We start from the raw sequence: 54,297 nt of genomic DNA on the forward strand, positions 1-54,297 counted from the left end.
AGAGCGCCGGAGGTGAGCGCGGTGACCGACCCCTTCGCCCGCAGGTTCGGTCCGGGCCCCGCCATGGACGGGTACCAGGGCGGCTCCTCGGCCAGCCTCGCGGACATCCTGGAGCGCGTGCTCGACAAGGGGATCGTGATCGCCGGGGACATCCGCATCAACCTGCTCGACATCGAGCTGCTGACCATCAAGCTGCGCCTCGTGATCGCGTCGGTGGACAAGGCCCGGGAGATGGGCATCGACTGGTGGGAGCACGACGCCTCCCTGTCCTCCCGCGGGGACGACCGGTCGCTGGCCGCCGAGAACGAGCGGCTGCGGGCCGAGCTGGCGCAGCTGCGGCGCGCGTCCGCGCTGCCCGGCGCGCAGCAGGTGCCCGAGCCCCTCGCCCGCCGGGAGGACGACACCCCGGCCCGTGGCCCCGCGCACCGCAGGCCCCCGTCATGAGCGCCGCCCCCTCGACTCCCTCCGCGTCCGCGCCGCCCGGGCCGCCCGAGCTGACGTACGTCTACGCCGTGACGCCCCCCGCGCCCTCGGTTCGGCGGCTGCTGCCCGGCCTGACCGGTGTCGGGGGGCGGCCCGTGACGCTGCTCCACGCCCCGGGCGGCGATCCGGGGCCGGTGGCGCTCGTCATCAGCGACGTCCCGCGCCGCGAGTGGAACGAGGACGCCCTCAGGGCCCGCTTCGAGGACCTGCACTGGCTGGAGGACGCCGCGCGCCGCCACCACGCCGTCATCGAGGCCCTCGCCGCCCACACCACCGTGCTGCCGCTGCGCCTGGCGACCCTCTACGAGGGCCATGCGGGCGCGCTCGATGTCCTGCGGGCGCAGGGCCAGGAGTTCGCCACCCGCCTGGCCCGCCTCAGCGGCCACACCGAGTACGGCGTCAAGGTGTACGTACGCCCCACCGCGCCCGTGGAGGTCACGGCACCCCCGGACGCCGGGGCGCCGGCGGAGGCGGCCGGGGCGGGCCCCGGGCGGGCCTATCTGCGGGCCCGGCGCAGCCAGCGGCAGGCCCACGAGGACTACTACCGCCAGGCCCGGCTGGCCGCCGAGCGGCTCGCGGCCGTCGCCGGCCGGTTCGCCGTCGAGCGGGTGGGCCACCCCCTCCAGAGCGGGCCGCTCACCGCCGCCTCACCCGGGGAGAACGTCCTCAACGACGCCTGCCTGGTGCCGGACGCCGAGGTGGACGCCTTCACCTCGGCCCTGGAGGGCGCCGTCCGCGATCTGCCGGGGGTGCTCCTGGAGGTGACGGGCCCCTGGGCGCCCTACTCCTTCGCCGCCTCGCCGCCGCCTCCCCCGGCCGGGTGAGCGCGATGACGCCGGCCGACCCCCGCGACGCCGCCCTGCCCGGCCGGCAGGTGGCCCTCGTGGACCTCCTGGACCGCCTCCTGGCGGGCGGGGTCGTCATCGCGGGTGACATCGTGCTCTCCATCGCCGACATCGACCTGGTGCGGATCTCCCTGCGGGCCCTCGTCTGCTCCGTCGCCACCGCCGAGGCGCCCCGCCCGTCGCTCGCCGAGGACGCTCCTGACGCCCTCGCTCGCCCCGGACGGCCGGGCGGTGCCCCCGATGACCGCTGACGACCTCCCCCCGCGAGGCCCGGTCCCGCCGGACCTCCGCGGGATGGGTGACGCGATGGCCGAGGCCCTGCGCCTGCTGCCCGCCCCCGCCGCGACGGCAGACACCGCCGGCCCTGCCCGGCGGGTCCGCACCGGCCCCGACAGCGCCGGAGAGGACCTCGTCAAGCTCGTCCTGACCGTGGTGGAGCTGCTGCGCCAGCTCATCGAACGCCAGGCGCTGCGCCGCGTCGAGTCCGGCGGCCTCAGCGAGGAGCAGGAGGAGGAACTCGGCGCCACGCTGATGGCCCTCCACGACCGGATGACGGAGCTGTGCGCCCAGCACGGCTACCGGCTCGCCGACCTCAACCTCGACCTGGGGCCCCTGGGTCCGCTGCTGCCGCCGTCCGGCTGACGTCCGCCGCAGGCGCGGCCTGGCGTTTTCACAGCGACGGCCGCCGTGCGGAGCTACGCTCCGCAGATGGAACGCGCAGAGATACTCAAGCGGGTGATCGGCATCCTCACCGAGGCCCAGGACATCCGCCGCGCCGTGGAGACCGGCACGGACGACGAGGACGGCGGCGGGGCGGACGAGCCCGGGGTGGCGACGCTGCTGCTGAACGAGATGCTGCCGTCGATCCGTGTCCCCGCCGACGCGACGCCCCAGCAGGTGGCGGCCCTGGTGGCCGAGGCCCTCGGCCCGGCCCTGCACACGATGGTGTCCGGGTTCAGCCTGGCGTTCACCAGCCTCGCCATCGCGCACGACAACGGGCGTACGGACCTCACCTCCATCGAGGTCCTCCAGCAGCTCGCCCTGGAGGTGGAGGCGGGCACCTACGACGAGGGCGCGTAACGCGGCCGGGTGCTCCCGAGCACCGCTCAGGCAGGCCCAGGCGCACGGACGGGCCCGCCCGCCCCGCCGGCCCCTCGCCGGGAGCCCCGCGCGACGTGCGGCGGGCCGGGTTTGCCGCCGCCGCAGCGGGTGAAGACGCCGGGCGGGGCTCGGCAGGCCAGGGAGGTGAGCGCGGTGGCGCAGCACGCACGCGAGAGGACCGGCGGCGAGACGGAGTACGACGCCCGGCCCTACGTCCCGGACACCGCGGACCTCGGTGAACTGAGCCGGGCGGCGGCCTCCTGCCGGGGCTGCCCGCTGCACGAGGACGCCACGCAGACGGTGTTCGGCGCGGGGCCGCGCCGGGCGCGCCTGCTGCTGGTGGGCGAGCAGCCCGGGGACCGGGAGGACCTCGAGGGCGAGCCGTTCGTGGGGCCGGCCGGCGCGCTGCTGCGCCGGGCCCTGGCCGAGGCGGGGCTCGACGAGGCGTCCGTGTACTTCACCAACGCGGTGAAGCACTTCAAGTTCACCGCGTCCGGGACCGGCAAGCGGCGGATCCACAAGGCCCCGAGCCTGCGCGAGATGACGGCCTGCCGGCCGTGGCTGGTGGCGGAACTGGCGGCGGTCCGGCCCACGCTGGTGGTGGCCCTGGGGGCGACGGCGGGGCGGGCGCTGTTCGGCGGTCCGTTCCGGGTCGGGGACCACCGGGGGATGCTGGAGCCGCTGCCGGGCGACGGTTCCGGGGACGGGGCGGAGGCGGGCGGCGGGCCGGTGCCGCCGCGGGCCCGGGTACTGGTGACCGTGCACCCGTCGGCGGTGCTGCGCGCACGGGACCGGGAGAGCGCCTACCGGGGTCTGGTGGCCGACCTGCGCATCGCCGCGGAGGCCCTCGCGGAGTGAGCCGCCCCCGGGTCATCCCGTCGTCCTGAAGGTCTGCGACGGGGAGCAGCCGTACGCCTGCCGGTAGGCGGCGGCGAAGCGTCCCGCGTGGGCGAAGCCCCAGCGTGCGGCGATACGGGAGACGCTGAGCCCGTCGCCGGGCGCCGCCGCCCGCAGCTCTTCGTGGACGCGGGCGAGGCGGACCCGGCGCAGGTAGCCGAGCGGGGTGGTGTCGGCGTGGCGGGCGAAGGCGTACTGCAGGGCGCGGGGGGTGACGGGAACGGCGGCGGCGATGTCGGCGAGCCCGATGTCCTCGCCGGCGTGGCCGTCGATGAACGCGGCGGCCCGGCGCAGGGTGTCGGAGGCGGTGTCCCGGCAGTCGGCCGGGGGCGGGAGCTCGGGGGGTGCGGTGAGCGCGGTGTTGGGGAACACGGCGAGGGCCGTCGCGGCCAGCAGCCGGGCCGATTCGGCGAGCACCTGGGCGGAGGCGGGCAGGTCCGGGGCCAGCAGGGCGGCGTGCGCGTACTCGGCGGTCCGCTCCCAGACGGTGGCGTGCGCGGCGTCGCGGGGCAGCAGGCCGGTGAAACGCACTGGCCGGTCGTCTCCCGGGACCGCCCGGCGGGCCGCCGTACGGACCGCCTCCCAGGGGATGGCCACCGTCCGCAGTTCGAGGTCCTCGGTGCGGGTGGTGAGGGGGCGGCCGAAGCGCCCGTCGAGGAAGGTCTGGCCGACGGTCAGCGGGTACTCGTCGCGGCCGTCGCGCACGGTGAGGCTGCCCGACCGCACGGTGGCGACGACCAGCCGCGCCGGCGGACCCGAGACGAACCCGAGCCGGCCGGGCAGCACCAGGTCTCCGCCGGCGAGGTCGCCGGCGTCGGTGTGGGTGAGGCGGTACGGCTCCGCCCCCGGGGCCAGGACGGTGAGTTCGATGCGGGAGCCGTAGGCCGCTTCCAGGAAGGCACGGGCGGTCTCGGCGTCGCGCGACACGCAGCGGCGGCGTCCCGGAGCGGCAACCAGGGGCATCCGGCATCCCTCCCCCGCGAGGGTCCGCGGCGTGGCGGCTCCTCCTCGCTCGGCGCGTCGACGGGTCCACCCCATCAGATCCGGCGCCGCCTGGCCTCGACCGACACCCGCCCCCCGAGCGGGTATCCGGCCGGCGCCGGGCGGGCGCCGGCACCGGTTCACGTGGTCAGGCGGCTGTTCTCGCCCTCGCGGCCGTCGGCCTCGTCCTCGTTGAACCAGTAGTCCCCGGCGGCGAGGTAGCGGAACTGGTGGACCCGTCGGGGCTCCAGCTTCACGGTCACGGCGCGCCGGCCGTCGGGGCGGGGAGTGAGGGTGTGGGCGCCGGGCGTCCAGTCATTGAAGTCGCCGACGACACTGACGTCCCCCGAGGGGTCCCCGGCCGGCAGGACGAAGGTCACTTCGGTGCGGTTCTGGTGAGCGGTGCGTTCCAGCACAAACGTTCCTCCTTGTGGGGGACGGCCGGACGGGGATGTCCGCGGCCTGCCGCGCGCGGCCTGCGTGCCGTACGGGCCCCCCAGGTCTACCGCGCCGCGGGAGCCCGCGCGCGGCCGGGACGACACGCCGGGGGTCCGCGGGGTTTCGCTCCGCGGACGTTCCGCGCCGGCGGGGCCGGGCGCGGCGGGGAACCGTCCGCGGAGCGAAGTCCCTCGCCCGCTCACCCGGATGGCTTCCGGCCGGGTGACGCGGACGGGTCAGGGGAAGACGGCGGCCTCACTGACGGTGAAGGGGGTGCCGGCCCGGTCGGTCAGGGTGATCCGGCGGTCCGTGAGGGAGGTGCTGACCGGGCGGGCGATGCCGCCGCCGGCCTGGACGGCCCGGTCGGCGGCCGCGTCGAGGTCGGGGACGGCGAAGTGGACCTCCCAGCGCGGCCGCGCGTGGGGGTCGGGGGCGGCTTCCACGGCTCCGGCGTCGATGCGGGCCACGGTGCGCGTGCCGCGCCTGACGACGACGTGGTCCTGTTCGTAGGCGACGTCCAGGGAGCCGGGGCGCTCCGCGGCCCAGTCGAGGACCCCGCCGTAGAAGACGGCCGCGGCAAACGCGTCGCGCGCCTTGAGCTCCACCCATACGGGTCCTTCCCCCTCGGGCCACCGCTCGGGGCCGACCTCGCCCTCCCAGAACCCGAAGACCGCGCCGTCGGGGTCGGCCGCGAGCGCCGCCCGCCCGGTCGCGAAGGCCAGCGGGCCCACGGCCGTGGTCGCACCGCGCTCGCGGATGCGCGCCGCCACCAGGTCGGCGTCCGGCACGGCGAAGTACGGGGTCCAGGCCATGGGAACGCCCAGCCGGGGGACGACGGCGGCGATTCCGGCCACCGGGACCCCGTCGGCGCACGCCACCCGGAACTCCTCCCCGAGCCGGCTGCGGCGGAACCGCCAGCCCAGGACGTCCCCGTAGAAGCCCTCGGCCGCTTCGAGGTCGTGGGTGGCCAGGCTCACGCACACCGGGACCCCGGACACCTCACCACTGGACCTGGACATCGCTCCGCCTCCGTTCCCGGGGCCCGGCGTCTACCCCGCACCTCCACGGTCCACCGCCGGAGCGGAATCGGCCCGTTTCCACCGGATGGATACGGGCAGCCGCCCGAGAGGTATGCCCGGTGCAACCAGGTATGCCCGGTGGAAGCCCAGTGGAAGGAGTTCCCTGATGACAGGTGCGAACGCAGCGGACGGGGCAGGCCGGCCCGAGGAGCGGCCCTCGCCGCCGTCGCGGTCCCCCGGTGAGGCGGGCGACCGCGAGGAGCGCGAGCGGGCCGAGGAGGCCGTGCGCGGCCAGGCGGGCGACGAGGGCGACGAGGGCGACGACGCCACCGTCCCCGCCACTCCCCCGCCCACCGAGGCGCCGGACTGACGGGCCCGCCCCCGCTGGAGACGGGCGCCGCCGAGGGGGACAGGCATGGACGGGGCCGCCAGGGGCAGGCGCGGGGTGACCCGAACCCGGACGATCAAGGAACGGAAAGGACGCGAATCCATGGGACACGGCGGTGACGTGGTGGCGGAGCTGACCACGGACCACGACGAGGTCAAGGACTACTTCCAGCGGCTGGGCCGGACCAGCGTGCCGGAGGAACGGCGCAAGCTCGCCGACCTCCTCACGATCGAACTGGTCCGCCACTCGGTCGCGGAGGAGCAGTACCTGTACCCGGCGTTGCGCGAACACCTCCAGGACGGCGACCTCATCGCGGACAAGGAGATCGCCGACCACGGCCGGGCCGAGGAGCTGATGAAGCAGCTCCAGGAGGAGGACGCGGCCGGCACCCGGTTCACCGCCGTGCTGCGCGAGCTGGAGACCGAGGTCCTGGCCCACATCTACGACGAGGAGCAGAACCTCTTCCCCGCGCTGCGTCACGCCTGCACCCAGGACGTCCTCGACGAACTGGGCGACAAGACCCGCCGGGCCAAGAAGCTGGCGCCGACGCGCCCGCACCCGGGTTCGCCGTCCACCCCGCCGGCGAACAAGCTGCTGGGCCCGGGTATCGGGCTGGTGGACCGGGCTCGTGACCTGCTGACGGGGCGCGGCAAGGATGACAAGGTGGCTTAGCCATGAAAGTCGTCGTCACCGGGGCCACCGGCAACGCCGGCACCAGTGTGGTGCGCCGTCTGGCCGCCGATCCGCATGTGACGGAAGTCCTGGGGCTGGCCCGGCGGGTGCCCCGGTGGCGGCAGCCGGGGGTCCGCTGGGCCGCGGCCGACATCGACCCGGACGGTACGCCCCTGGGCCCGCTCTTCGCGGGCGCGGGGGCGGTCGTCCATCTGGCGTGGAAGTTCCAGCCGACGCACGATCCGGTGGAGACCTGGCGGACCAACGTGCTCGGCACGGTCCGGGTGTTCGAGGAGGCCGCGGCGGCCGGGGTGCCGGCCGTGGTGTACGCCTCGTCGGTGGGTGCCTACGCGCCCGGGCCGGCGTACGACCGCCCGGTGGACGAGTCCTGGCCGACGCACGGCTGGCCGGGGGCCGCCTACACCCGGGAGAAGTCCTACCTCGAACGGTATCTCGACGGGTTCGAGGCGGCGCATCCCGAAATGCGGGTGGTGCGGATGCGGCCCGCGTTCCTGTTCAAGGAGACCTCGGCCTCCGAGCAGCGCCGGATCTTCGCCGGGCCGCTCCTTCCGGGCCGGCTGGTGCGGCCCGGGCTGCTGCCCGCCCTGCCCGATCTGCCGGGGCTGCGTTTCCAGGCGCTGCACACCGACGACGCGGCGGACGCCTACGCCGCCGCGGTACGGCTGCCGGTGCGCGGGGCGTTCAACCTGGCGGCGGAGCCCGTGCTGGACGTGGCCGCGCTGGCCCGGATGCTGGAGACCCGGGTGGTGCGCCTCCCGCTGCGTCCGGCCCGGGCGGCGCTGTCGGCGGCCTGGCGGATGCACCTGGTGCCGGCCCCGGCCGGTCTGCTCGACGCCCTGCTGCGGCTGCCGCTGATGAGCTCGGCCCGGGCCCGGCGGAAGCTGGACTGGGAGCCGCGGTACGCGTCCGGAGAGGCCATGACGGCCTTCCTGCGAGGGCTGCGCGAGGGCGCCGGGCTGCCCACGCCCCCGATGGCCGGCGACCGGGCCCCGCACTCCGCGGACGTGGCCGACGTGGCGGAGCCCGAGGACCAGGCGCGGTGGGCTGACGGGCAACCGCGCCGGACGGGCTGAGCCGGACCGGCGGCCCTCATCCCGCGGGGTCCTCCCCCGTCAGCAGGCGCACGACAGCGGCCTCGACCGCGCCGTGCGTGGCGGGGTGGCCGAAGGTGACGTCCTTGCCCAGCCGGTCGAGGGCCGGGGCGATGGTGCGGCCGTCCTCGTAGAGTTCGAAGAGCCGGGGATTGATGTAGGAGGCCCGGCAGACGGCAGGCGTGTTGCCCAGGTAGGAGCTGACCTCGCGCACCGCCCGGGTCATGGCGCGGGCGCGCCGGGCCTTGGAGCCGTCGGCTGCCTCGACGGAGACGGCCAGGGCGACGGCGGCGAGGACGGTGGCGTGCCAGGTGCGGAAGTCCTTGGCGGTGATGGCCGTCCCCGAGCGGCCGCGGAGGTAGTCGTTGACGTCGGCCGCCTGCACGTCGTGCCAGCGGCGGCCGCCCCAGTAGACGAACAGCTGGCTCTGGCCGTCGCGGCAGGCCCGGCGGCGCAGCAGCGCCCGGACCACCTCGTACGCGGCGGGGTCGACCAGGGCGCGCGCCTGGTCCTGGCCGGACTTGCCGGGGTAGCTGAAACAGACCTCGCCGCGGCGGCACAGGGCGTGTTCGGGCAGGAGCGTGGTCAGTCCGTACGCCCCGTTGTCCTTGCGGTAGCCGGCCCCGCCGACGCGGAAGAAACCGAGGTCCAGGAGGCGGGCGGTGCAGGCCAGGACCCGGTCGCGGGCCAGTCCGCGCAGGGCGAGGTCCTGGGCCACGGCCTCGCGCAGCCGGGGCAGGCGGGTGGCGACGTCCAGGACGTGGGCGTGTTTGACGGCCTCCTGCTGTTCGCGGAACCGCTGGTGGTAGAGGTACTGGCGGCGGCCGGCCTCGTCGGTGCCCATGGCCTGGATGTGGCCGCCGGGCCAGGGGCAGATCCATACGTCGCGCCAGGCGGGCGGGATCACCAGGGCGCGGATCCGCGCCCGTTCGGCCTCGTCGGTGAGGGGCCGTCCCGCCGTGTCCAGGTAGCGGAAACCCCGGCCGTGGCGCACCCGGGTGTAGCCGGGGCGGTCGGGCCGGCTGGTACGCAGGCGCATGGGCCTCCTCGGTCCTCGGTGGTGCGGGTCGGTCGTCGCCGGGGTCAGGGGCCGGTGGACCCGGTCATGAGGGGTCCTGACCGGCCCTCGTCACCCCTGGGCCGGCGCCGGCGGGACCATCCTGGTCAGCGGGCTGGAGTCGAGGGCGCGCAGCAGCTCCGGCGGTCCCTGGTAGACGGTCACCGGTCCGGCCGCGGTGAGTTCGGCCTCGGAGATGCCGCCGGTGAGGAGGCCGATGCAGGGGACTCCGGCGCGGGCGGCCGCCTCGACGTCCCAGACGGTGTCGCCGACGAACACGGCTTCCTCCGGCGCGGCGTCGGTGAGGGCGAGCGCCTGGCGGACCAGGTCGGGGGCGGGCTTGGAGCGGTCGACGTCGTCCGCGGAGGTGGCCCCTGCGATGACGTCGTCCACGTCGAGCGCGGCGCGGATGGCCTTCACCTCGTCGGCCGAGGCCGAACTCGCCAGGACGATGGTCAGCCCCCGGGCGGCGATCGCGCGCAGCAGGTCGGCGGCGCCCTCCAGAACGGGCAGGGAGTCGAACCAGGCGGCGTAGAGGGCGTGGTGCGCGTCCCGCAGTTGCTGGTCCTGGCTCTGGTCGCGCCCGTCGCCGAGCAGGTGTTCGAGGATCCGGTCGCCGCCCATGCCGATGGCCCGGTGGATCCGGGCCATGGGTACCTCGTGGCCGTTCTGGTGCAGGGCCTGCCACCAGGTCAGGGCGTGGAGGTAGTTGGTGTCGACGAGGGTGCCGTCGAGGTCGAAGAGGGCGGCGCGGGGCCGGTGGTCGGTGCTGGAGGTCATGGGCAGCCGGTCCTTCCCGTCGTGCGTGTGCGGCCGGACCGCCGTCGGCGGGCGGGCGTCGCCTGCGCCTTCCCCGGACCCCGGCGGTCGAAACGGCGGCGCGGGCGGCGGCGGGCCGGCGTCGTTTCGCGTGGGAGCGCGGGGGCAGGCGCAGCCCGAAGCCAGCGAGCAGGAGGGAAAGAGGACGATGAAGGTAGCCGACTACGTGTTGCAGCGCCTGCGGGAGTGGGAAGTCGAGCACGTCTTCGCCTATCCCGGAGACGGGATCAACGGGCTCCTCGCCGCCTGGGGGCGGGCCAAGGAGGCGCCCCAGTTCATCCAGGCCCGGCACGAGGAGATGGCCGCCTTCGAAGCCGTCGGCTACGCGAAGTTCTCCGGCCGGACCGGGGTCTGCGTGGCGACGTCCGGTCCCGGGGCGATCCACCTGCTCAACGGGCTGTACGACGCCAAGCTCGACCACGTGCCGGTGGTGGCGATCGTCGGGCAGACCAGCCGCAGCGCGATGGGCGGCTCCTACCAGCAGGAGGTGGACCTGCTGTCGCTGTACAAGGACGTGGCCTCCGAGTACTGCCAGATGGTGACGGTCCCCGAGCAGCTGCCCAACGTCCTGGACCGGGCCATGCGCATCGCCGCGACCCGCCGTACGGTGACGGCCCTGATCATCCCCGGCGACGTGCAGGAACTCGACTACGAGCCGCCCGCGCACGCCTTCAAGCAGGTCCCGTCCAGCTTGGGGGTGGGGCACTACGCCCCCGTCCCCGCCGACGAGGAGCTGCACCGGGCGGCGCGGATCCTCAACGCGGGCGAGCGGCCCGCGATCCTCATCGGGCAGGGCGCCCGGCAGGCCCGGGCGGAGGTCGAGCAGGTCGCCGAGGTGCTCGGGGCGGGAGTGGCGAAGGCGCTGCTGGGCAAGGACGCGCTGCCGGACACCCTGCCGTACGTGACGGGGTCGATCGGCCTGCTCGGCACCCGTGCCTCGTACGAGATGATGCGGGACTGCGACACCCTCCTCGTGGTCGGCTCCAGCTTCCCCTACAGCCAGTTCCTGCCGGAGTTCGGCCAGGCCCGGGCGGTGCAGATCGACCTGGAGCCGACCATGGTCGGGCTGCGCTACCCCTTCGAGCTCAACCTCGTCGGCGACGCCGCCGAGACGCTGCGCCGGCTGCTGCCGCTGCTGGAACGGCAGCGGGACGGGGCCTGGCGCGACACCATCGAGGCGAACACCGAGCGCTGGTGGGAGGTCATGGAGCGGCGGGCCGAGGTGGCGGCGGACCCGCTCAACCCCGAGTACGTGGTCCACGAGCTGGACGGGCTGCTGCCGGCCGACGCGATCATCACGGCGGACTCCGGTTCGGCGGCCAACTGGTACGCCCGGCACCTGCGGATGCGCGAGGGCATGCGCGGCTCCCTCTCCGGCACGCTCGCCACGATGGGCCCCGGGGTGCCGTACCTGATCGGCGCCAAGTTCGCCCACCCGGACCGCCCCGGTATCGCGATCGTCGGCGACGGGGCCATGCAGATGAACGGGCTGGCGGAGCTGATCACGGCCGCGAAGTACTACCGCCAGTGGTCGGACCCGCGGATGGTGGTGGCGGTGCTGAACAACCAGGACCTCAACCAGGTGACCTGGGAGATGCGGGCCATGCAGGGCGCCCCGGCGTTCGAGGACTCGCAGGCCCTCCCGGACGTCCGCTACGCCGACGTGGCCGCCCTGTTCGGCCTGGGCGGGGTGCGGGTGGAACGGCCCGAGGACGTGGGGCCGGCCTGGCGCCAGGCGCTGGAGGCGGACCGTCCCTTCGTCATCGACTTCCGTACGGACCCGGCGGTCCCGCCGATCCCGCCGCACGCCACCTGGGAGCAGATCAAGGCATCCGCCTCGGCGGTGCTGCACGGGGACAGCGACCGGGGTTCCGTGATGCGCCAGGGGCTGAAGGCGAAGATCCAGGACTTCCTGCCCGGAGGAGGCGGCTGATGACCTCCGGGGCCGAGCCGGTCGACCTGGCCGGCCTGGAACGCGCACTGGAAGCCGAGGTGGACGGGGAGATCCGGTTCGACGCGGGCAGCCGTGGCGCCTACTCCACCGACGCCTCGAACTACCGGCAGGTGCCCCTCGGGGTGGTCGTCCCCCGGTCCGTGGAGGCCGGGGCGCGGGCGGTGTCGGTCTGCGCGCGCTTCCGCGCCCCCGTCCTGTCGCGGGGCGGCGGGACGAGCCTGGGCGGCCAGTGCACCAACGAGGCCGTGGTGATCGACTGGACCAAGTACTGCAACCGGCTGGTCTCCGTGGACCCGCAGGCGCGCACCTGCGTCGCCGAGCCCGGTATCGCCCTGGACGAGCTCAACCGGCAACTGGAGCCGTACGGCCTGAAGTTCGGCCCCAAACCGGCCACCCACAGCCACTGCACGATCGGCGGGATGGTCGGCAACAACAGCTGCGGGGCGTCGGCGCAGGCGTACGGCAAGACGGTGGACAACGTCCGGCGCCTGGAGGTCCTCACCTACGCCGGGGACCGCTTCTGGGCCGGCCCGGCCGGCCCCGGGGAGTTCGAGGCGATCGTCGCGGCGGGCGGGGCCCGGGCCCGGCTCCACCAGGGGCTCAAGGACATCGCCACACGCCACATGGCCGAGATCCGCCGCGGCTACCCGAAGATCCCCCGGCGGGTGTCGGGGTACAACCTGGACTCGCTGCTCCCCGAGAACGGGTTCCACGTGGCCCGGGCCCTGGTGGGCAGCGAGGGCACGCTGGTGACGGTCCTGCGGGCGGAGCTGGACCTGGTCGAGGTCCCGGCGGCCGAAGCCCTGCTCGTCCTCGGCTACGAGGACGTGTACGCGGCCGCCGACGCGGTGCCCTCCGTCCTGGAGCACTGCCGGCCCGCGCAGCTCGAAGCCGTCGACGGCCGTATGGCGCAGCTGATGCGCGAGGAGAAGGTCCACCTGCGTTCCGTGGAGCTGCTGCCCGAGGGCGACGCCTGGCTCCTCGTGCAGTTCACCGCCCACAGCAAGGAGGAGGCGGACCGGCAGGCGCGGGAGCTGCTGCACGCCCTCGGCCGGGGCCAGGACGACCCCTCGGTGGCGTTCTCCGACGACCCGCCCCGGGAGCAGGAGTTCCTCAAGGCCCGTGAGGCGGGGCTCGGGGTGACGGCCCGGCCGCCGGACGGTTCGGAGACCTGGGAGGGCTGGGAGGACTCCGCCGTCGCCCCCGAGCGGCTGGGCGCCTACCTGCGGGACCTGGAGCGGCTGTACCGGCGCTACGGCTACCAGAAAGCCTCCCTGTACGGGCACTTCGGCCAGGGCTGCGTGCACACCCGGATCCCCTTCGGGCTGCGCGACGCCAAGGGGGTGGAGGCGTTCCGCTCGTTCCTGTGCGACGCGGCCGATCTGGTGTCCTCGTACGGCGGGTCGCTGTCGGGCGAGCACGGCGACGGGCAGGCGCGCGGCGAGCTGCTGCCGCGGATGTTCGGTACGGCGCTCATGGAGGCGATGGGCGAGGTCAAGGCGCTCTTCGACCCGGGCGACCGGATGAACCCCGGCAAAGTGATCGCCCCCCACCCGGTGGACTCCCACCTGCGTCTGGGTCCCGGCTGGCGGCCCCGGGCGCAGCACGCCACCTACTTCGCCTACTCCCAGGACGGCCACGACTTCAACCGGGCCGTGCAGCGGTGCGTGGGCGTCGGCAACTGCCGTACGCACGAGGGCGGGGTGATGTGCCCCTCGTACCGGGCCACCCTGGAGGAGGAGCACTCGACGCGGGGCCGGGCCCGGCTGCTGTTCGAGATGCTCGACGGGCACGGCGACTCCCCCGTCGGCGGCGGCTGGCGCTCCACCGAGGTACGGGACGCGCTCGACCTGTGCCTGTCCTGCAAGGGCTGCGCCTCCGACTGCCCGGTGGGCGTCGACATGGCCACGTACAAGGCGGAGTTCCTCGCACAGCACTACCGCCGGCGGCTGCGCCCGCCCGCGCACTACTCCCTGGGCTGGCTGCCGCTGTGGGCGCGGCTCGCGCGCACCGGTCCGGGCCTGGCCAACGCCGCTCTGCGGGCGCCGGTGCTGGGCCGGCTGGGGAAGCTGGCGGCGGGCGTGGATCCCCGCCGGGAGGCGCCGCCGTTCGCCGCCGCCTCCTTCCAGGAGGTCTGGCGGCGCGCACGGCGTCCCGAGCCCCGGCCGGACGACGCGCGCACCGTGGTGCTGTGGCCGGACACGTTCACCAACCACTTCCATCCGCAGATCGCCCGCGCGGCCGTCCGCGTCCTGGAGGACGCCGGTTTCCGCGTGGCGGTCCCGACCGCCCCGGTGTGCTGCGGGCTGACCTGGATCTCCACCGGGCAGCTCGCCACCGCGCGCCGGGTGCTGGAGCGCACCACGCGGATCCTGCGCCCCTGGCTGGAAGCCGGAGCGCCTGTCGTCGCGCTGGAGCCCTCCTGCGCGGCCGCGCTGCGGTCCGACGCGCCGGAGCTGCTGGCCGGGGACGAGGACACCCGGCGGCTGGCCGCGCAGACGCGCACCTTCGCCGAACAGCTCGTCCACCACGCCCCCGAGGCATGGCGGCCGCCGCGGGCGGTGCGGGCGGCGACGGTGCAGACCCACTGCCACCAGTACGCGGAGCTGGGCACCGAGGCGGACCAGGAGCTGATGCGGCGGGCCGGGCTCGACGCCGATGTGCTCGACGCCGGTTGCTGCGGGCTGGCGGGCAACTTCGGCTTCGAGCGCGGGCACTACGAGCTGTCGCTGGCCATCGCCGAGCAGGGTGTGCTGCCGGCCGTCCGCGCGACCGCCGACGACGCCTTCGTCCTGGCGGACGGCTTCAGCTGCCGGACCCAGATCGAGCAGGCGGGCACGGGGCGCCGGGCGCTGCACCTGGCCGAGGCCCTCGCCCTCGCCCTGGACGGGCCCCCGCCGCGGGAGCACCCGGAACGGGGCGCCCCCAAGGCGGTGCGCGGGGGTGCGCGGGGGCACCGCGCGGCCGGCGACGTCATGGCCCACCGGCGCAACCCACGTGCACCGTTGTGACGCGCACGGCGAGGCCCTGACGTGGGTACGCGGGCCCGGCGGGGAGCCGGCAACTCCCCGCCGGGCCCGCGTACGTCGTGCGGCTACGAGGGGCGGTGCCCCTCGCCGCGATGGCGCAGGGCCGTCACGGCCAGGCCGGCCGCCGCCGTCGCGGCGCCGGTCCACAGCAGGCGCGGGCGGCGGGCCGCCCACGCCTCGGGGGAACGCGGGTGGGAGCGGTCGTCGAAGCCCCCGTGGGCCCCGTAGTCGCGGCCGTCCTCGCCGTCGAGGGGGTGCCACAGGTTGTGCGGGCGGTCCTCGCGGTTCGGCTCGGGGGTCTGCTGGGAGGAGAAGCCGGTGCGGGCGAGGTAGCGGTCCAGCAGGCCCGGCACGATCCGGTTGGCGATCACGGCGGCCAGGGCGCGGCCGCCGACGCAGTACATGCGGCGGCCCGGATGGTCGGCGGCGTACACGATGGCCCGGGCGGCGACTTCCGGCTGGTAGATGGGCGGCACGGGCTGCGGCCGGTGCGGCAGCCGCGACAGGCCCCAGGAGAACTGGGGGGTGTTGACGGCCGGCAGCTGGACCACCGTCACCTTCACCCGGCTGCCGTAGTGCATGAGTTCGGTGCGTACGGCCGAGGTGAAGCCCTGGACGGCGTGCTTGGCTCCGCAGTACGCCGACTGGAGCGGGATCGAGCGTTCGCCGAGCACGGATCCCACCTGGACGATCGTCCCCTTGTTCCGGGGCAGCATCCGGTCCAGCGCGGCCCGCGTGCCGTGGACGTAGCCGAGGTAGCTGACCTCGGTGACGCGCCGGAACTCCTCGGGGCGGATCTCGACGAACGGCGCGAAGACGGTGGTGAAGGCGACGTTGACCCAGACGTCGACGGGCCCGAAGACGGCCTCCACCTGGTCCGCGGCCGCCGACACCTGTGCGGGGTCGCTGACGTCGGCGGGCAGCACCAGGGGGGTGCCGCCCGCCCGCGCCACCTCGTTGGCCGCCGCTTCGAGCCCGGCGCGGCCGCGGGCGATCAGCGCCACCCGGGCGCCGCGCGCGGCGAACGCAAGGGCGGTGGCGCGGCCGACGCCGGCGCTCGCTCCGGTGACGACCACGGTCTGGCGGGGGCGGTGGTGCTCACCGCGGGTCGTGTCCATGGTGTCGGGCTCCCTGTCGTCGCGGTGCGTCCTCACCGTTCGTCGGTGTGCCGCTCGCGCGCCCACAGGGGCAGCACGAACCAGCACAGCAGGTACCAGCCCGCCACCCCGCTGACCAGGCACGGGACGAGGACCCCGTGGATGGCCACGCGCAGGACGAGCAGCAGGGCGGAGATGAAGGTGGCCAGCAGCAGCACGACGCCGGTCAGGGTCAGGCGCGAGGCCCAGAGCACCGCCTGGGGTTTGATCCGGCGGCCCGAGACGATGCGGTGGAAGGACACCGGGCCGATGAGCGCGCCCGCCGCCAGCGAGCCGACCACCACCGTGCTGACGTAGATGGCCCGGTCGGTGCCGGAGAGCTGCTGGAAGTGGGGGGTGAAGGCGACCGTCAGCAGGAAGCCGAACAGGATCTGTACGCCCGTCTGGGCGACCCTGATCTCCTGCATCAGCTCCTGCCACTGCCGGTCGGCCCGCTCCTCCCTGCTCTCGTGCCGCCCCCGCTCGTCCCGTCGCGCGCCGGCCGGGGCCACGGGGGCGTGCCGCTCGTCCATTCCTGCATTTCCTCCCGTCCGGGCCGCCTCCGGTCCGCCCCTGCGCCTACCCCGGCGGCCCGTGCGCACACGCCGCGCGCGGAGGACTGGGCGCGGTGTGCCCGGGTAGGCGCTGGGCGTCCACGGCGAGGAGGTCCCGGATGCGTGCGCGCGAGGACGGCGGGGACATCCCGCTCGAGCGGATCGAGGTGGCCGCGTACACCGTGCCGACCGAGGTGCCGGAGGGGGACGGCACCCTCGCCTGGGATGCCACCACCGCGGTGGTGGTGGAGGCGTGGGCGGGCGGTGTGCACGGCCTGGGCTGGACCTACGCCCCGGCCGCGACCGCGCACCTGGTGCGGGAGCTGCTGGCCGGCGTGGTGACGGGGCGCGACGCTTTCGGGGTGGCGGGGCTGCACGAGTCGATGTGCCGGGCGGTGCGCAACGCGGGACGGCCCGGTGTCGCCTCGTGCGCGATCTCGGCGGTGGACGTCGCCCTGTGGGACCTCAAGGCGCGCCTGCTGGGACTGCCGTTGGCGGACCTGGTCGGGGTGGTATGCCCGGAGGTGCCGGTGTACGGGAGCGGCGGGTTCACCACGGAACCGGACGCGCGGCTGCGGGCGCAGCTGGAGAGCTGGGTCCACGGTCTCCACATCCCGCGCGTGAAGATCAAGATCGGGCAGGACCGGGGCCGGGCGGTGGGCCGCGACCTGGCCCGGGTGGCGCTGGCCCGGGAGGTGATCGGCCCCGAGGCCGAGCTGTACGTGGACGCCAACGGGGCCTACGCACGCGGGCAGGCGCTCCGCGTGGGCCGCGAGCTGTCGGCGTACGAGGTCTGCTGGTTCGAGGAACCGGTGTCCTCCGACGACCTGGCCGGGCTGCGGATGCTGCGCGACCGCCTCGACAGCGACGTGGCGGCCGGCGAGTACGGCTACGACCTGCCCTACTTCGCACGGATGACGGACGCCGGGGCGGTGGACTGCCTCCAGGCGGACGCCACCCGCTGCGGCGGGATCACCGAGTGGCTGCGGGTGGCCGCGCTGGCACGGGCGCGGGGGCTGGAGCTGTCGGCGCACTGCGCCCCGCACGTCCACGCCCATCCGGCGGCCTGCGTACCGAACTTCCGGCATGTCGAGTGGTTCCGCGACCACGCCCGGCTGGAGCCGTTGCTCTTCGAGGGCGACGGGCTGCTGGACCCGTCCGGGGGCACCGTACGGCCCGCGGCCTCGGGGGCGCCCGGGCTGGGGCTGGCACTGCGCCGGAGCGGGGTGGAGGAGTACCGGGTCGCCTGAGTGCGGCCCGGGCCGCCGAACCGTCCAGCGAGAGGGGATGAGTCCCACGGAACGCCGGTCTGCCGAACCCCGCCCGGGACCGCGTCACGTGCCGCGGCCGCTGCGGGACTACGCGCTGCTGGCCGACGGAGAGCGCGGCGCGCTGACGGGGCCGGACGGGGACGTGGTGTGGCTGTGCGTGCCCGGCTGGGACGATCCGGCCGTTTTCTCGGAACTCATCGGAGGCGCGGGCGCGTTCACGGTACGTCCGGAACCCTCCTGGAAGGTCTCGGGCGGCTCGTACGCGGAGGGCTCGCTCATCTGGACCGCCCGCTGGACGCTGCCGGACGCGGTGGTGGAGTGCCGCGAGGCCCTGGCCGCCCCGGCGCAGGCGCACCGGGCGGTGCTGCTGCGGCGGATCCGGGCCGTGGCGGGAGCCGTGCGGATGACCGTACGGCTCGCGGTGCGCGGGGAGTACGGGAGCGCGCCCGCGCCGGTGCTCCGGAGGGCCGGGGAACGGCGGTGGGAGGGGGCGTGCGGCCCGCTGCGGGTGCGGCTGGACGGTCTGGACGCGGTCCGTACCGGGCCGGAGGGGGAGCTGGACGCGCTCGTCGGCCTGCGGGAGGGCGGCGTGCACGACCTGGTGCTGGAGATCGGCGACCGGCCGCTGGGCGAGCCGGTCGACGCCGGGTCCGCGTGGCGGCGTACGCGGGAGTTCTGGGCGGCGGCGGTGCCCGCGTGCTCCGGGCTGACGGCCGCGCGGGACGTGCGCCAGGCGTACGCCGTCCTCACCGGCCTCACCAGCCCGCGCACCGGTGCCATGGTCGCGGCGGCCACCACCTCCCTGCCCGAGCACGCCGACGCCGGCCGGGACTACGACTACCGCTACGCCTGGCTGCGCGACCAGTGCTACGCCGGCCAGGCGGTGGCCGTGCACGGCCCGCACCCGCTGACGGACGCCGCCGCGCGGGTGGCCGCCGCGCGGGTGCTCGCGGATGGGCCGGGGCTGCGGCCCGCGTACCGCACCGACGGCTCGCCGGTGCCGCCCGAGCGCCGGCTGCCGCTGTGCGGCTACCCGGGCGGGGCCGACCGGATCGGCAACCGCGCCGGGGCGCAGTTCCAGCTGGACACCTTCGGGGAGGTGCTGGAGCTCCTCGCGGCGGCGGCCCGCCACGACCGCCTGCCCGAGGACGGTCTGCGGGCGGCGGTGGTCGCCGGGAAGGTCCTGGAGGAGTACTGGGACCGCCCGGACGCGGGGCTGTGGGAGCTGGACCCGGCCTGGTGGACGCACTCCCGGCTGGCCGCGGTCACCGGGCTGCGGGCGGCCGCGCGGGAGATCGGGGGTGCGGCCGGGTCCCGCTGGAACGAGCTCGCGGAAACGATCCTGCGGGAAACGCGGCGGCGGTGCCTGCACCCCTCGGGCCGCTGGCAGCGCTCCGCCACGGACCCCCGCCCGGACGCGGCCCTGCTGCGGCCGCTGGCCTCGCCATACTGGCCGGGCCCGCGCCCGGTCGCGGCGGCCACCCGGGAGGCCGTCACCCGGGAGCTGGCCGAGGACGGGTTCGTGTACCGCTTCCGGCACGGGGACGGCCCCCTGGGCGAGGCGGAGGGCGCCTTCCTGCTGGGCGGGTTCCTGATGTGCTCCGTCTGCCTGGAGCACGGCCTGCCGGTGGAGGCGGGCCGCTGGTTCGAGCGGACCCGGACGGCCGCGGGGCAGGCCGGGCTGTTCGCGGAGGAGTACGACGTCCGCAACCGCCGGCTGCGCGGCAACCTGCCGCAGGCGTTCGTCCACGCGCTGCTGCTGGAGAGCGCGGTACGGCTGGACCGCGCGACGGGCTGACACTCCCCCGGGGGCCCGCGTGCTGACGGTTCCTCATATGACATCTGTCATCCGGCACACGTGATCCCGGGCTCTGCCGTCCACCTCCTCCTCCGGGGAAGGATGACCATCAAGAAAACGACCACGGGGGAAACACGTGAACGTCCTGAAGAAGAAGACGACCGAACCGGCCGGAGAAACCGTCGCCGCCGAAACCCTGACGCCGGCCGACTACCGGCTTCCGCTCTGGTTCTTCGGCTTCGAGGGGGTCCTCGCGGCCGCCTTCGACATCCTCAGGGCCTTCCCGGCGGTCTGGCCGGTGCTGCTGGTCCTGCTGGCCGTGAACATCACGGTGTCCCTGACGATGATGAAGAGGCGTCTGAAGCTCGCCAAGGCGCTGTGGCGCGGCAAGGAGACCCGCAGGGTCGCCATCGCCCTGGTCCTCCTGCGGGTGGGCAGCCATTTCGCCCTCAACGCCGTGGGCCTCGCGGTCACTTCCGCCCTGGGCCACATGCTGTTCGCCCTCGTGATGAGCGCGACCACGATCGGCCTGCTGGCCTACTCCCAGGAGACGGCCATCCGCGCCCTCACCCCCTCCGGCACCGCCCGCTAGTCCGCGTCCGCACCGCCGTTGCGCAGGATCCGGAAGCTCCGGGGGTCGGCCGGATCGCGGTCGGCCACCTGGACCGGTGCCCCGGCCCACTGCCAGACGCCGGTCTGCGGTGTGCGGGAGAACCGGATCGTTCCCCGGGTGCCCTCGACGCTGAGGTGCGGCCAGGCCGCGGCCGTACGCGCCCGGTCGTCCGCGCCGTGGGAGCGCAGTGCTTCGGCGAGGACCGTGACGGTGTCGTAGCCCTCGAAGGCGACGAAGGAGGGCGCTTCGCCCAGCCGCCCGCGCAGGGCCTCCCGGACGCGGGCGCCGAGCGGGCCGAGCCGCTCCGGCAGGTAGCGCAGGAACGGCACCGCCGCGCCGTCCTCGCCCAGCAGCCGCGCCCATGAGGCCAGCTCCGGCTGCCCGGCGGGCGCTCCGATCGTGATCTCGGCCAGGCGCCGGTCGCCGCGGACGGCCCTGACGAGCGGCACCGCCGGTTCCGGGTGGCCGACCAGGAGGAGGAGGGCGGTCGCGCGTCGGGCGTGGAGCTCCTCGCACACCCCCTCGGGGCCCAGCGCGGCCATGTCGAGTGCGGCGAGCGTGGCGCCGTACGGGGCGAGCCTCTCGCGCAGGATCCGCGTCCCGGACGCCCAGTAGACGCCCGGGCCGGCCGCGACGGCGATGCGGCGGTGTCCCGCGCCGAGGAGGAAGTCGGCATAGGTGCGCCAGCCGCGGGACTGCGGCGGGGGAAGGCGCGCCACCCACCGCGCCGGCCGCTCGGTCAGCGCGTCGAGCACCGCCGAGGAGCACAGGAACGGTACGCCGAGGGCGTCGGCCCGGTCGGCGGCCACGCGGGCGACGACGCTGTGGTACTCCCCCGCCAAGGCGGCCACGCCCAGCCCGGCCAGCTCCTCCACCGCGGCGGCGGCGCGCCGCGGGTCGGCGGCGGTGTCCCGGACCACCAGTTCGAGGGGCCGCCCGGCGATCCCGCCGGCTGCGTTGGCCTCGTCGGCGGCCAGCTAGAGCCCGGCGAGCAGGTGCCGGCCCGCTTCGGCCCAGCCGGGCCGGGTCAGCGGGACGAGGGCGCCGACACGGACCGGCGGTGGCGTACTGACGTGCTGGTCTGTCTCTCCCATGCCGGCCATTGCATCCACCCCCTCAGCGCGGGGCAACCGATTTCCCCGCTCCTTCCGAGGCCGGCGGGGTCGGCCGGGGGCCTTCGGGAGGGCACTCCCCGGCTTCCTGGCCGGTGTCGACGTCGGCGCGTCGCATGAACCGCTCCCAGCCCTCGGTGGCGCGGGCGCGCAGGGACCGGTCCGGGGCGCCGGGCTCGGGCTCCTGCACCTCGAAGGTCCGTCCGCTGGCCCCGGGCTTTCTTCGGGGCAGTGCAGGGGTGGTGGACATGCGCGTTGCTCCTCTCCGACGGCGGATGCGACGGGCCGGGGGCCGGGCGGGGACCCGGGTCTGCGACGCCGTCGCGAGGGGGAGCACTTCCGGAGCGGGTGGCCGGATCCGGCGTGCGGTGACCACCATCGCTGCCGGACGGCCGATCAATCAATGGCCGCGTCGCGACGGATTCCCCGCCACGCCCGCGGCGAGCCGGTATTCCGGTGGCGCCATGTCCCCGGCCCTGACGTCCGGGCCGGCGCATCCCCGTGACTCTTCGGCAGCGCCTTCCGGGCACTTACCGCCGGGCCCGGGCGGCCGCCGGTTCGCCGTTGCCCGTGCGGGGGCTCGGCGGGAGGACCGTGTTGCCGGAGCCGGGGGTGCGGGAGGCGGTGAAGGCTCCGGGAGCCACGCGCACAGCGCCGGCTTCCATGGCGGCGGCGAGGAGGGAGACGTGCGGTATTCGGCTCATGGGGCTCTCCTGGGATGCGCGGCTGGGCGGGGGCCGGAGGGGGCGCCTGGTGCGGCGTCGTCTCCGTGTCTCCCATTGAGCCGCGCGCCAGGGGTTCCCGTCATGCCCCTGCACTTCGGGGCTTGACAGCCGCCCGGCCGGGTGGGTCAGGCGGTCACCTTGGAGATGAAGGCGGCGAGGTTCGCCAGGGTCCGCCCGGCCTTCTCCTCCTCCGTGAGGCTCTCGTGGAGCCGCGCGCCCGGGGTTCCCGGTTCCTTCCTCCCGCGTACGTACAGGGAGCAGGCGAGGTCGTCGCACATGTAGGCGCCTACGGAGTTGCCCTCCTGCCCGGCCTTGCCGGCCTTCGGCGCGACCATCAGGGACACGCCGCCGTCATGGGTGGTCAGGCACACCGAGCACATGCTGCGCCGCATCTGGCCCGAGCTCTGGGCGGGGCGGCGCAGGACGAGGGCCTGGGTGCGGCCGTCGATCTGGGTCACCAGGTAGGCGCGGCCCGGGGACTGCGGGTCGCGCCAGCCGAGGTAGTCCAGGTCCTCCCAGGGACGGTCGGCCAGGTCACGGGGGACGGACAGGCGCTTGGCCTCGCCCTTGGTGCAGTTGATGAAGGCGGCGCGGATCTCTTGCTCGGTCAGTGGCTTCATGGGCAGCACGCTAAGTTGCCTAAAAGCTTTAGGCAAATGCATTATTGCCTCAGGCAGAAGCCGTAGGCACGAAGGCATGAGGGAAGAGCCATGGGGCGTATCGGACTGACCACGGACCGCCTGGTGCGGGCGGGGGCGGAGCTGGCCGACGAGGTCGGCTTCGAGCACGTGACGGCCTCGGCGCTCGCGCGGCGGTTCGACGTCAAGGTCGCCAGCCTGTACTCCCACGTCCGCAACTCCCGGGACCTCAAGGCGAAGATCGCGCAACTCGCCCTGGAGGAGCTCGCCGACCGCGCCGCGTCCGCCCTGGCCGGGCGCGCCGGCCGGGACGCGCTGACCGCCCTGGCCGACGTCTACCGCGACTACGCCCACGAGCACCCCGGCCGCTACGACGCCTCCCGGTTCCGGCTCACCGCGCAGGAGGCGGCCGCCAGCGCCGGGCCCCGGCACGCGGAGATGATGCGGGCGGTCCTGCGCGGCTACGACCTGACCGGCCCGGACCAGACGCACGCCGTCCGGCTCCTGGGCAGCGTCTTCCACGGCTACGTCAGCCTGGAGCTGGCCGGAGGCTTCAGCCACAGCACCCCCGACTCCCAGGAGAGCTGGACATGGACCCTCGACGCCCTCGACACCCTGCTGCGCGGCCGGGCGACGGCATGACCCCGCCCGGTACGGCCGCGCCCGTCACCACCCCCCTCACCGCGGAGCTCCTGCGCGGAGCCCTGGACACCGAGCACACCGGGCGCGGGCTGCTGCCGCACCGGCTGCCCGCCCGGGCCCGGGCCCAGAACACCGACGCCCAGCTGGCCATGGCCGAGTCCCAGCCCTCCGGCGTACGGCTGGCCTTCCGCACCGAGGCCACCGTCGTCGAGCTGGACACCCTGCCCGTCAAGCGCCTCTACACGGGAGCGCCGGCCCGGCCCGACGGGGTCTACGAGCTCCTCGTCGACGGCCGCCCGGCCGCGCGGGCGACCGCGGCGGGCGGCGACACCCTGACCGTCGATCCGGCCACGGGCTCCGTCGCGCACCGGACCGGGCAGCCGGTCACCCTGCGCTTCACCGGCCTGCCCGGCCGGATGAAGGACGTGGAGCTCTGGCTGCCGCACGACGAGACGGCGCAGCTCGTCGCGCTGCGCACCGACGCCCCCGTCAGCCCCGCGCCGGACCGAGGCCGCCGGGTGTGGCTCCACCACGGCAGTTCGATCAGCCAGGGCTCCGGTGCCACGCACCCCACCGGCACCTGGCCGGCGCTCGCCGCCTCCCTCGGCGGGGTGGAGCTGGTCAACCTGGGCCTGGGCGGCAGCGCACTGCTGGACCCGTTCACGGCCCGCGCCCTGCGCGACGCCCCGGCCGACCTGATCAGCCTCAAGCTGGGCATCAACCTGGTCAACACCGACCTCATGCGGCTGCGCGCCTTCACGCCCGCCGTCCACGGCTTCCTCGACACGGTCCGCGAGGGGCACCCGGACACGCCGCTGCTGGTCGTCTCGCCGCTCCTGTGCCCCCTCCACGAGGACACCCCCGGGCCGACGGCCTTCGACACCGAGGCGCTCGCCGAGGGGAAGCTGCGGTTCCGTGCCGCGGGAGACCCGGCGGGGGTGGCCGCCGGGCAGCTGACGCTCACCGTCATCCGGGCGGAGCTGGCGAGGATCGTGGAGCAGCGCGCCGCCGAGGACCCGCACCTCCACCACCTCGACGGCCGCGAGCTCTACGGCGGGGCCGACGCCGCCGACCTCCCGCTGCCCGACGCCCTCCACCCGGACGCCGCCACGCACCGTCGCATCGCCGAACGCTTCGCCGCTCTGGCCTTCGGCGCCGACGGCTTCTTCGGGAACGGCCCCCGCTGACGCCCGGCCCCGCCCGCCCCGGTCAGCGCGTGCGCGGCACGTGCTGGGTGACGCAGTGGACCCCGCCGCCGCCCCAGGCCAGGATCCGGGCGGGGGTGCCGACGACCTCGCGGCCGGGGAAGAGCGTACGGAGCTGGGCGAGGGCCGCGGTGTCGGCCGGTTCCCCGGAGAGCGGGACGACCACCTGGGCGGCCGTCAGGTAGTAGTTCGTGTAGCTGAAGGTCTCGACCAGGAGGCCGTTCTGGCGGAAGTGCGGCTGGTATTCCATCTCCACCAGCGTGAAGGGGCGTCCGCAGGCGTCGGTGGCGGCTGCCAGGACCGCCTTGTTGGCGGCCATCCGCGCGTGGTTGGGGCTGGCGGTGTCGGGCTGGGTGTGCAGGAGGAGCCGGGCGGGGCCGAGGTAGGCGGCGACGAGGTCGATGTGGCCGTTGGTGATCGTGTCGTTCGCCAGACCGTACGGGAGCCAGATCAGCTTCGTCGCACCATAGGCGGCCAGCAGGGTGGACTCGATCTGGGCGCGGGTCATCGTGGGGTTGCGGTTGGGGTTGAGCAGGCACTCCTCCGTGGTGATCAGGGTGCCCTGGCCGTCGGTGATGACGGACCCTCCTTCGAGGACCATGGGGACGTCGCGTCGCGGCACGCCGAGGTGGTCGCAGACGCCGACCGGCAGCAGGTCGTCCTTGTCGTACGGGTACTTGCCGCCCCAGCCGTTGAAGCCGAAGTCGAGGCCGATGCTGCGGCTCTTCGCGGCGTCGAGGGCGAATATGGGCCCGGTGTCCCGCGTCCAGCAGTCGTTGACGGGGTACTCGACGACGGTGACGGTGGGGCCGCACTGCGCGCGGGCCTCGGCGGTGTGCCCGGGCTCGGCGAACATCAGGACCGGCTCGGAGCGGGCGATGGTCCGGGCGATGCCCGCGATCTCGCCCTGTACGTCGGCCAGCAGGGAGCCCCAGCCGTCCGTGCGGTCCCAGGGCCAGGACATGACGCAGCAGGAGTGGTCCTCCCACTCGGCGGGCGCCGTGTACTTCTCGTCGGCGCCCGCGGCGGCGAGGGCGCGGCCGCCGAGGAGGGTGGCGGCGGTGGCGGAGAGCGCGGCGGCGCCGAAGCCCCGCCGGGTCATCGATGGCAGGTTCATGACATAGCTCCTGATGTGGTGGGTGGGTGGGAGAGAGGTGCGGGGCGGGTGAGCGCCCGGGTCAGGAGGGCCCGGCCTCCAGGGCGCGGAGCTTCTCCTGGGGGCGCCGGACCAGCAGGTAGAGCAGGCCGGCCGTGATCACGGCGCCGATGCCCAGGAGTCCGGCCCAGACCTGGTACCAGGGGGCGCCGGGCGGGGCGAGGACCGGCCGCGGCCAGCAGACGTTGACCACCTCGAAGGCCGTCCACAGCACGGCGAGCACGTTGAGGAAGGTCCCGGTGCGGCCCAGGCGGACATGCCCGGACGGCACCCAGCCGCCGCGCAGCCGGGCGAGGAGCGCGGCCAGCGAGACCAGGAAGAACGGCAGGAAGGTGGCGGCCGTACCGAAGGCGATCAGGCTGCCGATGGCGGTGGCGTTCAGGCCGAGCAGCAGGGCGGAGCAGCTGACCGCCGTCGAGGCCAGCAGGCCGCCGATCGGGGCCTGACGCCGGTTGACCTTCCGCACCTGGCGGGAGAAGGGGAAGACCCCGTCGCGGGCCAGCGAGTAGACGCCGCGGGCCGCGCCGCCCTGGGAGGCCATGGCGCAGGCGAGGAATCCGATCAGGACGACGAGGACGAACGGCTTGTCGGACCAGGAGCCGAAGGAGGTGACCACGGCGGTGGTCACCGGGTCGAGGTCCCGGCCGGCGACGACCGCCGCCGGGTCGGGATGGGCCAGGGCCACCGCCATGGCGTTGAGGATGACCACGGTGCCGACGCTGAGGAGCGCCCACCACATGGCACGCGGTACCTGGCGCCCGGCGTCCTTGGTCTCCTCCGCCGTGGACACGCAGGCGTCGAAGCCGATGAACCCCCAGCCCGCGACGGCGAGGACGGCCAGGAAGGCCGCCACCGTGGAGCCGCCCGACAGCTGCTCGGCTCCGAGGGTCTCGGTGAAGAGGGAGAAGCCGTGCTTGCGGAAGAACAGCAGCAGGCTGAAGCCGACCAGGACCGAGGCCACCGCCTCGGCGGCGATACCGAGCGACACGAAGAGGCTGAGGATCCTGATGCCGAAGGCGTTGACCGCCGTACAGGCCAGCAGGACGGCCGCGGACACCGCCACCATGGCCCCCGGTGAGGGGGTGACCCCGATCAGGGCGAAGACCCAGGGCGCGGCCAGGTAGGCGACGGTCGTGTTGCCGAACATGACGGCGAACTGCCAGACCCAGCCGCTCATCCAGCCGTAGGAGGGGCCGAGCAGGCGGCGCCCCCACTGGTAGGGGCCGCCGGCGAGCGGCCACTGGGAGGCCAGCTCGGAGTAGACGTTGACGACGAGGCACTGGCCGAGCAGGACGACGGGCAGCGCCCACACCCAGGCGGGCCCGGCGATGGTCGTGCCGACCATCGAGACCGCGTAGAGCGCGACCACGGGCGAGACCACGGCGAAGCCCATGGCGATGTTGCCGAGGACCCCGAGGCTGCGGCGGAGTTCCTGCCGGTAGCCGAGTTCGCTCAGCCGGGCGGCGTCGCCGTCGCCGTCCGGAAGGGTGGCGGTGGCGGGTCTGCCGCCGGTGGAGGGTTGTGACACGTGACACCTCAGAGGGCAGGGGGAGCCGTCCGGCAAGCCGCGCCGCGCTCCCCGAAGCTAAAACTAACCGGGTTAGGTAACTGGGTTGCGGGGACGTTAACGCGCCCTCGGCCTCTTGGGAAGACCTGCCGACGGGTAACCTGGCGCCGAACGAGGGGGAGTGCCGCCGTGGGCCGACCGAGCCAGCCGCTGCTGAGCCGCGCGATCATCGCGCGCGCCGCACTGGAACTGCTCAACGAGGAGGGCCCGGACGCGTTGAAGATGCGCTCGCTGGCCGACCGGCTCGGGGTGCGGGGCGCCTCCCTCTACCACCACGTGGCCTCGAAGGACGACCTGCTCGACGCGGCGTCGGAGCTTCTCAACGAGGAGATCGACCTCGGGCCGCTCCAGGATCCCGACTGGCGCCGGGGCATCGCCGAGTACGCCCGCGGCTACCGCGGGGTGTACCTCCAGCATCCGCACATGATCGCGCTGGTGGCCCGCCGCCGGGTCGAGGCCGGACGGGCCCTGCTCAGCTACGACGCCCTGCTGAGCGCCCTGGTCCGGGCGGGCTGCACGCCCGCCGGGGCCGCCGAGGCCGCCGCCGCCCTCGACTACCTGGTACTCGGCTCCGCCCTGGAGACCTTCACGGCGGGCTTCACCCGCGCCCCGGGCGACTACCGGCCCGGGTACCCGGCCCTGGCCGACGCCCTCGAATCGACGCGCGGGAGGCCGGGCGGCCTCCCCGCCCTGGACGACCGCGGCTTCGAACTCGGCCTGCGGCTCATCCTGGACGGCCTGGCGGCGCAGCCGCCGGACGGCGCCTGAGCGGGCCGCGCCTCTGCGGGCGGCGCCGTACGACGGCCCACGCCTGAGCGGGCCCGCGCCTAAGCGGGTCGCACCGTCCGGGGGCCCGCGCAGGTGGCCCCGTACGCCTGGACGCGCTCGCGCAGTGCGCCGTCCGCGGTGACGACCATGCAGGGGCGGTCGGCATGGGCGGCGGCGAGCCGCACGATGAGGTCGTCCCCGCTGCCGGGCGCGGACTCCACCCGTACCCCGGGCACGGACTCCACCCCACGGGCGGCCCCCTCGACGACGAGGATGACCTCCTCACCACCCTCCCGCGCCGCGAGCCGGTCGCGCAGCCGCTCGGCGGCGCCCTTGCGGTCGCGCCACCAGCCGTCGGGGACGGAGCCGACGACGTTCGCCGCGTCGACGATCAGCACCGGGCGCGCGGTCATGACACCTCCCGGCAGCGCCGCCGGACCTGACACGGCGTGATGCGTTCCGCTCGTTCGCTCACGTGCGGTGATTCTGCCACGCCGGGCACCGCCCGGACGGCGCCGGCCCGGCCGCCGACTGGTTCTCGCGGCCGTCGCACGGTACGAAGTCCCCTGTGACCCATCAGACCCACCGTGCGACCGTCCGCGTGTTCATCGCCCTCGCCCCGCCCGACGACGCGAAAGAGGAGCTGGAGCGGGAGCTGCTGCCCGCCTACGCGGCGTACCCGCGGATGCGGTGGAACCGGATCGAGGACTGGCACATCACCCTGGCCTTCCTCGGCGAGCTCCCGGTCGCCGCCGTGCCCCGGCTGCGCGGGCCGCTCTGCGGACTCGCCGCGATACGCAGGCCCCTGCGGCTGGCGCTGCGCGGCGGGGGGCACTTCGACGAGCGGGTGCTGTGGACCGGGATCGACGGGGAGCTCGACGGGCTGCACCTGCTGGCCGCCGAGGTGCGCTCCCTCGTCCAGGAGTGCGGAATCCCCTACGAGGGACGGCCGTTGCGCCCCCACCTGACGCTGGCGCGCGCCCGCCGGGGCGACACGGCCAGCGTGCCGGAGGCCGCCGCCGGCCTCGCCGCCTTCCGCGGCCGCTCCTGGCACGCCGGGCGCCTGCACCTGGTGGGCAGCAACTTCGGGCGCGGCCCCGGTCCCCTCCACTACCGCGACATCGCCTCATGGGGCTTCGGCAGCGGGAGCTGAGCGCTCGACAGGGAGACGAGGGAAACAGTTGTGCGATCGGCGGGGCGCCGTCGATACTCACTACTTCCACGGGGGCGGTCCACGGACGTCCCCTGCCACAACACGTGCGGAACCAGAGGTGGGTCATGGCGTTGCTCCGGGGGGCGGGGCTGTCGCTGAAGCGATGGGTGGGCAGGAACGCCGAGCGGCTGGAGCGGGACTACGGCGATCCCGCGGTGACGCGGATCCGGGAGGCCGCGCAGGCGGCGGACTGGGCCCAGGTCCGCGAGGGGCTCGCGGCGCATCCCGAGAGCGAGGACCGCACCTGGCTGCTGTGGGCGGTCGGTGACACCGCCGGAGTGGAGCGGTGGATCCAGGACGCCGTCGCGGCGGAGCCGGATTCGGCGCTGCCCCTGCTGGTCGCCGGTGCGCGCTGGGTCAGATGGGGCTGGGAGGCCCGCACCGGGGCGCTGGCGAAACACGTCTCGCGCGAACAGTTCGAGGTGTTCCACGAGCGGCTGCGTCAGGCCGAGACCTGGCTGTACCGGGCCGCGGAGCTCGAACCCTCCTGGCTCTCGCCCTGGCACTTCCTCCAGGTCAGCGGGCGCGGACTGGAGGTCGGGCCGGTCCTGGCGCGGCGGCGGTTCGAGGCGGCCGCACGGCGGGCCCCGCACCATCTGCGGGTCCACCAGCAGCACCTCCAGCAGGTCTGCGAGAAATGGGGCGGCTCGCACGAGGAGATGCACTCCTTCGCCCGCTCCTCCATGCTCGCCGCGCCCGAGGGCAGCCTGCTGGGACAGCTCGTCGCGATCGCGCACATCGAGCAGTGGCTCCGCCTCGGCGAGGGGCCGGGCCGGCAGTACATGCGCCGCGAGGAGACCGCCGCCTCGCTGCGGGAGGCCGCCGAGCGGTCCGTCCTGCACCCTGGGGCCGAACGGGGCCAGGGCTGGGCCCAGGCGTGCAACAGCTTCGCCCTGGCCGCCTCGCTCGCCGGTGAGACGCAGCTGGCCCGCCGCTGTTTCGAGGCGGCGCCGGACACCGTCACCGAGTTCCCCTGGCAGTACGTCAACTCCGCCGACCCGGTCCTGGCCTACCGCCGGCACCGCTCGTCCGTCGGCGCCTGACCGCCGCCCGAACCCCCCTTCCCGCCGTACGGCACATCCGGACGCCGTACCGGCGCGTCTACCGAAAGATCCTCCACGGTGCCCCACTCCGAGTCCGCCCACACCTTCCAGGTCGACCTGCGCGGCCTGGTGGACCTGCTCTCCCACCACCTCTACTCCAGCCCGCGCGTCTACCTGCGCGAGCTCCTGCAGAACGCGGTGGACGCCATCACGGCCCGCCGCGCGGCCGACCCGTCCGCCCCCGCCACCATCACCGTGCGCACCGGGGACGGGCTCACCATCACCGACACCGGTATCGGCCTGACCGAGGCCGACGTGCACCGCTTCCTCGCCACCATCGGCCGCAGCTCCAAGCGGACCACGGACGGCGGCCTGGACGGCGCCGGACTCGACGAGGCGCGCGGTGACTTCATCGGGCAGTTCGGCATCGGTCTGCTCGCCTGTTTCGTCGTCGCCGACGAGATCACCGTGGTGAGCCGGCACGCCGGTGACCCCGCCGCGCCCGCCGTCGAGTGGCGCGGCCACTCCGACGGCCGCTACACCATCCGTACGCTGCCCGCCGGCACGGTGGCGGAGCCGGGCACCACGGTCCGGCTGAGCCCGCGCGCCGGCAACGCCGAGTGGACGGGCCCCGCCCGGGTCGTCGAGCTGGCCCGGCACTACGGCAGCCTGCTCCCGTACGAGGTCACCGTCACCGGGCCGGACGGCGCGAGCGTGCGGATCGACGCGCCGCCGCCGTGGGAGCGGGAGCACCGCTCGCCGCTGGCCCGCCGTGAGGCTCTGGCCGGGTACTGCCGTGAGGTCTTCGACTTCGCGCCGCTCGACACGATCGAGCTCGACCTGCCGGCGGCCGGGCTGCGCGGTGTCGCGTACGTCCTGCCGACCGCGCTGAGCCCGGCTCAGCGCGCGGGCCACCGGGTGCACCTGAAGGGGATGCTCCTGACGGACCGGGCGACGGAGCTGCTGCCCGAGTGGGCGTTCTTCGTGCGCTGCGTCATCGACACGACCAGCCTGCGCCCGACCGCCTCCCGCGAGGCGCTGTACGAGGACGGCACGCTGTCGGCGGTCCGGGACGCGCTGGGCGTACGGATCCGGGACTGGCTCACCGGGATCGCGGCGAGCGATCCGGCGCTGCTGCACCGGTTCATCGAGGTGCACCACCTGGCGGTGAAGGCGCTCGCCCGCTACGACGACGAGCTGCTGCGCATCGTGCTGCCGTGGCTTCCGTTCGAGACCACGGACGGCAACGTCACCCTGGAGGAGTTCGCCCGGAGCCACCCCACGGTCCTCGTCACGCGCAGCGTGGAGGAGTTCCGGCAGGTCGCGCCGATCGCCTCCGCGGCCGGCCTCGGGGTCGTCAACGGCGGCTACACCTACGACCGGGACCTCGTGCACCGGCTGCCCGAGATCCGGCCGGGCACGGCGGTGACGGACCTGGACCCGGCCACGGTCACCGCGCACCTGGACGCCGTGGAGCCGTCGGCGGAGATCCGCGCGGCGGCGTTCCTGGGCATCGCCCGGGAGGTGGTCGCCGCCCAGGACTGCGATGTGGTCCTGCGCGACTTCCAGCCGGTGACGGCTCCCGCGCTGCTGCTGGACAACCGGGAGGCCCGCCATGAGCGGACCCGGTCCTCGCTGGCCGCCGACAGCGACGGCCTGTGGGCCGACATCCTGGGCTCGCTGCGCAGTGAGACCCCGCGCGCCCAGCTGGTGCTGAACCACCTCAACCCGCTGGTGCGCCAGGCCGTCACGATCGAGGAGCGCGGGCTGGCCGTCGCCGCCGCCGAGTCCCTGTACGGACAGGCGCTGCTGCTGAGCCGCCGTCCGCTCAAGGCGAGCGAGAGCGCCCTGCTCAACCGGGCCTTCATCGGCCTGCTCACCCATGCCATGCACGGGGGCCGGGGCGGCGACGCGTCCGGCTCCGACTCCCGGAAGGAACCGTAGATGCTCGACACCCCGGAGGCCGTGTTCGAGGCGCTGCGTGAGAACCACGACCGCCCGCACGGGATGCAGCGCACCGTCACCGCCGAGGAACTGGTGGAGGCGGCAGAGCCGTTCGAGAAGCCGGAGGTGCTGGTCACGGCGCTGATGGAGCTGATGGCGGCGTACGAGTTCACCGGCGAGCACCGCAAGGCACCGGTGGTCTTCGCCCGGCTGCTGAAGCTGTGGGAGGACGCGCCGGGCGCGTTCAGCGAGTACGAGGCGCACCAGGTCCTGTGGCGGTTCAAGTGGGTGACGACCTCGCTGCTCCAGGTGCCCGAGGTTCCCCTGGCCGTGGTCGAGGGATGGACCGGGCGGATGCGGGAGCGGTACGAGGCGGACGGGCTCGGTGTGCAGCCGGTGGCGGCGATGCGCTACCACGTCGCCGCGCACACCGGCAGCGGGGTCGAGGACGCGTACGACCTGTGGGCCACGCGGCCACGGACCCGGCTGAGCGACTGCGAGGCGTGCGAGACCCGCCACCACGCGCTGCACCGGGTGGCGTCGGGGCAGGACGCGGCGGCGCTGGAGCTGTGGGAGCCGGTGCTCAGCGGTGCCTCGACGTGTTCGGAGGAACCGCAGTCGAGCCGGGCCCGGGCCCTGCTGCCGCTGGTGCGGCTGGGCCGGACCGACGAGGCCCGGGCCCACCACCTGGCCGGGTACCGCGCGGTGCGCGGCAGGACGGGGATGCAGCAGGAGGTGGGTCTGCACCTGGAGTTCTGCGCGCTGACCCGCAACGAGGGGCGCGGCCTGGAGGTCCTGGCCGAGAACCGGCCGCTGTTCGAGGCGACCGGCGCCCCGCTGGACCGCCTCGGGTTCCTCACGGGTGCCGAGGTGCTGCTGGCCCGGCTCGTGGCGGACGGGCACGCGCAGGCTCCGGTGGCCGGCCCGCCGGGGCGCAACTGGACGGCCGGGGAGCTGCTGGCCACCGTACGGGCCGAAGGGGAGGCGCTGGCCGCCGCCTTCGACGCGCGCAACGGCACGTCGGCGGTGGGTGACCGGCGCCGGGAGCGGCTGGAGCGGGCGCCGCTGCTGGACCAGCCGCTGCCGCTGGGGCTGCGTACGGCGGTCACCGCCGCGCGCCCGGCCGGTGCTGCCGTCCCCGCTGCCGGAGTACGGGAGGTCCCGGGGGACTTCGTCGCTCTGGTGCGGGAGGCGCGCCGGCTGGACGCGCTGGGCCACCCGGGGGACGCGGCGCTGTGGAAGCGGATCGCCGAGGCGGCGGACGCCGACGGGTACGCGCACGAGGAGCGGCTCGGACCGGAGGGCCGGCTGCGCGCCGAGCTCGCCCAGCAGCGCGCCTTCGACCTGCGGGTCCAGGACCGCGACGGCGAGGCCGTCACGCTGATGCGGGAGGCCGCCGGCCTGTTCGAGCGGGCCGGCATGACCTGGGACGCCCTCGCGTCCCGCTCGATGGCACTGGCCTGGACGTCGGAACCCGGCAGCGAGCCGGAGCCGGAGGCCGGCGCCGGGAACGCGCCCGCGGACGGGTCCGCGGACGGCGCCGGGCGTGACGCGGTGTGGGAGGGGCTGGAGGGGTTCGTGCGGGAGGCGGACGAGCTGCTCGCCTCGGGCGCGGACGCCGACGCCGCCTACGACGTCCCCGGGACCGACGCCGCCGTCACCGGCACCGGGCCGGGGAGCATCGCCGCCCGGCGGTACCTGACGGTGCTCTACGCCCGGGCGTACGGCGCGTTCCACGCGGCCATGGCGGAGCACCCGGAGCCCTCGGCGGCCGCCCGCGAGAGGTTCGAGGCGGCGGCCGGGGCCCTGCGCACCGAGGCGGAGCGCCTGGCCGTACCGCACCAGGCGGCCAACGCGCTGGAGTTCAGCGCCAACTTCGTCCTGCGCCTCGGGGAGACGGACCGCGCCGAGCAGGAGCTGCGGGCGGTGCTGGAGGAGCTGGACGCGGGCGCGCCGGAGCGTCCCTGGAAGGGCAGCCGGCCCCGGGCGGTGCTCGCCCAGCTCCTGCTCGGCCAGGGCCGGCACGAGGAGGCCGTGGAGCTGCTGCACCAGGCGATCTCCCTCACCGTCCGCCACGACGACGCGGCCTTCCCCCTCGCGCCCGCCTACGCGATGCTCGGGCACGCCGCCACGCACACCGGTGACGCGACCGGTGCCGTACGGCACTTCTCCGAGGCCGCGGACCGCTTCGACCGGGCCGGCGACCACGATCAGGCGGCCGACGTCCGGCTCCAGCTCGCGGACCTGCTCCGGCGCACCGGCCGGACGGCGGAGGCCGTCGCCGTCCTGGAGTCGGTGGTCGCCGAGCGCACCGCGGACTCCCTCGATCCGCGCGTGCTGGCGCAGGGCCGGCTGAGCCTGGCGCGGGGGCTGCGCGAGCTGGAGGAACACCTGGCGGCCGCCGAGGAGTTCCTGCGGCTGGCCGACTCCGCCGGTGACTGGGGCGGCGAGGGCGAGGCGGTGCTCACCTCGGTGGCGTCGGAGGCGGCCGTCGCGCTCGCGGCGGCCGACCGCTGGGACGCGGCCCGGGCGGCGTACGACCGCGCCCTCGCCACGCACGCGCAGGCCCCGAGCCCCGCGGTGATCACGCAGATGATGCGCGAGTTCGCCCGCCTGAACCAGGCGGCCCGGGGCGCGGAGGGGGTGGACGCCTCGCTGGCCCACCTCGCGGACGCCGACGCGGTGCGCGCGGCGGTACCGGAGGAAGCCGAGGACTTCACCCCCTGGTTCGAGGAGGGCAGCATCCGCTACCGGCGCGCCCTGGTCCTCGCGGACGCCGGACGCTTCACCGAGGCGCTGGCCGAGGCCGAGGCGTCGGTCGCCGCGCACGAAGGGGGCGGGGAGCACGGCGAGGAGGCCCGCGCCGAAGCGGTCCGCGTCGCGGCGCTGATCGAGGCGAACGGCCTGGACCGCACCGGCCTCGCGGCGCAGCGCCTCGCGGCGGGGGCGGCCCGCTGTGAGCAGCGCGGCCTGCCCGAGGCGGCCCGCGTCCTGGAGCAGCTGCGCGAGGAGGTCCTCTCCGCCCACGAGGGCTGACCTCCCCGGTCCGCCTCCCCGGTCCGGCCGCGCCCGTCTCCCGTCCGAGCGGCGCGGCCGGCTCACGGACGCGCGTTCTCGGTGGACCGGCGACCTCGGCGCGGAGGCAGGGTGCGCCGTGCGGGGCCCGTGACGCCCGGTCGGCGGTATGTCGGTCGTGGGGCCCGGCGGCGGGGTGCGGCACGGTGGGCTGCGGTGGGCCGTCGTCCCGGTCGGCGGCCCGGGCGCAGCACGTGAGAGGTTCGGATGACCGACAACGGCACCTCCCCCGGCAGCCGCCGCTCCCTCCTGCTGGCGGCCGGGTCGCTCTCCGTCGCCGCACTGGCCGCCGGCTGCGGCCGCCCGGCGGCCGCGCCGCCGGGCGGGCCCACGCCCGGTTGCGTCCTCGCCGTGAAGGCGGGTGCGGGCCCGAACTACTCCGGCCCGGGCCGGACCCGTTCGGACGTCACCGACGGACGTGCGGGCGTACCGCTGCGGCTGGAGCTGACGGTGGTGCGGGCGTCGGCCGGCTGCCGTCCCCTGGCCGGTGCCGCCGTGGACATCTGGCAGGCCGATGCCGCCGGGGTCTACTCGGAGGGGCGGGACACCTTCCTGCGCGGGGTGCAGGTGACCGACGGCGCCGGGCGGTGCGTGTTCCGGACGATCGTTCCCGGCTGGTACGCGGGGCTCGCGCCGCACATCCACTTCAAGGTACGCCCCGACTCCCGCTCCGAGACCACCTCCCAGTTCTTCTTCCCCGAGGACTTCCTGCGGGAGGTCTACGCCCGCGAGCCGTACACCCGCCGCAAGGCACCGCGGAGCCCCAACGCGCACGACGACCGGTACCGGGCCGCCGCCGGCACGATGACGCTGGCTCCCGTGGCCGAGGGCGGCGGCTACCGCGCCGCCTACACCGTCGGCATCGCCTGAGCCCGCCTGGGGGCTCCGCTTTAACGTTCAACCTCCCTGTGGCGCACGCGAGTTGGCCGGAACCGGAGATGACCGCACCGGTCCGCCCATGTCATGATCAACCCTCACGTTACTTCTCGGTAACGCGCTCCATTCCCCTCATTCACCGAATGGTTCCTCCTTCGTGCGCACGTTTGCCCAACGTCTCCTGCTCCCCGGCCTGACCACGCTGGCGCTCGCCACCGCCGGCTGCTCCTCCCCGGCGCACACCGGCTCCGCCGGCCCCGCGGCCGCCCCCGGCGCCCCGGCCGCGGACACCTCCCAGCACCTCGACGTGGCCGCGGCGCCCCAGGGCCCCGCCGACCCGACGCCCCTGGCCCGCACGGCCACCGGCGACGGGCGGCCGGAGAAGTCCTCGCTGCGGGTCGCCTCCTACGACAAGAACAGCCGGCGGGCCGTCATAGCCACGGCCGCCCAGCCCCCCAAGGGCGGCCAGAACCCCCCCTCCGACCACTCCCCCGCCCCCGCCAAGCCGGTCGCCGTCGGCGACGTCATCGCCAGCGCCCCCGCACCCGGCGCCCCCGACGGCCTCCTCGCGCAGGTCACCGAGGTGGTCGGCACGACCGACCGCGGCACCGAGGTGAAGACCGCCCCCACCACCCTGTCCGCCGCCCTGGGCGCGGCCCAGGCCGACGGCAAGGTCAAGGTCGACCCGTCCGCCATGACCGTCGAACCCCTGATGAAGGGGGTCACCTTCTCCTGGGCCAAGGGCGAGGGCGCCCGCTTCGGCCCGCGGGGCGCCACGCTGCCCCTGGGCAGCCTGCGGCTCGACGTGGACGCGGCCATCGACACCGCCAAGGACGCCCCCGCCTCGGCCGGCGCCTCGGTCTCCGGGTTCGTCCAGCTCGCCCCGCAGGTGGAGTTCTCCTACACGGGGACCAAGCCCGGCTCGGCCCCCAGCGCGGCCTTCCTCGGCATGAGCGGGGACTGGTCCTCGCAGTGGGCCCTCAAGGGCCGGGCCGCCGCGAGCACCGGCGCTCCCCGGCGCATCCCGTTCGCCAAGCTGCACAGCGCGCCCGTCATCCAGGTCGGCCCCGTCCCGGTCGTGGTCGACCTCGACCTGACGACGTACATCCAGGTGGAGGCCGACGGCCGGGTCACCCTCGACGTCCAGCAGGAGGTCAAGGGCGACTTCCGCGTCGGCGGCAGCTACGCGACGGGCAAGGGCTGGACCCCGGTCAGCACCTCCGCCGTGCACAGCACCCCGGTGAAGGCCACCGTCACCGCCTCCGGACGGGTCAAGGGCGCCCTCGGCGCCGAGGCGGCCGTCGGGCTGTACGGGGCCGTCGGCGTCGGCGCCGACTTCGCCCCCTACCTGCGCGGCGAGGCCGACGCCAAGGCGTCCGCGTCCAGCGACGGCGCCACCTCCGTGAGCGGCGCCTGGGCCCTGTACGGAGGCTTCGACCTCAGCGGCCAACTGCACCTCCAGCTGTCCCTGTTCGGCACGCCCGTCCTGGAACGCCGTATCCCACTGGGCTCCCTGCACCGCGAGTGGGCGCTCGCCAGCGGCGGCTCCGGGCACTGACCGACCCCCGCCACCCCGGGGTCACAGGGCCATGGCCAACCGGTGCTACGTATCGGTAACTTGAGGGCCGTCCACGAGGTTCGACGGAAGGGGAGGTCCGTGGCGGACCACGATCTGACCGGATTCACCAAGAGCACCTTCACCCACGGCGGCACCACCCGCCGGGTGCTGCGCCGGGGCACGGGCCCGGCGGTGATCGTCATGGCCGAGGTCCCCGGGATCACCCCCAAGGTCCTGCGGTTCGCGGAGCAGGTGGCGGACACCGGCTGCACGGCCGTGCTCCCGGTGCTCTTCGGCACGCCCGGACGGGACGCGGACCCGGCCACCGGCGGCTGGCCGAACACCGCCCGGGTCATGGCCTCGACCATGTGGCAGGTCTGCGTGAGCCGGGAGTTCACGCTCCTGGCGACCGGCCGCAGCTCGCGCGTGGTGGGCTGGCTGCGGGCGCTGGCCGCCGCCGAGCACGAGCGCTGCGGCGGGCCCGGGGTCGGGGCCGTCGGGATGTGCCTGACCGGCGGCTTCGCCCTGGCCATGGCCACCGACGAGCGGATGCTCGCCCCGGTGCTCTCCCAGCCTTCGCTCCCCCTGCCGTGCACCGCCGGCCGGGCGGGCTCGATCGACATCAGCCCCCGGGAGCTGGCGGTGGTGCGCGGGCGCTGCGAGCGCGAGGGGCTCCAGGTGCTGGGGCTGCGGTTCAAGGGGGACCGCCTGGTGCCCGCTGACCGGTTCGCGTTCCTGCGCCGGGAGCTCGGGGACGCGTTCGTCGCTGTGGAACTGGAGGACGGGGCGGCCGATCCGCAGAGCCCGCTGCCCGCGCACTCCGTGCTGACGGAGCACCTCGTCGACGAGCCCGGCGAGCCCACGCGGGAGGCGCTGGACACCGTCCTCGGCCTGTTCCGCGAGAAGCTCCTCGGTCAGTAGACGAGCTTGTAGGTGACGTCCTTGTGCACGGGCTCCGGGGCGGCGTCCTTGTACAGCAGCCGGATCACGGTGAAGCGCTGGACCCCGGCATGGGTGGGCCAGGGCCTCGGCGCGCTCAGGGTGACCGTCACGGGGTAGGGCCGGAACCGGCCCGAGGCGCAGTCCGGGCGGCAGTCGTTGACCATGTCGGTGCCGGTGGCGACAGCCGTGCCCGCGCCCCAGGTGCGCCAGTGCAAGTCGACGAGGCGGTTGTTGCCGTCGCCGCAGGCCAGGATGTACTCCTCGGGCCGTACCTGGGCCGCGGAGAAGCAGTCCACGACCACGACCGGATAGGGGTCCGCGGGGGCCTGGGCCGACGCGGGCGCGGCCATCGCCGCCAGCGCGGCCACGGCGCACACCAGGCCGGCCTTCCGTCCGCGCAGCCGGGCCGTGCGGGCCCGTGCGTCTGCCCGTACCTCACCTGAAGCGTCCACGAGCCTCTCCTCGCCATTCGGCTCCACTGTCGGCGCCATGTCCAGCTTTCCCCATCCGGAGGACGTGCGCACCCGCTGGGCGGGGGTGCGCGCCATCCCTCACTGATCCCTCACTGCTGGCAGCGCCCGAAGGTCACCACGTACGTACCGGACCCGTTCGCGCCGGCTCCGGCCGGGTCGGCCGCGCCCGCCTGGGCCCAGCTGCCGTACTCGCGCAGCGAGCCGTCCAGGATGACGCGGCGGTGGCCCGGGCTGTGCATCCACCAGGTGACGGCGGCCTTCGGCGAGCCCGCCGCGCCGCCCCAGCCGGTGTAGGCGATCTCGGCGACCGCCCAGGAACGGGGGTTGGGGCAGTAGCCTGCGGCCTTGATGCGGCTCTGCGGGGTCGAACCGGTCCGCGGGTTGGTGTGGGCGTCCTTGCCGGGCCCCCACCACTTCAGCTGCACGGCGGCCGCCGTGTGCTGCTGGGCGGCTGTCGTCAGCGAGGGGTTGCTGGTCAGCGGCTGGAGCCCGCGCTGGGTGCGCTCGGCGTTGATGAGGCAGGCGACGGCGAGCCGGGCCGCGTCGGCGCCGTCGCCCGGCGAGCGGGCGGAGGCGGCGGGGTCGCAGTACGCGGCCGAAGCGGGTACGGCCGTGGCCGGTACGAGGGTGACGGCGAGGCAGCCCGCCGTCGCCAGGCTCAGGGCGATACGGGTCGGTGAAGCGGCTCTTCTCACGGGGTCTCCTGTGGGCAGCCGGACATCGGATGTGTCCCGGCGGGTGTGGAGGCGCCCCAGCGCTGTGGCTTCCCGTACCAGCCTGCCACCGGCCCCCGCTGATCGCCACGCGGCCGCCCCCGGGCGCGGGTGTACGCGGCTTTCTTAGCGGGACGTTAGATCTGGGCGGCGGGGCTTGTCCGACCGCGACGGCGGATCCACTCTGGGCACTCCCCCGCATCCGGGGTGCCGCCCCTTCCCATCAGGGACTTTCCTCTGGAGCCGCCATGTCCGCGTCCGCCGTCCCGCCGGGCTCGCCGTCAGGTCCGCCGCCCGGTACCGCCTCACGTACCGCGTCCGGTACTCCGTCCGGGGACGAGCGCCGCCGGCGGCGTCTCGCCCTCGTCGGAGGCTCGCTCGGCAACCTCGTGGAGTGGTACGACTGGTTCGTCTACGCCAGCTTCGCCCTCTACTTCGCCGACTCCTTCTTCCCCGGCAGCAACCAGACCGCCAAGCTGATGAACACGGCCGGCATCTTCGCCGTCGGGTTCCTGATGCGCCCCGTCGGCGGGTGGATCCTGGGGCGGGCCGCCGACCGGCACGGCCGGAAGAGCGCCCTCACCCTGACCGTCACCATGATGTCGGTGGCCGCCCTGCTGATCGCAGTCGCCCCCACCTACGGCCAGGCCGGCCCGTTCGGCGCCGTCGTGCTGCTCCTGGCCCGGCTGCTCCAGGGGCTGAGCATCGGCGGCGAGTACGCGGCCAGCGCCACCTACCTCACCGAAGCCTCGGCCCGTAACCGGCGCGGGCTGGGCTCGTCGTTCCAGTACGTGTCGATGACCTGCGGGCAACTCCTCGGCCTGGGCATCCTGATCACGTTGCAGCACACCCTCACCAAGCAGCAGCTCGGCAGCTGGGGGTGGAGGATCCCCTTCGTCCTCGGAGCCGTGTTCGCGCTCGTGGTGTTCTGGCTGCGCCGGCGCCTCGAGGAGACCGACGCCTTCAAGGAGGCCGGCGCCCACGACGACAGTGCGCGGGGCTCGCTCAAGGCCCTGTGGGAGCACCGGCGTCAGGCCGGGCTGGTCATGGCGCTCACCCTCGGCGGCACCGTCGCGTACTACACCTACACCACCTACCTCACCAAGTACCTGGTCACCAGCGCGGGCATGAACAAGAACACCGCCACACTGGTGAGTTTCACCGCCCTGACCGTCTTCGCCGTGCTCCAGCCCTTCGCCGGGATGCTGTCCGACCGGATCGGCCGGCGCCCCCTGCTCATCACCTTCGCGGTGGGCTGCACCGTCGGCACCTACCCGATCATGACGGCGCTCGGGTCGGCGTCCTCGTACTGGTCCGCGCTCGGCCTGTCCCTGCTGGCCCTGGTGATCGTCACCGGCTACACCTCCATCAACGCGGCGGTGAAAGCCGAGCTGTTCCCCACCCGGGTCCGGGCGCTGGGCGTGGCACTGCCGTACGCGGTCGCCAACGCGCTGTTCGGCGGCACGGCGGAGTACGTGGCCCTGTGGTTCAAGGACGCCGGGCACGAGAAGGCGTTCTTCTGGTACGTGTCCGGCTGCGCCCTCGTCTCGCTGGTGACGTACGTCCTGATGCCGGACACCCGCAACGCGGCCCTCAGCCGCGCCGAGGAGGAAGGGGCCGGGGAGGCGGGGAAGGCTCCGACGGCGGCCGCCGGGGCGGCGCGATAGGCTTCCGGGCGGCTCGGCCGGGGCCGGGCGGGCGGTACACGGGGTGCGGGGAGGTGCGGTGCACGCGCTGCTCGTCGAGGACGACGACCGGATGGCCCGGGCCCTGGGCACCGCCCTCGCCCAGCGGGGGCACACCGTCCGCCGGGCGGCCCGGGCGCTGGACGCCCTGCGGTACGTGCGGGAGGCCGAGTTCGTGCTGCTCGACCTGGGTCTGCCCGACCTCGACGGGCTGGAACTGCTCCGGCGGCTGCGGACCGTCTGCGACGCGCCGGTGATCGTGGTGACGGCCCGCTGCGAGGAGCGCGACATCGTGCAGGGGCTGCGGGCGGGCGCCGACGACTACGTGGTCAAGCCGTTCCGGATGGCGGAGCTGATGGCCCGCATCGACACCGTCCGCCGGCGGACCGGGCCGCACCCCCGCCACCCGGACGGCGCCGGCCGGATCGTGCGGGCGGGGGACGTCGAGGTGGACACGGCCCGGCGGACGGTGACCGTGGCCGGGCGCGAAATCCGGCTGACGCGCCGGGAGTTCGATGTGCTGGCCCATCTGGCCGCCCGCCCGGACGAGGTGCACGCGCGGGAGGAGATCCTCGACCGGATCTGGGGCGACGCCTTCCTCGGCACCTCCCGCTCCCTCGACGTGCACGTGGCGGGGATCCGCGCCAAGACGGGCCGGCCGGGCCTGGTGCGCACGGTGCGCGGGTTCGGCTACCGGCTCGGCGGCGGCGCGGGCCCGGCCGCCTCCGGGGAGCGGGACGAGGGCCCGTGAGGCGCAGGCTGCTCGCGGTGCTGATGGTGCTCATGGGAGCCGCCGCCCAGCTGCTGTGCGTGCCGCTGGCCGACGCCTACGCTCGGGGCCGGACCGAACATCTGCTGCTCCAGCGGCGTTCGGAGGCCGTGCGGTTCGCCGACCTCGCCGACCGCACGGGCAGCGAGGCCGACCGGGCGGAGCTGTCCGCCGAGATCGGCCGGTACGCCCAGCTGTACGGGGCTTCGGTGGTCGTGGTCGACGCGGCGGGGGCGACGGTGGCGCGGGCCCCGGGGGACGGGTCCGCCGGGCGGGAGCCGCTGACCGGGGCGGCGGACGCCTGCCGGCGTGCGCTCACCGGGCGTTCCACCGACCGGCTGCCGACGGTCCGGCCCTGGGGTCCGCGGAGCGTGCTGCTCGCCGAGCCGGTGGGGCGGGACGAGCGGGTCAGCGGGGCGGTGCTGATGGCCGTGCCCACGGCCGCCGCCCGCCGGGACGTGACGGTCCGCTGGTCCCTGATCGCCGCCGGGGCGGCGGCTGCCTTCGCCGCCGCGGCGCTGGTCGCGTCGGGGATCTCGCGCTGGCTGATGCGGCCGCTCCTCGATCTGGACCGGGCGGTGGAGCGGCTGGCGGCCGGCAGTCTGAAGGCCCGGGCCGTCTCCGACACCGGGCCGCCGGAACTGCGGAGCCTGCGGCGGCACTTCAACGGGATGGCGGAGGCCGTCGCCGACTCCCTGGGCCGCCAGCGGGACTTCGTCGCCGACGCCTCCCACCAGCTGCGCAACCCGCTCGCCACCCTGGTGCTCCAGCTGGAGAACGTCGAACCGCACATCAGCCCGGGGCCCGGGCTCGCCGAGCACGCCCGGGCGCTGGACGAGGCGGAGCGGCTGGAGGAGCTGCTGGACGGGCTGCTGGCGCTGGCGCGGGTGGAGTCGGGGGCGGCGGAGCCGGCGGAGCAGGACCTGGCGGCGGCGGTAGGGGGCCGGGTGGAGGCGTGGATGCCGGTGTTCCGGGCGGCCGGGCTGACGCTGGCGGCGGGCCCCCTCCCCCACCGGCTGCCGGTACGCGCCCTGCCCGACGCGGCGGGGCGGATCCTGGACGCGCTCCTCGACAACGCGGCGAAGTTCGTGCCGTCCGGGGGCCGGGTGGAGGTACGCGTCACGGGCCCCGCCGACGGCGTGGCCGTCGTACGGGTCGCCGACGACGGGCCGGGGGTGCCGGCCGATCAACTGGGTCTGCTGATGCGGCGTTTCGGCCGCTCCCCGGAGCACCAGAACCTGCCGGGAAGCGGGCTGGGGCTGGCCATCGCGGAGGAGATCGCCCGGGTCAGCGGAGGGCGGCTGGAGGTGGCCGCGAACGTTCCGCGGGGCCTGGTCTTCACCGTGCGGCTGCCCTGCGCCGGGGGCGCTCAGCCGTACACCGAGCGGTAGTAGGCGGCCGCGCCCGGGTGGAGCGGCACCGCACCGGTGGAGATCGCGAAGCGGGGCTCCAGCCGTACGCCCGCCGTCACCTCGCGCAGCAGGTCGCGCCGGCGGTCGAAGAGCACCCGGAGCAGCTCACCGGCGGCGCTCGCAGCCACGTCCTCACGGGCCAGGAGATAGTTGCCGACGCCGATCGTGCCGACCGGCGCGGTCAGCCCGTAGGCCCCGACGGGCAGGGTGACGGCCGTGTACACGGGGCCGTAGCGCTCGCGCAGGGCGTCCGCGTAGCCGTCCAACGGCAGGAAGCGCAGCGGCAGTTCGGCCGCCAGGGCGGTCAGGGCCGGGGTCGGTACGCCGCCGGACCAGAACGCGGCGTCGACCGCGCCGGAGCGCAGCGCGGCCGCCGACTCGGCGAGGCCCAGCTGCCGTTCCCCGGCCGGCGCCGGGCCGGTGCTCAGCCCGGCGGCGCCCAGGACGCGGCCGGCCAGGACCTGCACCCCCGAGCCGTCGGCTCCGGCCGCGACCGGGCGCCCGGCGAGGTCGGTGAGCGAGCGGACCGGTCCGGCGGCCGGGACGAGCAGGTGGGTGTAGTTGACGTAGACGCGGGCCAGTGCCGTCACCGGGGCCCGCCGGGTGAAGGGTGCGCGCCCGAGGGCGGCGTCCTCGGCCACGTCGGCCATGGACAGCGCGAGGTCGGCCGAGCCCTCGTCCAGCCGGCGTAGGTTGTCCACGCTCGCCGCGGTGGCGAGCGGGAGGATCTCCAGCCGGCCGCCGCCGTCGCCGGCGGCCTGGGCGAGGGCCCGTCCGAAGGCGTGGTACGGGCCTCCCCGCGGGCCGGTCGCCAGCCGCAGCCGGGGCACCGGGCCGGAGCGGCCCGAGCAGCCGGCGAGGGCCGCCGCGACCGCGCCGAGCCCGGCGCCCATCAGGCGCCGGCGTCCGGTCGCTGCGCTCGTCACGGCGGCAGCCTAGCCGCCCGTTCAGGGGCGCAGGGAGTCCGCGGTGGGGACGACGAGCCCGAACATGTCGCTGATCGTGGTCAGGGCGGCGCTCTGGAGGGCCGCGGCGGGCAGGACGGCACCATCGGGGGCGGTCAGGGCGCGGGTGGCGGTGGCTTCGGCGACGACGGTGGGCCGGTAGCCGCGGTTGAACGCCTCCTGGGCGGTGAAGGTGACGCACATGTGGGTCATGAACCCGGCCAGGACCAGGTCCTTGCCGCTGCCGGCGGCGAAGCCGAGGCCGGTGAGGGCCTTCTCCAGTTCGGTGGCGTGGAAGGCGTTGGGGTACCGCTTGACCACGACGGGCTCGCCGTCGGCCGGGGCGACCTCGTCGCTGAGGGCGCCGAGGTGCTCGCGGAGGTCGTACGGGCTGCCGTCGCCGCCGTCGTGGACGACGTGGACCACGGGGGCGCCGGCGGCGCGGGCCCGCTCCAGCAGCCGGGCGCCGGCCGCGACGGCCTCGTCGGCGCCTTCCAGGGCCATCACGCCGGTGCGGTAGGTGTTCTGGAAGTCGATCAGGACCAGGACGGAGTCGGCCAGCCGGGGCGGCCGCTCGTCCAGTCCGCTCAGCGCGCGCAGGGTCGGGGACGCGGTGGCGGTGCCGGGGGTCGTGGTGCTCATGGGATGCCTCTCAGGGGGATGCGGGCCGGCGGAAGCGGGCAGGGCGCGGCGCCCGCCCGGCGGTCCGCCGGCGGATGGGGGGAACGGGTGGCGGCCGTCAGGCCGTGTGGGTGCGGAACCGGCGGCGGTAGGCCGCCGGGGTGGTGGCGAGCTGTCGCCGGAACGCCCGGTGCAGGGTTTCCGCCGAGCCGAGTCCGGAGCCGGCCGCCACCTGGTCGAGCGGGCTGTCGCCGGTCTCCAGCAGGCGCCGGGCCAGTTCGACGCGGACCGCTTCGACGTAGGCGGCGGGGCTGGTGCCCGTCTCCTGTTTGAAGACGCGGGCGAAGTGCCGTTCGCTCAGGCACATCCGCGCGGCCAGGGCCGGCGCGGACAGGTCGGCGTCGGGGTGGTCGGCGATCCACAGCCGCAGTTCGTCGATCTCCCGGCGCCCGGCGGCCGGCCGGCTGAGCGGGACGGAGAACTGGCTCTGGCCGCCCTGCCGTTTGAGGTACATCACCAGCTGCCGGGCCACGGCGAGCGCGGTCTGCTCGCCGAGGTCCTCGGCGACGAGGGCCAGCGCGAGGTCCAGGCAGGCGCTGATCCCGGCTCCGGTCCACAGCCGGCCCCGGTCGGCCCGTACGAAGATCGGGTCGGGGTCGACCGTGACGCCCGGGTGGTCGGCGGCCAGCTGGGCGGCGGTCGACCAGTGGGTGGTGGCCGTCCTCCCGTCCAGCAGTCCGGCGGCGGCCAGCACATGGGCGCCCACACACACGGAGGCGACGCGCCGGGCGTGCGGGGCGGTCTCCCGCACCCAGGCGACGACCTCCTCGTCGATCCGGGCGACGGGGCCCGACTCGGCCATGTCGACCGCGCCGGGCACGAGGAGGGTGTCCACCTCCGCGCCGACGCCGGCGAAGGCCACGTCGGTCAGCAGCCGTACGCCCGCCGAGGTGCGCACCGGTCCGGCGGCCGGCCCGGCGAGGCGGACCTCGTACCCGGCCCGGCCCGCGGTCTCGCGGTTGGCCAGCGCGAAGACCTCTGCGGGGCCGGTGACGTCGAGGAGGTCGACGTCGGGGAAGACCGCGATGACGACACGGTGTGCGGTGGACATGGGTCCATCCTCACCGCGGCCGCCGCAGGGCCGCAATGACGCTTCCCCGTCACATCCGGACACGCCCGCGGGGCCGGTGCCGTACCGGCGGCGCGTCGTTCGGGTGACCTGGCGCCACCCTTCGGGGCCGGTCGCCGTTACCAGTGCGGCCTTCCCGTCCGGGGCGGCCCTCCGCCAGACAAGGAACCTTTCGATCATGCTGAAGAAGATGATGGTCACCGCCGCAGCCACCGCCGCCGTGATCGGCGCGGGCGCTGCCGCTGCCGCCCCGGCGATGGCGGTCGGCAACGACAACGGGATCAACACCGTCAACGGCAACGGCGCCCAGCAGATCTACGGCAACCAGGAGACCGCCGGCGCCCTGAGCCCCCAGCTCAGCCTCGTCCAGGGCACGCTGAACAAGCCCTGCATCGGCCTGCCCGCGAAGGTCAACGCCCAGTCGCTGGTCGCCATCATCGCCAACATCGGCGTCCAGGACGTCAACGTCCTGTCCAACCCGCAGAACCAGCAGTGCACCGAGAACTCCACCCAGGCCAAGGGTGACGAGTCCCTGTCGCACATCCTGGACAACATCCCGGTCCTCTCCGGCAACCTCTCCGCCGGCAGCTGAACGGCCGAGGCCCCCCGCCCCGCGTCCGGGGCGGGGGGCCTCGTCATGCCGTCAGCGGGAGCGGTCCGGGCTCACCACATCACCGGCAGCCGCTCGGGGAGCCGCTTCATGAACCCGGTGCGCCACACGAGCTGTTCGACGGGAACGGCCAGCCGCAGCCGGGGCATCGCCGCGAGGACGGCGCGCAGACCGATCTCGGCGTGCTTCTTGCCGAGGGCCGTGGCCGGGCAGTAGTGGGAGCCGCCGCCGAAGGAGAAGTGGGCGGAGGAGTTGGCCCGGGTGAAGTCCAGCCGGTGCGGGTCCGGGAAGACGGAGGGGTCGAAGTTGGCGCCCTCGGGCAGGACCAGGACCAGCTCCCCCTTCTTCACCTCGACCTCGCCGAGGGTCATGTCCTCCATGGCCAGGCGGGGCAGGCCGTCGCCGATGGACAGGTTGATCCGCAGCAGCTCGTCCACCGCCTGGGGCATCAGCTCCGGGTGGGCGGCCAGGTGGTCGGACTCCTCCGGGTGGGTGAGCAGGGTGACCAGGGCCATGGCGAGGAAGCCGGCGGTGGAGATGACCCCGGCGCCGAACAGGGTGACGCCGACCGTCGCGAACATCTCGTCGCTGACGTGCTCGTATCCCTCGGTGCCGCGCAGCTTCGCCAGGTCACCGATGAGCCCGCCCTCGGTGTCGTCGAGGCGGGCGGTCATGTAGGCGATGTCGCGGTCCCAGTTCAGCCGCGCCGCGGGGATCTCGCGGGGGCTGTTCATGAAGGCGATCGGGAGCGACTCGGCGAGCAGCGGAGCCGCCTCGTGCGGTATGCCGAGGATCTGGCAGTGCATCGCCTCCGAGAACGGGTCGGTGAACATGGACCGGATGTCGACGGGAGCGCCGTGCCGGACCATCCGCCCGACCAGCTCGGCGGCGTACTCCTCCATCCACTCCTGGAGGCCGGGGGCCTTGGGGTTGATCGCCTTCATGACGGCCTTGCGCAGGCCGGCGCCGGTGATGTTGCCCATGTTGTTGACGACCTCGGGCGGGATCGTCAGCGCGTACTGGCGGGGCACCCCCGGGTCGGAGGTGTTCTTGAGGCTGAAGCGGTCGTCCTCCAGGACCTGCTTGACGAGGTCGTACGAGGAGACGAGCCAGGCTTCGGCTCCGGCGATGGTGCGTACCTTCACCACCGGGGCGAGTTCGCCGATCTGGGCGGGCAGGTGGGTGCCGTCCCACGTGAAGGGGAAGTCGAGGATCGGCTCCGCGTGGGTGGTCACAGCTGGTCTCCTTCGGTGGCGGGGGTGACGACGGCGTGGCCCTGGTTGCGGGAGGCCCGCAGTCCGGCGCCGCGCGAGTAGAGCAGGTCCGCCATCGGCAGTGCCTGGTGGTAGCAGTTCAGCGACGAGGGGACGCCGAGGATCGCGGGGGTGTCGAGGAACAGGGGTGCCTCGGCGCACACGTAGTCGAGGCAGACCTTCCGCTGGTGCGCGGTGGGCTGCTGGCCGCCGAGCACCTTGGAGGAGAGGAAGATGTCCACGAGTTCGTTCGCCGTCTCGGCGAACGCCGGGTCCGTGCCGAGCCGCTGGAGCAGGTCGGCGTGCATGCGGTCGTACGCGGGGATGCCCTGGAGGGAGGACATCGGTCTGCCGCGCAGACGGGTGCCCGACGGGTCGATATCGGCCACCGCATTCGTCACCTTGGCGCGTACACCGCGTAGGTTCTTGACCGTTTTACGACGGGCCTCGTCCTCCGGATAGCCCATGGCCACATACATTTCGGCCACGTGCAGATCGGTATAGATCAGATCGGCCTGCCGGAAGTTGTCGAGGGCCCATTCGGCGAGTGCGTGCACGCGCTGGGCGGAGAAGTAGGAGTTGCCTGGCGAGATGCCGATGACGGCGTGGTCGCCCTCACCTGCGATGACCTGGCAGTGCGGGGTGTACGGGTCAACGCGGAAAGCGCTGGTCCGGGTTGCTGTGGTCATGGGAGTGGTCACGTCCCTGTCGCCGCGATTCCCCGATCGGACCCCGTGTCCCGGGTGCGGCGGCGACGTTCAGAACCTATCCGCAAAGCGCCGCTCCGGTTGGATTACCGCACAGTTCGTCTCGGCTTGTGGACTCAGATGAATTCCGGGTTAACAGCCGGGCGGAACAGAGGTGTTGTTCTGCCCTGCAAGGTGGTGATCAGGCTGTTTCCCTGGCTCCTTGCCGCCTTTCCCCTACAACATCTCCGGATGGGTCACATGTGCCGCATGGCTGGAAGGGATGGCCGGAAATCGTCGCCAGTCGGGGCGACGGCCGGGCCCGTGCGCGGTTAGGTGTGTCCTGCCGTGTCACGGAACTGCCACAGCGTCCCGCCCGGGCAACCCGGGCGTAGCGCGGGGCGTGTCCGTGGGGGCGAGGGCCGGCGCGGGGCCGGCCGTGAACCACGGGAGCAGCCATGCGGTACTCAGCGGGTCTTCGGCGTACGGCCACGGCACTGGTGGCGGCCGCGGCGGCCACCGCCCTGATGACGGGTTGCGGCCCGGCCGGGGAGGCGGACGCGTCCGGCCCGCCGGCCTCGCCGGCGGGTTCGGGACCGGCTTCGGCGACGCCCTCCGGCGCCGCGAAGCCGTCGCCGGTGCCGGCGTCCTCGTCGGCCTCCTCGCCGACGTCCTCGCCGACGGGTGGGGGCGGCAAGCCGAAGCCCTGCGGGATCAAGGACGTGCAGGTCTCCCCCGCCCATCAGGCCGACAACCGCCCGCCCGGCACCGGGACCGGCGCGGTGCTCGTCTCGGTGACCAGCCACTCGGCCTGCACCCTGCTCGGCTTCCCGCAGGTCGCCGGGGCGGGCAACGGCTCGCCCGGCAAGAACATCCCGCTGACGACCACCAACAGCGGTACGGCCGCCCCGGTGACCCTGACCCCGGGTGCCCGCGCCTGGACCAAGCTGACCTTCGTCAACGTCCAGGGCGAGGCGGACGGCTACTGCGTCTCCGGATCCACGCCCGTGACCTTCCCGACGCTCGTCATCCGCGTCCCGGGCGCGGGCTCGCACCAGATCGCCATGGACGACGGGCAGTTCGCGGAGTGCGACAACAAGGTGACCGTCACGCCGTTCTCGCTGACCAAGCCCTGAGGCCGGGCAGACCGGTCAGGAGATCCCGTACCACTGGCTCCCCCAGCCGGTGTTGATGGTGCTGGTGGACTGCTCGGCGAGGTCGAGGGCGGGCGGCAGCGAGGTCTGGCCCGTCAGGACGGTGCTGTAGCGCAGCGCCGGGGGCGCCAGGCCGGCGTTCACCGAGATGCCGGCGCCGGTGGCCTTCAGGGTGAGGGCGTTGGTGGCCCAGTTGCCGTTCAGCAGCAGGGCGATGAAGTAGCTGCCGGGGGCCGCGGTGAAGGGTGTGGTCAGGGGCAGCGGCTTGGCCACCGCGTCGGTCATCAGCTGGGGCGAGATGTCGGCGGTGGACCCGACCAGCTTGCCGGTGGCGTCGTAGACACCGAGGTAGCAGTGGGAGAGCTGGGCGTTGGGGTCGACGCCGGCCAGGCCGAGCCAGATGGCGGACCAGGTGATCTGCCGGCGCAGGCCGATCCGTACCAGGGTGATCCGTCCGCCGACGCCCGCGGCCGACTGGGCGGTGACGTGCCCCGCGTCGTTGGGGTCTCCGGTCCAGGCCAGGAGGTTCTGGTCCTGCGGCTGGGGGCCCTCGTACCCGGCGCCGCCGCCCTGCACCGGCGCGGGCGCGGCCGCCGGCGGGCTCGCGGACGCGTGCGGGCCGCCGTCGGAGGCGGTGCACCCGCTGAGGGCGAGCAGCGCTGCGAGGGCGGCGGCGAGGCCGGCGGTGGCGGTACAGGTGCGCATGGTCCCCCCATGTGGTGCGGATGTGCCGGGGCCATCGTCACATGCCGGTGTGTCTAGAGGTCGTCCCAGGCCATGGAGCTCATCCGCCAGCCGGACGGGGTGCGCACGAACTGGGTGGTCTTGCGGCCTTCGCCCTCGAACCAGGCTCCGTCGAGGCGGCCGGACTTGCGGTAGGTGCTGAAGCGGTGGGCGATCGAGCCGAACACCTCGGTGCGTTCGGCCACCTCCCACTCCGAGAACTCCGTCAGCGTGCCGTCGGTGAGGATCCTGCGGCGGGGTTCGATGAAGGCGTCCAGGTCGTGGACGACGGGGTCGCCGCCGACGTTCTTGATGATCATCCCTTCGGGGATGAACACCCTCCGCACGGCGTCGACATCGGGGGCCGCCCCGCCGGTGTTGGTGAACGCGCCGAGGAACACGCCCATCAGCGCGTCGAGTTCGGCCTTCACCTCGGCCTCGTCGGATACGTCGGACACCTCGGGCCCCTCCCACGGGTCGTACGCCGGTGTACGCGGACGATCGTATGCGCCCCGGGCCCGCGCCAGAAGATCCGGGCTAACCGGCGGTCCGGGGATCGACGGGGGTGAGCACCCCGAGGCGGTCCTCGACCGCCTGCGCGGCGGCCAGGCACAGGTCCTCGCGGAAGGCCCGTCCGATGATCTGCACCCCGGCGGGGAGCCCGTCGCGCAGCCCGGTGGGGACGGCGACGGCGGGGACGCCGATGAAGCTGGTCGCGGTGCACAGGCGCAGGGCGGAGGCGACGCGGTCCCGTCCTGCCCGGTCCCGGGACTCCAGCCCCGGTTCGACCGGCGGCTCGGTGAAGGAGGGGCCGATGACCAGCGGGTGGGCGTCGAGAAACCCGGCCCAGGAGCGGCGCAGGTTCAGCCAGGTGCCCATGAGCCCCATGAGTTCGGCGGCGGTGGCGGGCGGCGTGCGGTCCATGGCGAACTGGATGTAGCGGTCTCCGCCCTCGCCCAGGAGGGTGCGGACCGCCGGCCACGCCGGGGCGAACTCGGCGAGGGTGATGCGGTCGTAGGCGTCGAGGGTCTCCTCCAGCCGGGGGACGTCGTCTGCCTCGCACACCTCGTATCCGGCGTCGGCGAGCGCGGCCGCCGCGTCCCGGACGGCGGCGCGTACCGCCGGGTGGACCCCCCGCCCGCCGGGGTCGGCCACCACGGCGACCTTCACGGGGCCGGGGAGCGCGGGCCCGTACGCGGGTACGGGTACGGCTCTCGGGTCGCGGGGGTCGGTGCCGGCCAGCGCCTCGTAGGCCAGGCGGAGGTCGGCCACGCTGCGGGCGAACGGGCCGTCGGTGACGAGCGCCTGGGAGGCCGGGCCGGGGTCGTCGGGGCCGAGCACGCGGTGGTCGGCGGGGAAGCGGCCGGGGGTGGGTTTCAGCCCGGCGACCCCGCAGAACTGGGCGGGGACGCGGATGGAGCCGCCGGAGTCGTTGCCGAGGCCGAGGGCGGCCATGCCTGTGGCGACGGCCACCGCGTCGCCGCCGCTGCTGCCGCCGGGGGTGCGGGTGGGGTCCCACGGGTTGACGGTGTCGCCGAAGAGCTCGCTGCGGGTGTGCATCCCGGCGAGGACCAGGGTGGGGATGTTGGCGTGGCCGATGGGGATGGCCCCGGCGGCACGCAGCCGGGCCACGGGGGGTGCGTCGGCGCGGGCGGTCAGGTCGCGGAAGCGCGGGACGCCGAAGGTGGTGGGCACCCCTTGGACGGGGGTGGTCTCCTTCACCGTGAAGGGGACGCCGGCGAGGGGCCCGAGCCGCTCCCCGGCGGCGCGCCTGCGGTCGGTCAGTTCGGCGTCCGCGCGGGCCCGTTCGGCCATCAGCTGGGTGACGGCGTTCACCTGGGGATTGACCTGGGCGATGCGGTCCAGGTGGCTCTCGACCAGTTCGGCGGCGGACACCTCGCCGTCGCGCACGGCCTGGGCCTGCGCGGCGGCCGTCCTGCGCCAGAGGGCCTCGGGCATGGTTCGCACTCTCCTGTCCTCGTTGTGATGCACGTGCATCGCAACCCTATACGCGTACCGATGCGACCGCATCGAATAAGCTGCGGAGGCAGCGCGGTGGAGAGGGAGGCGAGGGACGTGCCCAGGCAGGTGGACCATGAGGGGCGGCGCCGGCTGATCGCCGAGGCGGTGTGCCGGCTCGCGGACGAGAGCGGGCTGGAGGGCGTGACCCTGCGCGACGTCGCCGGGCGGGCCGGGGTGTCCATGGGGGCGGTCCAGCGGTGTTTCGGCACCAAGGAGGAGATGCTCCTGTTCACCCTGGGCCAGATCGGCGGGCGGATCGGTGAACGGGTACGGGAGCGGCTCGTGCGCAGTCCGGCGCAGTCGGCGGCGTCCGCGCTGGGGCACGCGGCCACGGAGGTGGCCCTGCTGCGCGGGGAGCACCGGGCGGAGGCCCGGGTCTGGCTGGCGTTCGTCGCGCAGGCGGTGGTCAGCGCGCCGCTCGCCGAGACGCTCAGGGAGAACTACGCCGCCCTGGAGGCGATGTTCGCCCGGCTCCTGGCGGAGGCCGCCGACGCCCGCCCGCGGCCCGTGCCGCTGGACCCGCGCCAGGAGGCCCGTACGCTGCTCGCCCTCGCCGACGGCCTCACCACGCACGTGCTCGTCGGGCACCTCACCCCGCAGGCGGCGCAGGAGCTGCTGCACGCGCACCTGGCCCGTCTCTGGGAGCGTGAGGGAGACGCGGGAGCCGGTGCGGATCACGTGGGCGGGCTGTGAAAGAGTGCCCGGGGCATCTATTCGTCAGGCCCTGAGGAGCGTCCCCCATGAACACAGCCGAGCAGCCCGACCACCGGGCGGCCGTGGCGGCGGAGGCCGCCCGGTTCGCGGACCTGGTCCGGGGCGCCGACATGACGGCCCCCGTGCCCACCTGCCCCGGCTGGAACCTCACCGATCTCGTCCGGCACACCGGGAGCGTGCACCGCTGGTTCTCGGTGCTGCTGCGGCAGCGCATCCAGGCGCCGCCGACCAGCCGTGACGTGGACCTGCGGCTGCCGGAACGGGCGGACGGGTACGCCGACTGGCTGAGCGCGGGCGCCGCCGAGGCGGCCGAGGTGTTCGCCGGCACCGATCTGGACGCACCCATGTGGGTGTGGGGCGCCGACGGCCACGCCCGTTTCTGGGTGCGCCGGATGCTGTTCGAGACCCTGGTCCACCGGGTCGACGCGGAGCGGGCGCTGGGGCTGCCCTCGGCCGTGGACCGCGCGCTGGCGCGGGACGGCGTCGACGAGTTCCTCGTCAACCTGCCCTTCGCCGGCCTCTTCGCCCCCAAGGTGGCCCACCTGCGCGGACCCGGCCGGCTCATCCGCTTCGCGTGCACCGACGCGGACGGCTCGTGGCTCGTCCAGCTGCGCCCGGACGGCTTCGGGCTCGTCCCGGACGCCGGGACCGCGGCCGACGCCGTGGTGACCGCCCCGGCCGCCGACCTCCTGCTGCTGCTCTACGGCCGTCTGGACCGTTCGGCCGCCGCGGTCTCGGCCGAGGGGGACGCCGAGCTG

54 protein-coding genes and 1 pseudogene (1 of these 55 running past the window's edge) are annotated in these 54,297 nt (G+C 74.8%); 31 read left to right on the top strand and 24 right to left on the bottom strand.

From position 1 onward, the window contains the following. Positions 1 to 63: 63 nt before the first annotated feature. The 6 genes from ABZ716_RS14375 to ABZ716_RS14400 all read left to right on the top strand — a co-directional run bounded on the left by ABZ716_RS14375 (position 64) and on the right by ABZ716_RS14400 (position 3,287). Complete coding sequence (locus ABZ716_RS14375) at positions 64 to 444, top strand: gas vesicle protein (RefSeq protein ID WP_351890767.1); 381 nt, start codon at positions 64 to 66, stop codon at positions 442 to 444. Beyond that, positions 441 to 1,307, top strand: coding sequence for a GvpL/GvpF family gas vesicle protein (locus ABZ716_RS14380; protein ID WP_358959009.1), 867 nt, complete (start codon positions 441 to 443; stop codon positions 1,305 to 1,307). The genes ABZ716_RS14375 and ABZ716_RS14380 overlap by 4 nt, the downstream gene beginning before the upstream one ends. Positions 1,308 to 1,312: 5 nt before the next feature. Then, positions 1,313 to 1,579: a gas vesicle protein gene (locus ABZ716_RS14385; RefSeq protein ID WP_358959155.1), complete on the top strand. Its 267-nt coding sequence runs from the start codon at positions 1,313 to 1,315 to the stop codon at positions 1,577 to 1,579. Further along, entirely contained in the window at positions 1,569 to 1,970 is a 402-nt protein-coding gene (locus ABZ716_RS14390; RefSeq protein WP_358959011.1) for a gas vesicle protein K, read from the top strand. The genes ABZ716_RS14385 and ABZ716_RS14390 overlap by 11 nt, the downstream gene beginning before the upstream one ends. A gap of 66 nt (positions 1,971 to 2,036) precedes the next feature. Beyond that, a complete protein-coding gene (locus ABZ716_RS14395; protein ID WP_358810788.1) occupies positions 2,037 to 2,408 on the top strand; it encodes a hypothetical protein in 372 nt (123 codons plus the stop codon). Between the two features lie 165 nt (positions 2,409 to 2,573). Beyond that, positions 2,574 to 3,287, top strand: coding sequence for a UdgX family uracil-DNA binding protein (locus ABZ716_RS14400; RefSeq protein ID WP_358959014.1), 714 nt, complete (start codon positions 2,574 to 2,576; stop codon positions 3,285 to 3,287). Positions 3,288 to 3,299: 12 nt separating this feature from the next. Here ABZ716_RS14400 and ABZ716_RS14405 read toward each other — a convergent pair whose 3' ends face one another. The 3 genes from ABZ716_RS14405 to ABZ716_RS14415 all read right to left on the bottom strand — a co-directional run bounded on the left by ABZ716_RS14405 (position 3,300) and on the right by ABZ716_RS14415 (position 5,764). Next, entirely contained in the window at positions 3,300 to 4,289 is a 990-nt protein-coding gene (locus ABZ716_RS14405) for a helix-turn-helix transcriptional regulator (protein WP_358959016.1), read from the bottom strand. A gap of 158 nt (positions 4,290 to 4,447) precedes the next feature. Beyond that, the gene (locus ABZ716_RS14410; RefSeq protein ID WP_351890739.1) at positions 4,448 to 4,723 is read right to left on the bottom strand and encodes an isoamylase early set domain-containing protein; all 276 of its coding nucleotides are present in this window, start codon (positions 4,721 to 4,723) and stop codon (positions 4,448 to 4,450) included. 258 nt (positions 4,724 to 4,981) lie between these two features. Next, positions 4,982 to 5,764 (bottom strand): VOC family protein, encoded by a 783-nt coding sequence (locus ABZ716_RS14415; protein WP_358810786.1) that lies wholly within the window; start codon positions 5,762 to 5,764, stop codon positions 4,982 to 4,984. Between the two features lie 166 nt (positions 5,765 to 5,930). Here ABZ716_RS14415 and ABZ716_RS14420 point away from each other — a divergent pair, with 166 nt between their 5' ends. The 3 genes from ABZ716_RS14420 to ABZ716_RS14430 all read left to right on the top strand — a co-directional run bounded on the left by ABZ716_RS14420 (position 5,931) and on the right by ABZ716_RS14430 (position 7,918). After that, positions 5,931 to 6,134 carry a hypothetical protein gene (locus tag ABZ716_RS14420; RefSeq protein ID WP_358959018.1) on the top strand — a complete coding sequence of 68 codons (204 nt, stop codon included), beginning with the start codon at positions 5,931 to 5,933 and terminating at the stop codon, positions 6,132 to 6,134. A gap of 120 nt (positions 6,135 to 6,254) precedes the next feature. Beyond that, entirely contained in the window at positions 6,255 to 6,824 is a 570-nt protein-coding gene (locus ABZ716_RS14425) for a hemerythrin domain-containing protein (RefSeq protein ID WP_358810784.1), read from the top strand. A gap of 2 nt (positions 6,825 to 6,826) precedes the next feature. Continuing rightward, positions 6,827 to 7,918: an NAD-dependent epimerase/dehydratase family protein gene (locus ABZ716_RS14430; RefSeq protein WP_358810783.1), complete on the top strand. Its 1,092-nt coding sequence runs from the start codon at positions 6,827 to 6,829 to the stop codon at positions 7,916 to 7,918. A gap of 16 nt (positions 7,919 to 7,934) precedes the next feature. Here ABZ716_RS14430 and ABZ716_RS14435 read toward each other — a convergent pair whose 3' ends face one another. Then, positions 7,935 to 8,975 carry a DNA topoisomerase IB gene (locus tag ABZ716_RS14435; protein ID WP_358810782.1) on the bottom strand — a complete coding sequence of 347 codons (1,041 nt, stop codon included), beginning with the start codon at positions 8,973 to 8,975 and terminating at the stop codon, positions 7,935 to 7,937. A 90-nt stretch (positions 8,976 to 9,065) separates the two neighbouring features. Beyond that, on the bottom strand, positions 9,066 to 9,773 hold the full coding sequence (locus tag ABZ716_RS14440; protein WP_358959021.1) for an HAD family hydrolase: 708 nt from the start codon (positions 9,771 to 9,773) through the stop codon (positions 9,066 to 9,068). Positions 9,774 to 9,960: 187 nt separating this feature from the next. Between ABZ716_RS14440 and ABZ716_RS14445 the strand changes: the two genes are divergently transcribed. Together ABZ716_RS14445 and ABZ716_RS14450 are read left to right on the top strand one after the other, a co-directional pair. Then, positions 9,961 to 11,745: a thiamine pyrophosphate-requiring protein gene (locus tag ABZ716_RS14445; RefSeq protein WP_358810780.1), complete on the top strand. Its 1,785-nt coding sequence runs from the start codon at positions 9,961 to 9,963 to the stop codon at positions 11,743 to 11,745. Continuing rightward, on the top strand, positions 11,745 to 14,777 hold the full coding sequence (locus tag ABZ716_RS14450) for an FAD-linked oxidase C-terminal domain-containing protein (protein ID WP_358959023.1): 3,033 nt from the start codon (positions 11,745 to 11,747) through the stop codon (positions 14,775 to 14,777). Before ABZ716_RS14445 ends, ABZ716_RS14450 begins: the two co-directional genes overlap by 1 nt. Positions 14,778 to 14,860: 83 nt before the next feature. Here ABZ716_RS14450 and ABZ716_RS14455 read toward each other — a convergent pair whose 3' ends face one another. Together ABZ716_RS14455 and ABZ716_RS14460 are read right to left on the bottom strand one after the other, a co-directional pair. After that, a complete protein-coding gene (locus tag ABZ716_RS14455; RefSeq protein WP_358959025.1) occupies positions 14,861 to 15,913 on the bottom strand; it encodes an SDR family oxidoreductase in 1,053 nt (350 codons plus the stop codon). Positions 15,914 to 15,945: 32 nt separating this feature from the next. Beyond that, a complete protein-coding gene (locus ABZ716_RS14460; protein WP_358959027.1) occupies positions 15,946 to 16,464 on the bottom strand; it encodes a DUF6328 family protein in 519 nt (172 codons plus the stop codon). Positions 16,465 to 16,604: 140 nt separating this feature from the next. Here ABZ716_RS14460 and ABZ716_RS14465 point away from each other — a divergent pair, with 140 nt between their 5' ends. The 3 genes from ABZ716_RS14465 to ABZ716_RS14475 all read left to right on the top strand — a co-directional run bounded on the left by ABZ716_RS14465 (position 16,605) and on the right by ABZ716_RS14475 (position 20,146). After that, a complete protein-coding gene (locus ABZ716_RS14465; protein ID WP_358959029.1) occupies positions 16,605 to 17,735 on the top strand; it encodes an enolase C-terminal domain-like protein in 1,131 nt (376 codons plus the stop codon). Between the two features lie 88 nt (positions 17,736 to 17,823). After that, a complete protein-coding gene (locus tag ABZ716_RS14470) occupies positions 17,824 to 19,554 on the top strand; it encodes a glycoside hydrolase family 15 protein (protein WP_358959031.1) in 1,731 nt (576 codons plus the stop codon). Positions 19,555 to 19,690: 136 nt separating this feature from the next. Next, entirely contained in the window at positions 19,691 to 20,146 is a 456-nt protein-coding gene (locus ABZ716_RS14475; protein WP_358810775.1) for a hypothetical protein, read from the top strand. Here the strand turns inward: ABZ716_RS14475 and ABZ716_RS14480 are convergent. The 4 genes and pseudogenes from ABZ716_RS14480 to ABZ716_RS14495 all read right to left on the bottom strand — a co-directional run bounded on the left by ABZ716_RS14480 (position 20,143) and on the right by ABZ716_RS14495 (position 22,624). Continuing rightward, positions 20,143 to 21,270 (bottom strand): annotated as a pseudogene (locus ABZ716_RS14480) (ABC transporter substrate-binding protein). The gene ABZ716_RS14475 and the pseudogene ABZ716_RS14480 sit on opposite strands and share 4 nt — an antisense overlap. Before the next feature lie 13 nt (positions 21,271 to 21,283). After that, positions 21,284 to 21,529 (bottom strand): hypothetical protein, encoded by a 246-nt coding sequence (locus ABZ716_RS14485; RefSeq protein ID WP_358810773.1) that lies wholly within the window; start codon positions 21,527 to 21,529, stop codon positions 21,284 to 21,286. A 280-nt stretch (positions 21,530 to 21,809) separates the two neighbouring features. Then, positions 21,810 to 21,983, bottom strand: a complete 174-nt coding sequence (locus ABZ716_RS14490) for a hypothetical protein (protein ID WP_358810772.1) — start codon at positions 21,981 to 21,983, stop codon at positions 21,810 to 21,812. Between the two features lie 146 nt (positions 21,984 to 22,129). After that, positions 22,130 to 22,624 carry an FBP domain-containing protein gene (locus tag ABZ716_RS14495; RefSeq protein ID WP_358959033.1) on the bottom strand — a complete coding sequence of 165 codons (495 nt, stop codon included), beginning with the start codon at positions 22,622 to 22,624 and terminating at the stop codon, positions 22,130 to 22,132. A 90-nt stretch (positions 22,625 to 22,714) separates the two neighbouring features. Between ABZ716_RS14495 and ABZ716_RS14500 the strand changes: the two genes are divergently transcribed. Together ABZ716_RS14500 and ABZ716_RS14505 are read left to right on the top strand one after the other, a co-directional pair. Next, positions 22,715 to 23,284, top strand: a complete 570-nt coding sequence (locus ABZ716_RS14500) for a TetR/AcrR family transcriptional regulator (protein WP_358810770.1) — start codon at positions 22,715 to 22,717, stop codon at positions 23,282 to 23,284. After that, a complete protein-coding gene (locus ABZ716_RS14505) occupies positions 23,281 to 24,471 on the top strand; it encodes a GDSL-type esterase/lipase family protein (protein WP_358959035.1) in 1,191 nt (396 codons plus the stop codon). Before ABZ716_RS14500 ends, ABZ716_RS14505 begins: the two co-directional genes overlap by 4 nt. A gap of 22 nt (positions 24,472 to 24,493) precedes the next feature. On the opposite strand, the gene ABZ716_RS14510 is transcribed toward ABZ716_RS14505, so the two are convergent. Next, positions 24,494 to 25,606 (bottom strand): agmatine deiminase family protein, encoded by a 1,113-nt coding sequence (locus tag ABZ716_RS14510; RefSeq protein WP_358810768.1) that lies wholly within the window; start codon positions 25,604 to 25,606, stop codon positions 24,494 to 24,496. 61 nt (positions 25,607 to 25,667) lie between these two features. Continuing rightward, entirely contained in the window at positions 25,668 to 27,173 is a 1,506-nt protein-coding gene (locus ABZ716_RS14515) for an APC family permease (RefSeq protein WP_358959038.1), read from the bottom strand. Between the two features lie 168 nt (positions 27,174 to 27,341). Between ABZ716_RS14515 and ABZ716_RS14520 the strand changes: the two genes are divergently transcribed. Beyond that, the gene (locus tag ABZ716_RS14520; RefSeq protein WP_358959040.1) at positions 27,342 to 27,980 is read left to right on the top strand and encodes a TetR/AcrR family transcriptional regulator C-terminal domain-containing protein; all 639 of its coding nucleotides are present in this window, start codon (positions 27,342 to 27,344) and stop codon (positions 27,978 to 27,980) included. Positions 27,981 to 28,039: 59 nt separating this feature from the next. On the opposite strand, the gene ABZ716_RS14525 is transcribed toward ABZ716_RS14520, so the two are convergent. Then, positions 28,040 to 28,393: an NTP pyrophosphohydrolase gene (locus ABZ716_RS14525; RefSeq protein ID WP_358959042.1), complete on the bottom strand. Its 354-nt coding sequence runs from the start codon at positions 28,391 to 28,393 to the stop codon at positions 28,040 to 28,042. A gap of 155 nt (positions 28,394 to 28,548) precedes the next feature. Between ABZ716_RS14525 and thpR the strand changes: the two genes are divergently transcribed. The 7 genes from thpR to ABZ716_RS14560 all read left to right on the top strand — a co-directional run bounded on the left by thpR (position 28,549) and on the right by ABZ716_RS14560 (position 38,610). After that, on the top strand, positions 28,549 to 29,133 hold the full coding sequence (thpR, locus tag ABZ716_RS14530; protein WP_358810764.1) for an RNA 2',3'-cyclic phosphodiesterase: 585 nt from the start codon (positions 28,549 to 28,551) through the stop codon (positions 29,131 to 29,133). 125 nt (positions 29,134 to 29,258) lie between these two features. Continuing rightward, on the top strand, positions 29,259 to 30,236 hold the full coding sequence (locus ABZ716_RS14535; RefSeq protein WP_358959045.1) for a hypothetical protein: 978 nt from the start codon (positions 29,259 to 29,261) through the stop codon (positions 30,234 to 30,236). 78 nt (positions 30,237 to 30,314) lie between these two features. Continuing rightward, complete coding sequence (locus ABZ716_RS14540; RefSeq protein WP_351890682.1) at positions 30,315 to 32,180, top strand: HSP90 family protein; 1,866 nt, start codon at positions 30,315 to 30,317, stop codon at positions 32,178 to 32,180. After that, the gene (locus ABZ716_RS14545; protein ID WP_358959047.1) at positions 32,181 to 35,216 is read left to right on the top strand and encodes a tetratricopeptide repeat protein; all 3,036 of its coding nucleotides are present in this window, start codon (positions 32,181 to 32,183) and stop codon (positions 35,214 to 35,216) included. Positions 35,217 to 35,462: 246 nt separating this feature from the next. After that, positions 35,463 to 36,125, top strand: coding sequence for an intradiol ring-cleavage dioxygenase (locus ABZ716_RS14550; protein WP_358959049.1), 663 nt, complete (start codon positions 35,463 to 35,465; stop codon positions 36,123 to 36,125). 163 nt (positions 36,126 to 36,288) lie between these two features. After that, a complete protein-coding gene (locus ABZ716_RS14555; RefSeq protein WP_358810760.1) occupies positions 36,289 to 37,689 on the top strand; it encodes a hypothetical protein in 1,401 nt (466 codons plus the stop codon). A gap of 99 nt (positions 37,690 to 37,788) precedes the next feature. Further along, complete coding sequence (locus tag ABZ716_RS14560) at positions 37,789 to 38,610, top strand: dienelactone hydrolase family protein (RefSeq protein WP_358959051.1); 822 nt, start codon at positions 37,789 to 37,791, stop codon at positions 38,608 to 38,610. On the opposite strand, the gene ABZ716_RS14565 is transcribed toward ABZ716_RS14560, so the two are convergent. Together ABZ716_RS14565 and ABZ716_RS14570 are read right to left on the bottom strand one after the other, a co-directional pair. Next, positions 38,604 to 39,083, bottom strand: a complete 480-nt coding sequence (locus tag ABZ716_RS14565; protein ID WP_358810758.1) for a hypothetical protein — start codon at positions 39,081 to 39,083, stop codon at positions 38,604 to 38,606. The two genes, ABZ716_RS14560 and ABZ716_RS14565, sit on opposite strands and share 7 nt — an antisense overlap. Positions 39,084 to 39,193: 110 nt before the next feature. Then, positions 39,194 to 39,799 (bottom strand): CAP domain-containing protein, encoded by a 606-nt coding sequence (locus ABZ716_RS14570; protein WP_358959054.1) that lies wholly within the window; start codon positions 39,797 to 39,799, stop codon positions 39,194 to 39,196. 266 nt (positions 39,800 to 40,065) lie between these two features. On the opposite strand from ABZ716_RS14570, the gene ABZ716_RS14575 reads away from it, so the two are divergent. From ABZ716_RS14575 to ABZ716_RS14585, 3 genes are read left to right on the top strand one after another with little or no spacing between them, the layout of a single operon-like run. Further along, positions 40,066 to 41,484, top strand: coding sequence for an MFS transporter (locus ABZ716_RS14575; RefSeq protein ID WP_358959056.1), 1,419 nt, complete (start codon positions 40,066 to 40,068; stop codon positions 41,482 to 41,484). Positions 41,485 to 41,542: 58 nt separating this feature from the next. Further along, a complete protein-coding gene (locus ABZ716_RS14580; RefSeq protein ID WP_358959059.1) occupies positions 41,543 to 42,253 on the top strand; it encodes a response regulator transcription factor in 711 nt (236 codons plus the stop codon). After that, positions 42,250 to 43,662, top strand: a complete 1,413-nt coding sequence (locus ABZ716_RS14585; protein WP_358959061.1) for a HAMP domain-containing sensor histidine kinase — start codon at positions 42,250 to 42,252, stop codon at positions 43,660 to 43,662. Before ABZ716_RS14580 ends, ABZ716_RS14585 begins: the two co-directional genes overlap by 4 nt. Here the strand turns inward: ABZ716_RS14585 and ABZ716_RS14590 are convergent. From ABZ716_RS14590 to ABZ716_RS14600, 3 genes are all read right to left on the bottom strand, one after another. Further along, positions 43,641 to 44,609, bottom strand: a complete 969-nt coding sequence (locus ABZ716_RS14590) for a TAXI family TRAP transporter solute-binding subunit (RefSeq protein WP_358959063.1) — start codon at positions 44,607 to 44,609, stop codon at positions 43,641 to 43,643. The two genes, ABZ716_RS14585 and ABZ716_RS14590, sit on opposite strands and share 22 nt — an antisense overlap. A gap of 21 nt (positions 44,610 to 44,630) precedes the next feature. Continuing rightward, entirely contained in the window at positions 44,631 to 45,269 is a 639-nt protein-coding gene (locus tag ABZ716_RS14595; protein WP_358959066.1) for a cysteine hydrolase family protein, read from the bottom strand. A 97-nt stretch (positions 45,270 to 45,366) separates the two neighbouring features. Beyond that, a complete protein-coding gene (locus ABZ716_RS14600; RefSeq protein ID WP_358810751.1) occupies positions 45,367 to 46,359 on the bottom strand; it encodes a GlxA family transcriptional regulator in 993 nt (330 codons plus the stop codon). A gap of 196 nt (positions 46,360 to 46,555) precedes the next feature. On the opposite strand from ABZ716_RS14600, the gene ABZ716_RS14605 reads away from it, so the two are divergent. Next, the gene (locus ABZ716_RS14605) at positions 46,556 to 46,969 is read left to right on the top strand and encodes a rodlin (protein WP_351890652.1); all 414 of its coding nucleotides are present in this window, start codon (positions 46,556 to 46,558) and stop codon (positions 46,967 to 46,969) included. A gap of 71 nt (positions 46,970 to 47,040) precedes the next feature. Here the strand turns inward: ABZ716_RS14605 and ABZ716_RS14610 are convergent, their stop codons facing one another. Both ABZ716_RS14610 and ABZ716_RS14615 read right to left on the bottom strand, forming a co-directional pair. Further along, positions 47,041 to 48,222, bottom strand: coding sequence for a cytochrome P450 (locus ABZ716_RS14610; RefSeq protein WP_358810750.1), 1,182 nt, complete (start codon positions 48,220 to 48,222; stop codon positions 47,041 to 47,043). Continuing rightward, positions 48,219 to 48,929, bottom strand: a complete 711-nt coding sequence (locus ABZ716_RS14615; RefSeq protein WP_351890647.1) for a tRNA-dependent cyclodipeptide synthase — start codon at positions 48,927 to 48,929, stop codon at positions 48,219 to 48,221. Before ABZ716_RS14615 ends, ABZ716_RS14610 begins: the two co-directional genes overlap by 4 nt. A gap of 455 nt (positions 48,930 to 49,384) precedes the next feature. Here ABZ716_RS14615 and ABZ716_RS14620 point away from each other — a divergent pair, with 455 nt between their 5' ends. After that, the gene (locus tag ABZ716_RS14620; protein ID WP_358959069.1) at positions 49,385 to 50,062 is read left to right on the top strand and encodes a DUF4232 domain-containing protein; all 678 of its coding nucleotides are present in this window, start codon (positions 49,385 to 49,387) and stop codon (positions 50,060 to 50,062) included. Positions 50,063 to 50,077: 15 nt separating this feature from the next. On the opposite strand, the gene ABZ716_RS14625 is transcribed toward ABZ716_RS14620, so the two are convergent. The 3 genes from ABZ716_RS14625 to ABZ716_RS14635 form a co-directional block, all read right to left on the bottom strand. Continuing rightward, the gene (locus ABZ716_RS14625; RefSeq protein ID WP_358959071.1) at positions 50,078 to 50,785 is read right to left on the bottom strand and encodes a hypothetical protein; all 708 of its coding nucleotides are present in this window, start codon (positions 50,783 to 50,785) and stop codon (positions 50,078 to 50,080) included. 53 nt (positions 50,786 to 50,838) lie between these two features. Continuing rightward, positions 50,839 to 51,261, bottom strand: coding sequence for a nuclear transport factor 2 family protein (locus ABZ716_RS14630; RefSeq protein WP_351890639.1), 423 nt, complete (start codon positions 51,259 to 51,261; stop codon positions 50,839 to 50,841). 79 nt (positions 51,262 to 51,340) lie between these two features. Further along, positions 51,341 to 52,762: an amidase gene (locus ABZ716_RS14635; protein ID WP_358959074.1), complete on the bottom strand. Its 1,422-nt coding sequence runs from the start codon at positions 52,760 to 52,762 to the stop codon at positions 51,341 to 51,343. 117 nt (positions 52,763 to 52,879) lie between these two features. On the opposite strand from ABZ716_RS14635, the gene ABZ716_RS14640 reads away from it, so the two are divergent. Next, on the top strand, positions 52,880 to 53,518 hold the full coding sequence (locus tag ABZ716_RS14640) for a TetR/AcrR family transcriptional regulator (RefSeq protein ID WP_358959077.1): 639 nt from the start codon (positions 52,880 to 52,882) through the stop codon (positions 53,516 to 53,518). A gap of 47 nt (positions 53,519 to 53,565) precedes the next feature. After that, a protein-coding gene (locus tag ABZ716_RS14645; protein ID WP_358959080.1) for a maleylpyruvate isomerase family mycothiol-dependent enzyme crosses the window boundary here: on the top strand, positions 53,566 to 54,297 show its 5' portion. 33 nt of this gene lie beyond the right edge of the window; the window shows 732 of its 765 coding nt (coding positions 1-732); its start codon is at positions 53,566 to 53,568; its stop codon lies beyond the right edge, outside the window.

It is taken from the genome of Streptomyces sp. NPDC006687, assembly GCF_040636215.1.
GTDB lineage: Bacteria > Actinomycetota > Actinomycetes > Streptomycetales > Streptomycetaceae > Streptomyces.

Bases quoted from the DNA above. Each gene is read 5' to 3' on its own strand.
- ABZ716_RS14615 (WP_351890647.1), bottom strand. From the start codon at position 48,929: ATGACCACAGCAACCCGGACCAGCGCTTTCCGCGTTGACCCGTACACC.
- ABZ716_RS14500 (WP_358810770.1), top strand. From the start codon at position 22,715: ATGGGGCGTATCGGACTGACCACGGACCGCCTGGTGCGGGCGGGGGCG.
- ABZ716_RS14535 (WP_358959045.1), top strand. From the start codon at position 29,259: ATGGCGTTGCTCCGGGGGGCGGGGCTGTCGCTGAAGCGATGGGTGGGC.
- ABZ716_RS14600 (WP_358810751.1), bottom strand. From the start codon at position 46,359: ATGTCCACCGCACACCGTGTCGTCATCGCGGTCTTCCCCGACGTCGAC.
- ABZ716_RS14635 (WP_358959074.1), bottom strand. From the start codon at position 52,762: ATGCCCGAGGCCCTCTGGCGCAGGACGGCCGCCGCGCAGGCCCAGGCC.
- ABZ716_RS14525 (WP_358959042.1), bottom strand. From the start codon at position 28,393: ATGACCGCGCGCCCGGTGCTGATCGTCGACGCGGCGAACGTCGTCGGC.
- ABZ716_RS14420 (WP_358959018.1), top strand. From the start codon at position 5,931: ATGACAGGTGCGAACGCAGCGGACGGGGCAGGCCGGCCCGAGGAGCGG.
- ABZ716_RS14545 (WP_358959047.1), top strand. From the start codon at position 32,181: ATGCTCGACACCCCGGAGGCCGTGTTCGAGGCGCTGCGTGAGAACCAC.
- ABZ716_RS14390 (WP_358959011.1), top strand. From the start codon at position 1,569: ATGACCGCTGACGACCTCCCCCCGCGAGGCCCGGTCCCGCCGGACCTC.
- ABZ716_RS14485 (WP_358810773.1), bottom strand. From the start codon at position 21,529: ATGTCCACCACCCCTGCACTGCCCCGAAGAAAGCCCGGGGCCAGCGGA.
- ABZ716_RS14505 (WP_358959035.1), top strand. From the start codon at position 23,281: ATGACCCCGCCCGGTACGGCCGCGCCCGTCACCACCCCCCTCACCGCG.
- ABZ716_RS14425 (WP_358810784.1), top strand. From the start codon at position 6,255: ATGGGACACGGCGGTGACGTGGTGGCGGAGCTGACCACGGACCACGAC.
- ABZ716_RS14395 (WP_358810788.1), top strand. From the start codon at position 2,037: ATGGAACGCGCAGAGATACTCAAGCGGGTGATCGGCATCCTCACCGAG.
- ABZ716_RS14625 (WP_358959071.1), bottom strand. From the start codon at position 50,785: ATGCGCACCTGTACCGCCACCGCCGGCCTCGCCGCCGCCCTCGCAGCG.
- ABZ716_RS14435 (WP_358810782.1), bottom strand. From the start codon at position 8,975: ATGCGCCTGCGTACCAGCCGGCCCGACCGCCCCGGCTACACCCGGGTG.
- ABZ716_RS14490 (WP_358810772.1), bottom strand. From the start codon at position 21,983: ATGAGCCGAATACCGCACGTCTCCCTCCTCGCCGCCGCCATGGAAGCC.
- ABZ716_RS14375 (WP_351890767.1), top strand. From the start codon at position 64: ATGGACGGGTACCAGGGCGGCTCCTCGGCCAGCCTCGCGGACATCCTG.
- ABZ716_RS14595 (WP_358959066.1), bottom strand. From the start codon at position 45,269: ATGAGCACCACGACCCCCGGCACCGCCACCGCGTCCCCGACCCTGCGC.
- ABZ716_RS14445 (WP_358810780.1), top strand. From the start codon at position 9,961: ATGAAGGTAGCCGACTACGTGTTGCAGCGCCTGCGGGAGTGGGAAGTC.
- ABZ716_RS14455 (WP_358959025.1), bottom strand. From the start codon at position 15,913: ATGGACACGACCCGCGGTGAGCACCACCGCCCCCGCCAGACCGTGGTC.
- ABZ716_RS14385 (WP_358959155.1), top strand. From the start codon at position 1,313: ATGACGCCGGCCGACCCCCGCGACGCCGCCCTGCCCGGCCGGCAGGTG.
- ABZ716_RS14415 (WP_358810786.1), bottom strand. From the start codon at position 5,764: ATGTCCAGGTCCAGTGGTGAGGTGTCCGGGGTCCCGGTGTGCGTGAGC.
- ABZ716_RS14550 (WP_358959049.1), top strand. From the start codon at position 35,463: ATGACCGACAACGGCACCTCCCCCGGCAGCCGCCGCTCCCTCCTGCTG.
- ABZ716_RS14405 (WP_358959016.1), bottom strand. From the start codon at position 4,289: ATGCCCCTGGTTGCCGCTCCGGGACGCCGCCGCTGCGTGTCGCGCGAC.
- ABZ716_RS14620 (WP_358959069.1), top strand. From the start codon at position 49,385: ATGCGGTACTCAGCGGGTCTTCGGCGTACGGCCACGGCACTGGTGGCG.
- ABZ716_RS14510 (WP_358810768.1), bottom strand. From the start codon at position 25,606: ATGAACCTGCCATCGATGACCCGGCGGGGCTTCGGCGCCGCCGCGCTC.
- ABZ716_RS14430 (WP_358810783.1), top strand. From the start codon at position 6,827: ATGAAAGTCGTCGTCACCGGGGCCACCGGCAACGCCGGCACCAGTGTG.
- ABZ716_RS14450 (WP_358959023.1), top strand. From the start codon at position 11,745: ATGACCTCCGGGGCCGAGCCGGTCGACCTGGCCGGCCTGGAACGCGCA.
- ABZ716_RS14605 (WP_351890652.1), top strand. From the start codon at position 46,556: ATGCTGAAGAAGATGATGGTCACCGCCGCAGCCACCGCCGCCGTGATC.
- ABZ716_RS14460 (WP_358959027.1), bottom strand. From the start codon at position 16,464: ATGGACGAGCGGCACGCCCCCGTGGCCCCGGCCGGCGCGCGACGGGAC.
- ABZ716_RS14495 (WP_358959033.1), bottom strand. From the start codon at position 22,624: ATGAAGCCACTGACCGAGCAAGAGATCCGCGCCGCCTTCATCAACTGC.
- ABZ716_RS14465 (WP_358959029.1), top strand. From the start codon at position 16,605: ATGCGTGCGCGCGAGGACGGCGGGGACATCCCGCTCGAGCGGATCGAG.
- ABZ716_RS14440 (WP_358959021.1), bottom strand. From the start codon at position 9,773: ATGACCTCCAGCACCGACCACCGGCCCCGCGCCGCCCTCTTCGACCTC.
- ABZ716_RS14380 (WP_358959009.1), top strand. From the start codon at position 441: ATGAGCGCCGCCCCCTCGACTCCCTCCGCGTCCGCGCCGCCCGGGCCG.
- ABZ716_RS14575 (WP_358959056.1), top strand. From the start codon at position 40,066: ATGTCCGCGTCCGCCGTCCCGCCGGGCTCGCCGTCAGGTCCGCCGCCC.